At 62.3% G+C, this 56157-nt stretch carries 56 protein-coding genes (2 of these 56 only partly in view); 36 read left to right on the forward strand and 20 right to left on the reverse strand.

Going from position 1 to position 56157, the window contains the following annotated elements:
• The 5 genes from MRBLMC3_RS12575 to MRBLMC3_RS12595 form a co-directional block, all read left to right on the forward strand.
• Positions 1-555, forward strand: the end of a protein-coding gene (locus MRBLMC3_RS12575) for an acyl-CoA dehydrogenase family protein (protein ID WP_133651472.1). 582 nt of this gene lie to the left of the window's left edge; only the last 555 of its 1137 coding nucleotides appear in the window; the start codon falls outside the window, past its left edge; it ends in the stop codon at positions 553-555.
• 4 nt (positions 556-559) lie between these two features.
• A complete protein-coding gene (locus MRBLMC3_RS12580) occupies positions 560-1486 on the forward strand; it encodes an acyl-CoA dehydrogenase family protein (RefSeq protein ID WP_363736503.1) in 927 nt (308 codons plus the stop codon).
• Positions 1487-1489: 3 nt separating this feature from the next.
• Positions 1490-2635 (forward strand): acyl-CoA dehydrogenase family protein, encoded by a 1146-nt coding sequence (locus MRBLMC3_RS12585; RefSeq protein WP_363829238.1) that lies wholly within the window; start codon positions 1490-1492, stop codon positions 2633-2635.
• The gene (locus MRBLMC3_RS12590) at positions 2632-3597 is read left to right on the forward strand and encodes an acyl-CoA dehydrogenase family protein (RefSeq protein ID WP_363829239.1); all 966 of its coding nucleotides are present in this window, start codon (positions 2632-2634) and stop codon (positions 3595-3597) included. Before MRBLMC3_RS12585 ends, MRBLMC3_RS12590 begins: the two co-directional genes overlap by 4 nt.
• Before the next feature lie 93 nt (positions 3598-3690).
• The gene (locus tag MRBLMC3_RS12595; protein ID WP_133651476.1) at positions 3691-4002 is read left to right on the forward strand and encodes a hypothetical protein; all 312 of its coding nucleotides are present in this window, start codon (positions 3691-3693) and stop codon (positions 4000-4002) included.
• A 142-nt stretch (positions 4003-4144) separates the two neighbouring features.
• Here the strand turns inward: MRBLMC3_RS12595 and MRBLMC3_RS12600 are convergent, their stop codons facing one another.
• The 3 genes from MRBLMC3_RS12600 to MRBLMC3_RS12610 are packed head-to-tail and all read right to left on the reverse strand — an operon-like array spanning position 4145 to position 8208.
• Complete coding sequence (locus MRBLMC3_RS12600; protein ID WP_363829241.1) at positions 4145-5959, reverse strand: FAD-binding protein; 1815 nt, start codon at positions 5957-5959, stop codon at positions 4145-4147.
• Entirely contained in the window at positions 5949-7679 is a 1731-nt protein-coding gene (locus MRBLMC3_RS12605) for an FAD-dependent oxidoreductase (RefSeq protein ID WP_363736510.1), read from the reverse strand. The genes MRBLMC3_RS12600 and MRBLMC3_RS12605 overlap by 11 nt, the downstream gene beginning before the upstream one ends.
• Positions 7680-7722: 43 nt before the next feature.
• A complete protein-coding gene (locus MRBLMC3_RS12610) occupies positions 7723-8208 on the reverse strand; it encodes a nuclear transport factor 2 family protein (RefSeq protein ID WP_363736511.1) in 486 nt (161 codons plus the stop codon).
• A gap of 154 nt (positions 8209-8362) precedes the next feature.
• Here MRBLMC3_RS12610 and MRBLMC3_RS12615 point away from each other — a divergent pair, with 154 nt between their 5' ends.
• The 3 genes from MRBLMC3_RS12615 to MRBLMC3_RS12625 are packed head-to-tail and all read left to right on the forward strand — an operon-like array spanning position 8363 to position 10984.
• Positions 8363-9565: a cytochrome P450 gene (locus MRBLMC3_RS12615; protein ID WP_363829243.1), complete on the forward strand. Its 1203-nt coding sequence runs from the start codon at positions 8363-8365 to the stop codon at positions 9563-9565.
• A gap of 41 nt (positions 9566-9606) precedes the next feature.
• Complete coding sequence (locus MRBLMC3_RS12620; protein ID WP_363736514.1) at positions 9607-10716, forward strand: Rieske 2Fe-2S domain-containing protein; 1110 nt, start codon at positions 9607-9609, stop codon at positions 10714-10716.
• Between the two features lie 31 nt (positions 10717-10747).
• Complete coding sequence (locus MRBLMC3_RS12625; RefSeq protein ID WP_363736515.1) at positions 10748-10984, forward strand: ferredoxin; 237 nt, start codon at positions 10748-10750, stop codon at positions 10982-10984.
• Between the two features lie 145 nt (positions 10985-11129).
• Here MRBLMC3_RS12625 and MRBLMC3_RS12630 read toward each other — a convergent pair whose 3' ends face one another.
• Both MRBLMC3_RS12630 and MRBLMC3_RS12635 read right to left on the reverse strand, forming a co-directional pair.
• Positions 11130-12002: a VOC family protein gene (locus MRBLMC3_RS12630; protein WP_363829245.1), complete on the reverse strand. Its 873-nt coding sequence runs from the start codon at positions 12000-12002 to the stop codon at positions 11130-11132.
• A 99-nt stretch (positions 12003-12101) separates the two neighbouring features.
• Positions 12102-12746 carry a TetR/AcrR family transcriptional regulator gene (locus MRBLMC3_RS12635; RefSeq protein WP_363829248.1) on the reverse strand — a complete coding sequence of 215 codons (645 nt, stop codon included), beginning with the start codon at positions 12744-12746 and terminating at the stop codon, positions 12102-12104.
• Positions 12747-12808: 62 nt separating this feature from the next.
• On the opposite strand from MRBLMC3_RS12635, the gene MRBLMC3_RS12640 reads away from it, so the two are divergent.
• Both MRBLMC3_RS12640 and MRBLMC3_RS12645 read left to right on the forward strand, forming a co-directional pair.
• Positions 12809-14551, forward strand: coding sequence for an N-acyl-D-amino-acid deacylase family protein (locus tag MRBLMC3_RS12640; protein WP_363829251.1), 1743 nt, complete (start codon positions 12809-12811; stop codon positions 14549-14551).
• Positions 14548-15489: a TauD/TfdA dioxygenase family protein gene (locus MRBLMC3_RS12645; protein ID WP_363829254.1), complete on the forward strand. Its 942-nt coding sequence runs from the start codon at positions 14548-14550 to the stop codon at positions 15487-15489. The genes MRBLMC3_RS12640 and MRBLMC3_RS12645 overlap by 4 nt, the downstream gene beginning before the upstream one ends.
• Here the strand turns inward: MRBLMC3_RS12645 and MRBLMC3_RS12650 are convergent.
• The 6 genes from MRBLMC3_RS12650 to MRBLMC3_RS12675 form a co-directional block, all read right to left on the reverse strand.
• Positions 15462-15872 (reverse strand): nuclear transport factor 2 family protein, encoded by a 411-nt coding sequence (locus MRBLMC3_RS12650; RefSeq protein ID WP_363829257.1) that lies wholly within the window; start codon positions 15870-15872, stop codon positions 15462-15464. The two genes, MRBLMC3_RS12645 and MRBLMC3_RS12650, sit on opposite strands and share 28 nt — an antisense overlap.
• Positions 15873-15875: 3 nt before the next feature.
• Positions 15876-16316 carry a limonene-1,2-epoxide hydrolase family protein gene (locus MRBLMC3_RS12655; RefSeq protein ID WP_363829260.1) on the reverse strand — a complete coding sequence of 147 codons (441 nt, stop codon included), beginning with the start codon at positions 16314-16316 and terminating at the stop codon, positions 15876-15878.
• An 89-nt stretch (positions 16317-16405) separates the two neighbouring features.
• Positions 16406-17596 (reverse strand): acyl-CoA dehydrogenase family protein, encoded by a 1191-nt coding sequence (locus MRBLMC3_RS12660; RefSeq protein ID WP_363829263.1) that lies wholly within the window; start codon positions 17594-17596, stop codon positions 16406-16408.
• A 56-nt stretch (positions 17597-17652) separates the two neighbouring features.
• The gene (locus tag MRBLMC3_RS12665) at positions 17653-18744 is read right to left on the reverse strand and encodes a tartrate dehydrogenase (RefSeq protein WP_363829265.1); all 1092 of its coding nucleotides are present in this window, start codon (positions 18742-18744) and stop codon (positions 17653-17655) included.
• Positions 18741-20390, reverse strand: a complete 1650-nt coding sequence (locus tag MRBLMC3_RS12670; protein WP_363829267.1) for an AMP-binding protein — start codon at positions 20388-20390, stop codon at positions 18741-18743. Before MRBLMC3_RS12670 ends, MRBLMC3_RS12665 begins: the two co-directional genes overlap by 4 nt.
• Positions 20387-21172, reverse strand: a complete 786-nt coding sequence (locus MRBLMC3_RS12675) for an SDR family NAD(P)-dependent oxidoreductase (protein WP_363736527.1) — start codon at positions 21170-21172, stop codon at positions 20387-20389. Before MRBLMC3_RS12675 ends, MRBLMC3_RS12670 begins: the two co-directional genes overlap by 4 nt.
• A 501-nt stretch (positions 21173-21673) precedes the next feature.
• Between MRBLMC3_RS12675 and MRBLMC3_RS12680 the strand changes: the two genes are divergently transcribed.
• A complete protein-coding gene (locus MRBLMC3_RS12680; RefSeq protein WP_363829269.1) occupies positions 21674-22831 on the forward strand; it encodes a helix-turn-helix transcriptional regulator in 1158 nt (385 codons plus the stop codon).
• Positions 22832-22875: 44 nt separating this feature from the next.
• Here the strand turns inward: MRBLMC3_RS12680 and MRBLMC3_RS12685 are convergent, their stop codons facing one another.
• From MRBLMC3_RS12685 to MRBLMC3_RS12700, 4 genes are all read right to left on the reverse strand, one after another.
• Positions 22876-23157 carry an SDR family oxidoreductase gene (locus MRBLMC3_RS12685; protein ID WP_363829452.1) on the reverse strand — a complete coding sequence of 94 codons (282 nt, stop codon included), beginning with the start codon at positions 23155-23157 and terminating at the stop codon, positions 22876-22878.
• An 88-nt stretch (positions 23158-23245) separates the two neighbouring features.
• Positions 23246-24409: a sulfotransferase family protein gene (locus tag MRBLMC3_RS12690; RefSeq protein WP_363829272.1), complete on the reverse strand. Its 1164-nt coding sequence runs from the start codon at positions 24407-24409 to the stop codon at positions 23246-23248.
• A gap of 37 nt (positions 24410-24446) precedes the next feature.
• Positions 24447-25490, reverse strand: a complete 1044-nt coding sequence (locus tag MRBLMC3_RS12695) for a DUF1214 domain-containing protein (RefSeq protein ID WP_363829274.1) — start codon at positions 25488-25490, stop codon at positions 24447-24449.
• 6 nt (positions 25491-25496) lie between these two features.
• Positions 25497-25643: a hypothetical protein gene (locus tag MRBLMC3_RS12700; protein WP_363829277.1), complete on the reverse strand. Its 147-nt coding sequence runs from the start codon at positions 25641-25643 to the stop codon at positions 25497-25499.
• A 97-nt stretch (positions 25644-25740) separates the two neighbouring features.
• On the opposite strand from MRBLMC3_RS12700, the gene MRBLMC3_RS12705 reads away from it, so the two are divergent.
• The 4 genes from MRBLMC3_RS12705 to MRBLMC3_RS12720 all read left to right on the forward strand — a co-directional run bounded on the left by MRBLMC3_RS12705 (position 25741) and on the right by MRBLMC3_RS12720 (position 29836).
• Positions 25741-26838, forward strand: a complete 1098-nt coding sequence (locus MRBLMC3_RS12705; RefSeq protein ID WP_363829279.1) for a helix-turn-helix transcriptional regulator — start codon at positions 25741-25743, stop codon at positions 26836-26838.
• Positions 26839-26934: 96 nt separating this feature from the next.
• A complete protein-coding gene (locus MRBLMC3_RS12710; RefSeq protein ID WP_363829281.1) occupies positions 26935-27777 on the forward strand; it encodes an alpha/beta fold hydrolase in 843 nt (280 codons plus the stop codon).
• 69 nt (positions 27778-27846) lie between these two features.
• The gene (locus tag MRBLMC3_RS12715; RefSeq protein ID WP_363736536.1) at positions 27847-28659 is read left to right on the forward strand and encodes a metal-dependent hydrolase; all 813 of its coding nucleotides are present in this window, start codon (positions 27847-27849) and stop codon (positions 28657-28659) included.
• Entirely contained in the window at positions 28652-29836 is a 1185-nt protein-coding gene (locus MRBLMC3_RS12720; protein ID WP_363829284.1) for an epoxide hydrolase family protein, read from the forward strand. The genes MRBLMC3_RS12715 and MRBLMC3_RS12720 overlap by 8 nt, the downstream gene beginning before the upstream one ends.
• Before the next feature lie 58 nt (positions 29837-29894).
• Here the strand turns inward: MRBLMC3_RS12720 and MRBLMC3_RS12725 are convergent, their stop codons facing one another.
• The gene (locus tag MRBLMC3_RS12725) at positions 29895-30797 is read right to left on the reverse strand and encodes an NADP-dependent oxidoreductase (RefSeq protein WP_363752466.1); all 903 of its coding nucleotides are present in this window, start codon (positions 30795-30797) and stop codon (positions 29895-29897) included.
• A gap of 37 nt (positions 30798-30834) precedes the next feature.
• Positions 30835-31935, reverse strand: a complete 1101-nt coding sequence (locus tag MRBLMC3_RS12730) for a Gfo/Idh/MocA family oxidoreductase (protein ID WP_363752469.1) — start codon at positions 31933-31935, stop codon at positions 30835-30837.
• Between the two features lie 284 nt (positions 31936-32219).
• Between MRBLMC3_RS12730 and MRBLMC3_RS12735 the strand changes: the two genes are divergently transcribed.
• From MRBLMC3_RS12735 to MRBLMC3_RS12750, 4 genes are read left to right on the forward strand one after another with little or no spacing between them, the layout of a single operon-like run.
• Entirely contained in the window at positions 32220-33713 is a 1494-nt protein-coding gene (locus MRBLMC3_RS12735) for an FAD-linked oxidase C-terminal domain-containing protein (RefSeq protein WP_363829286.1), read from the forward strand.
• Positions 33714-33738: 25 nt separating this feature from the next.
• Entirely contained in the window at positions 33739-34884 is a 1146-nt protein-coding gene (locus tag MRBLMC3_RS12740) for an FAD-binding protein (protein WP_363829288.1), read from the forward strand.
• Entirely contained in the window at positions 34885-36222 is a 1338-nt protein-coding gene (gene glcF / locus MRBLMC3_RS12745) for a glycolate oxidase subunit GlcF (protein ID WP_363829291.1), read from the forward strand.
• Complete coding sequence (locus MRBLMC3_RS12750; RefSeq protein ID WP_363736548.1) at positions 36191-36619, forward strand: GlcG/HbpS family heme-binding protein; 429 nt, start codon at positions 36191-36193, stop codon at positions 36617-36619. The genes glcF and MRBLMC3_RS12750 overlap by 32 nt, the downstream gene beginning before the upstream one ends.
• A 21-nt stretch (positions 36620-36640) precedes the next feature.
• On the opposite strand, the gene copD is transcribed toward MRBLMC3_RS12750, so the two are convergent.
• Together copD and copC are read right to left on the reverse strand one after the other, a co-directional pair.
• A complete protein-coding gene (copD, locus tag MRBLMC3_RS12755) occupies positions 36641-37504 on the reverse strand; it encodes a copper homeostasis membrane protein CopD (RefSeq protein WP_363829294.1) in 864 nt (287 codons plus the stop codon).
• Between the two features lie 6 nt (positions 37505-37510).
• The gene (gene copC / locus MRBLMC3_RS12760; protein ID WP_363736552.1) at positions 37511-37885 is read right to left on the reverse strand and encodes a copper homeostasis periplasmic binding protein CopC; all 375 of its coding nucleotides are present in this window, start codon (positions 37883-37885) and stop codon (positions 37511-37513) included.
• A gap of 286 nt (positions 37886-38171) precedes the next feature.
• Here copC and MRBLMC3_RS12765 point away from each other — a divergent pair, with 286 nt between their 5' ends.
• A complete protein-coding gene (locus MRBLMC3_RS12765) occupies positions 38172-38888 on the forward strand; it encodes a copper resistance protein B (RefSeq protein ID WP_363829297.1) in 717 nt (238 codons plus the stop codon).
• 55 nt (positions 38889-38943) lie between these two features.
• Here the strand turns inward: MRBLMC3_RS12765 and MRBLMC3_RS12770 are convergent, their stop codons facing one another.
• The gene (locus MRBLMC3_RS12770) at positions 38944-39438 is read right to left on the reverse strand and encodes an Lrp/AsnC family transcriptional regulator (protein ID WP_363829300.1); all 495 of its coding nucleotides are present in this window, start codon (positions 39436-39438) and stop codon (positions 38944-38946) included.
• Between the two features lie 206 nt (positions 39439-39644).
• Here MRBLMC3_RS12770 and MRBLMC3_RS12775 point away from each other — a divergent pair, with 206 nt between their 5' ends.
• From MRBLMC3_RS12775 to MRBLMC3_RS12850, 16 genes are all read left to right on the forward strand, one after another.
• The gene (locus tag MRBLMC3_RS12775) at positions 39645-40109 is read left to right on the forward strand and encodes an Lrp/AsnC family transcriptional regulator (protein ID WP_133651507.1); all 465 of its coding nucleotides are present in this window, start codon (positions 39645-39647) and stop codon (positions 40107-40109) included.
• 120 nt (positions 40110-40229) lie between these two features.
• Positions 40230-40892 (forward strand): haloacid dehalogenase type II, encoded by a 663-nt coding sequence (locus MRBLMC3_RS12780; RefSeq protein ID WP_363829302.1) that lies wholly within the window; start codon positions 40230-40232, stop codon positions 40890-40892.
• 122 nt (positions 40893-41014) lie between these two features.
• Positions 41015-41494, forward strand: a complete 480-nt coding sequence (locus MRBLMC3_RS12785) for an Lrp/AsnC family transcriptional regulator (protein ID WP_363829305.1) — start codon at positions 41015-41017, stop codon at positions 41492-41494.
• A gap of 76 nt (positions 41495-41570) precedes the next feature.
• The gene (locus MRBLMC3_RS12790) at positions 41571-42620 is read left to right on the forward strand and encodes a phosphotransferase (RefSeq protein ID WP_363829307.1); all 1050 of its coding nucleotides are present in this window, start codon (positions 41571-41573) and stop codon (positions 42618-42620) included.
• A complete protein-coding gene (locus MRBLMC3_RS12795; protein WP_363829310.1) occupies positions 42617-43939 on the forward strand; it encodes an aspartate aminotransferase family protein in 1323 nt (440 codons plus the stop codon). The genes MRBLMC3_RS12790 and MRBLMC3_RS12795 overlap by 4 nt, the downstream gene beginning before the upstream one ends.
• Before the next feature lie 271 nt (positions 43940-44210).
• Entirely contained in the window at positions 44211-45398 is a 1188-nt protein-coding gene (locus tag MRBLMC3_RS12800) for a DUF1624 domain-containing protein (RefSeq protein WP_363829312.1), read from the forward strand.
• A gap of 187 nt (positions 45399-45585) precedes the next feature.
• On the forward strand, positions 45586-47124 hold the full coding sequence (locus MRBLMC3_RS12805; RefSeq protein ID WP_363829314.1) for an ABC transporter substrate-binding protein: 1539 nt from the start codon (positions 45586-45588) through the stop codon (positions 47122-47124).
• On the forward strand, positions 47121-48101 hold the full coding sequence (locus tag MRBLMC3_RS12810) for an ABC transporter permease (RefSeq protein ID WP_363829317.1): 981 nt from the start codon (positions 47121-47123) through the stop codon (positions 48099-48101). Before MRBLMC3_RS12805 ends, MRBLMC3_RS12810 begins: the two co-directional genes overlap by 4 nt.
• Positions 48098-48925 (forward strand): ABC transporter permease, encoded by an 828-nt coding sequence (locus tag MRBLMC3_RS12815; protein WP_363736560.1) that lies wholly within the window; start codon positions 48098-48100, stop codon positions 48923-48925. The genes MRBLMC3_RS12810 and MRBLMC3_RS12815 overlap by 4 nt, the downstream gene beginning before the upstream one ends.
• Entirely contained in the window at positions 48922-50721 is a 1800-nt protein-coding gene (locus tag MRBLMC3_RS12820) for an ABC transporter ATP-binding protein (RefSeq protein ID WP_363829320.1), read from the forward strand. The genes MRBLMC3_RS12815 and MRBLMC3_RS12820 overlap by 4 nt, the downstream gene beginning before the upstream one ends.
• 295 nt (positions 50722-51016) lie before the next feature.
• Complete coding sequence (locus MRBLMC3_RS12825; protein WP_363829323.1) at positions 51017-51760, forward strand: DUF4198 domain-containing protein; 744 nt, start codon at positions 51017-51019, stop codon at positions 51758-51760.
• Between the two features lie 28 nt (positions 51761-51788).
• Positions 51789-52169 (forward strand): hypothetical protein, encoded by a 381-nt coding sequence (locus MRBLMC3_RS12830; protein ID WP_363829326.1) that lies wholly within the window; start codon positions 51789-51791, stop codon positions 52167-52169.
• A 9-nt stretch (positions 52170-52178) separates the two neighbouring features.
• Positions 52179-52907, forward strand: coding sequence for a HupE/UreJ family protein (locus MRBLMC3_RS12835; protein WP_363829328.1), 729 nt, complete (start codon positions 52179-52181; stop codon positions 52905-52907).
• 1 nt (position 52908) lies between these two features.
• A complete protein-coding gene (locus tag MRBLMC3_RS12840) occupies positions 52909-53523 on the forward strand; it encodes a hypothetical protein (RefSeq protein WP_363829331.1) in 615 nt (204 codons plus the stop codon).
• 375 nt (positions 53524-53898) lie between these two features.
• A complete protein-coding gene (locus tag MRBLMC3_RS12845; RefSeq protein WP_363829332.1) occupies positions 53899-56055 on the forward strand; it encodes a TonB-dependent siderophore receptor in 2157 nt (718 codons plus the stop codon).
• 100 nt (positions 56056-56155) lie between these two features.
• A protein-coding gene (locus tag MRBLMC3_RS12850; RefSeq protein WP_363829334.1) for a PepSY-associated TM helix domain-containing protein crosses the window boundary here: on the forward strand, positions 56156-56157 show a 2-nt sliver of it. It continues 1048 nt past the right edge of the window; a 2-nt sliver of its 1050-nt coding sequence is all that appears in the window; the start codon is cut by the window's right edge — 2 of its three bases fall inside, at positions 56156-56157; its stop codon lies beyond the right edge, outside the window.

Consider the following 56157-nt stretch of genomic DNA (forward strand, 5'->3'; position numbering starts at 1 on the left):
AAGGGTATCCAGGTCAAGGAAATCGACGCGCTGATCGGGGAGGGCGACATTCACGAACTCTTCTTCGACGACGTTTTCGTGCCGGAGGAAAACAGGCTCGGCGCCGAGGGGCAGGCGTGGGAAATCATCAACTACGCGCTTCAGAACGAACGCATCGGCATTCCGCGTTACGCCTTCGCGCGACGCATTCTGGACCGGGCGATTGCCAAGCTGAAGGCCGACGGCCGGTTCGATGACCCCGTCATCAAGGACCGGGCGGGCCGCGTGCTGGCGAAATGCGAAGCGGCGCGGATGATGGTCTATCGCGTGGTCGATGAGCGCGCCAAGGGCGCACCGCCGTCGGCATTCGGCAATCTTGCCCGTTTTTCCGTGGTCCAGGCGGACCATGCAGTGTCCGATTTCATGCTGGAATATATGCCCGAAGGCATGCTGGGCGACGATCCCATGCAGCAGGCCCATCACCAGCGCGCCATCGCGGCAGGCATCGCCTCCGGCGCCGCGGAGATCCAGCTCAACCTTGCCGCCCGCCGTTTCCTCGATCTTCCCAGCGAGTAAAGCCGTGAACTTTGAACCAGACGACAATCAGGCCGCCATTCTGGACGGGCTGGAACAGCTCATCACCACCCAGAAGATCGAGCCGCCCAAACATGCGACCTTTGTCGCCTTTTCCGAAACGCTGGATGCCGAACTGGCGGCGTCGGGCTTTCTGGACATCGCCAGGGAAGACGGCTTCTCGCCGCTTGACGCGGCTCTGATCGTCGAACGCATCGCCCGGCTGCCGCTGTGCGCCGAAGTGGCGACGTCCGCGCTGGTCGGCCCCCTGTTCCCCATCGACGCGCTGCAGCGCCCCCTGGCCATGCTGCGCGGTTCGCCGCTCGGTTCTGCGCGGTTCCTGCCGCACGCGCGTTCCCTGATCGTCGTCGAAGATGAAAATGTCAGCCTGATCTCCCTCACCCCGGACAGGGTCGTTCCGGTCGAAAGCCTGTTCGCCTATCCCTATGGCAGGCTGGAGAGCGTCGATGGACTTGCAGTGCAGCGCTTCGGCCGCGACATGGTCGCCCCCGTGTTGCGCCGCTGGCGACTGTCGATCGCGGTCGAAGCGGCCGGACTGATGCAGGCGGCACTGGACACCGTGCTTGAGCATGTGAAGACGCGCAAGCAGTTCGGCCGCGCATTGGGTTCGTTCCAGGCGGTGCAGCATCGCCTCGCGACGGCGGCGTCCACCGCCAATGCCACGAAATGGCTCGCCCTGCGCGCCGCATGGTCGGACGATGAAGCCATCTGCGCGATGGCGGCCACCTATGCGCAGGACGCCATTCCGCTCTTCACATATGATCTTCATCAATTCTGCGGCGCCATGGGCCTGACGCTGGAATTTCCGCTGCATCTCTGGACCTACCGCCTCAAGGCGCTTCTCGGGGAACTGGGCGGCAGCGGCGGGCAGGCACGGGCGGCCGCCGAGCTGAGCTGGGCGGACGCGGCCTGACCCATGGCGACCACATTCAACACCGAAGATGACGCGCTGGCCGCGTTCCGGGCCGGGGCCAGGAACTGGCTTGAGGCGAATATCCCCGACCATGCCGCGCCGCTGGATGGTCCTGAATCCCGCCGCTATGTCCTGGACTGGCAGCGGAAAATGTATGACGGCGGCTGGGCCGGCCTGACATGGCCGAGCGAATTTGGCGGCCGCAGCCTCCCCGTCGCGCAACAGATCATCTGGTTTGAGGAATATGCCCGCGCCGGGGCGCCCAGCACCCATAATGCGTCCTTCGTCGGCGTGAACCATGCAGGGCCGACGATCATCGCCTGCGGCAGCGACGCGCAAAAGGCCTTTCACCTGCCCAGGATCCTGTCGGGCGAGGCGATCTGGTGCCAGGGCTTTTCCGAGCCCGGTTCAGGGTCGGACCTTGCCAGCCTGCGCACGCAGGGACGCGTCGAGGGCGACGAGATCATCATCGACGGCCAGAAGATCTGGAGCAGCTATGCGGACATTGCCGATTATCAGGAACTGCTGATCCGAACAGAACCGGGGTCGGAACGGCACCGGGGCATCACCTGGGTCATCTGCCCGATGAACCTGCCGGGCATCACCGTCCGTCCGATCGAAACCATGGCGGGCCCGGCCAAATTCTGCGAGGTCTTCTACGATCAGGTCCGTCTGCCCATCGATCAGGCCGTCGTCGGCGGACTGAACAATGGCTGGAAAACGGCGATGGCCACGCTCGGTTTCGAACGGGGCACCGCGTCCCTCGCGCTTCAGATCGGGCTGGTCGACAAGATCGAAAGGCTGGCGCGGGACTGCACCGACCCGATGCTCGCGCCCCGACTGGCCGATCTGCTGGCGGATGCCGCGGCGCTGCGGGCCATGTCCTACAGCTTCGCCCTTGCCAGCGAAACGGGCACGCCCGGTTCGGAAGGGTCACTGATCCGCCTCTATTTCGCCGAACTCGCCAAGCGCGCGTCCGATGCGGCGATCGACCTGTACGGCATCGGTTCGCCCGCGCTCGCCGGCGACCATGGCTGGGCCTTCGAATATCTGGATGCGTTTTCCGAGACGATCGCGGGTGGCACGGCAGAAATTCAACGCAACATCATCGGCGAACGGGTTCTCGGACTGCCGAGGGGCAAATCATGACGATATTCCGTAGCCTGGGCGATACGCATGAGCTGGTCGACAGCTTTACTCGGCCAGTTCGGACGGTCTTGCCCGTCTCGCGTCTGCGCGACGACCCGGATGGCGAACCGAACCGCTGGCAATCCATTGTCGACTTGGGCTGGCTCGGCATCAGCGTGCCGGAGGAGGCGGGCGGCATCGGCCTCTCCGCCCTGGAGGAAGTTCTGGCCGCGCAGGATTTTGGGCGGCAGTTGATCTCCACAAACTATCCCGCCACGGTGATCGCGGCCCATGCCTTCCACAAGGCAGGCGACAGCGATACCGTTGGGGCGCTGCTGGCGGGGGAAGCCCGCGCGGCCTTTGCACTGCATGGCCATGCACAGGGCGTCGGCCGGGCGATCGACGCGGAGGGGGCGACCCACCTCGTCGCGATGACCCGCGAAGGCGTCGAGATCCGCGCCAATGGGACGCTGGAGATCGATGACGACGTGCATTGGGGACGCCCCGTTTTGCGTACTGCCGTCGAAGAACCGCTGCTTTTCGACGCCAGCCGGGATACAGCCGTTCGCGGCAGGCTCTTGATCGCAGCGCTGCTCGCCGGGATCGCCGCCGAATGCTGCGAGCGCGGCGTCGAATATGCGAAAGTGCGTGAACAATTCGGTCAGCCGATCGGGGCGTTCCAGGCGGTCAAGCATCATTGCGCCAACATGGCGATCATGGCGCACGCGGCCAAGGAATTGACGACTTTCGCCGCGCTCTCCTTCACAGAGGGGCATGCGGAGGCGGAACGAGAGGCCGATGCGGCGCTCAACCTCGCCCTGCGGGCGGCGCGCGAGAATGCGGGCACGAATATTCAGGTGCACGGCGGCATGGGTTTCAGCGCGGAATGCGACGCCCACCTCTATCTGAAGGCCGCTCGCCTGCTCGACGCCGCCTGCGGAGGACTGAGCGAAAGCCGCCGGAGACTGATGCAGCACAAATGATCCAGATCAGGCGAAGATGACGACGAACAGGATCGAATGCCCCCGATGGATCATTCGGTCTGCTGTTGACCTCTTGCAAGGACGGGAACCGCCATGTCGATCGGCGCCGGTAATCAGAAGAAACTGCACCATGATCTGACCAATGTCGGCCTGAGAGCGCAGGCGACGGCGGCGGGGCTGGTTCAGCTCTGCGTGGAACTTCGAGGGGCGGGGATCCTGGATGAAGACGCGTTGAACCGGATCAAGGCCGCCATCGGGGACGAGATCATCATCGGAGCCGCTCGCCCGGTCGACAGGAAAGGATATCGGCAGGAGGTTCGCGCCCGCCTTGACCGGCTGTTTTCCGGGGAGGAACGCATGGGGCCAGCCGAAAGGATCGCGCCAGACAGGACGGGAACCGACTAGATCGGTTCACCGAACAGCGGGACGAAGGTCAGACCGATCCTCCGGCGCGGGTTTCGATCTGATTGAATGAGATCGAATCCCGCGCCGGATTCCTTGTTTCCCGCTATTTTCAACGATCGGGTCCGATCGCTGGAAAATCGCCCTATCCCGCCTCCGCCGCAGCACCGGGCGACAAGGCTGAATCCCTGCCTTCGCCCCGCCCGTCCGCTCGGGACCGCTTGACTATCGCGCTGGCGGCGCGGCGGCCGGACCAGGTGCAATCGGCCAGCGACAGACCGCTGACATAGTTGTTCGAGGGAATGCCAATGGCCGAACGTCCCGCAGCATAGAGTCCGGGCACGGTCTGGCCCCTTTCGTCCAGGACGCCACCCGAATGTTCATCGACGCGCAGCCCGCCGGTGCTGAGGGCCGTGATCGGGCTGATCGGCATTTCGTGGCGAAGATTGATGGCATAGTAGGGGCCCGGGCCAAAGGCCTGGCGACAGGCGTCGCTTTTGCCCATGGGATCGGGCGCGCCAGACCGCGCCGCATCGCCATAGGCCCTTATGGCGGCCTCCATCGCCTCAGCCGGCACCCCGATCTTGCCCGCCAGCTCGGCAATGCTGCCGGCCTTCTTCGCGCCCTTCTGCGCCTGCTTCACGGGGAATTTCTGGAATTCGAACAGGTCGCCCGAATTGACCTCCTGCAACGCCGCGCGCCAGATCGCGTCGTCCACCACCAGCCATGCCCGACCGTCGGACTGCTCATAGATGGCGCGCGACAGATGCGCGCCATATTGCTCCTCATTCGTCAGTCGATCGCCCGAGGCGCCGATAACGACGCCCTTCGTCCAGTCATAGGGCGGGTTGATGAAGCGCCATGCCGATATCCGGTCGAGATGATCGCCGACCCCCCCAGCGGAGGCGCCCAGGCGGATGCCCGCGCCATCATCACCGAAAGAGCCGATCGGCAGCGTCCGGACATAGGGCGCGGCATAGCGGGCCATCATCGCCCGGTTGCGGATGTAACCGCCCGCCGCAATGACCACGCCATGGCGCGCGCGGAATGTGCGCAGGCGCGAAGACAGCTTTTCGATAGAGCGGAAAAGGGCAGCGAAGGGACGGTGAACCTGCATGACCTGGAATGTCAGCTTGTTCGCAAGGCGTTCGGCCCAACGATGGACCCGGCTGCTCAGGCCACCCTGGGGAATGGCGTCCACCTGCACGCCAACCACGACGCCATCCTCTACGATGAGCCGCCTGGCGCGGGCCTGCGGCAACACGGTGATCAGCGGGTTCTTCGCAACCGCCTGCTTGATCGCGGCCATCAGATACCAGCCCATGTCGGCGCCTTCCGAAAAGCCGCCATGCGGCTTCTTTCCTGGCAGCGGCGGAGCACCGGGGACCTTGGCGGGATTTTTGGTACGATGGCCGCGCTCGGCCGGGGCGTGCTGGCCCATATAGGCGGGCACCGTGCCATTGTCGGAAAAATAGAGATAATATTGGTCGGTGGGGTGGGATGTTTTCTTGGGCGCCTTGGGACCGCTGAAATTGACGCCATGCCTTTCCAGGAAACCCAGCGTCTCCAGGCTGTCATCGCAGAAGCGCTGAACAGCTTCATCCGAAACGAGGCCGCCAACCTCCTTTCGCAGATAATCGGCCATGGCGGCCGGGCTATCCTCGACACCGCAGGATTTCTGGACATGCGTGCCGCCGCCCGCATAGACGATGCCACCGCTCATCTGGCTTGCGCCGCCGCCCTGAAAGCGGTCGATCAACAATATTTTCAGTCCCTGTTCGGCCGCCTCCAGCGCGGCGCTGGCGCCTGCAAGGCCAAAGCCGATGACGATCGCATCATAGACGGCGTCGACCGGCCCAGCCGCGCGGGCGTCAAGCGGAAGGTCCACGACGGACGAGGATGCGTCGCGCATGTCCACCAATTCGCGCGCGCCGCTCGCACTGTTCGCATCACTCGCCATGCCGAGCTCCCATGCTGTTGCTGTTGCGTTGCGCGATATGTTCCGCGGCAACCATGCCGAAGGCCATCGCCGGCCCGATCGTGCCCCCCGCGCCCGGATAGGAATCATAGGTGACCGCGCCGGACACATTGCCGGTCGCGTAAAGCCCCTCGATGGGCGTGCCGTCCGGCCGAAGGACATTGGCGTTCTCGTCCGTGCGCAACCCGCCCTTCGTACCGATGTCGCCAAGGTCGACCGGGATCGCGTAGAAGGGCGCCTTCTCAATCTTGCCGAGGCAGGGATTGGGTGCGTTGCGGGGATCGCCAAAGACCATGTCATAGGCATTTTCGCCGCGGTGGAACTCCTCGTCCACGCCTCTTTCGGCAAAGCCGTTCATGCGCTCCACGCTGCGTTGCAGGACTGCGGGATCGACCTCGATCTTGCGGGCAAGTTCCTGAATGGAACCGGCCTTGTAGAGCACATTGTCCCACCATTCGCGGGGGACGAGCATGTCAGGCATGATGACGGGAGGCATGACAACGCCGATCGGATAGCGCCACCGCGCCGTGGCGTCGAAAATCATCCAGCATGGCGTGTTGGCGCCCGTCCGCTGTTGGTCGGCGATCATCTCCGCGCCGAAATCATTGTAGGAAATGGCTTCGTTGACGAAACGCTCCCCATTTCTGTTCACGCACATGGTGTGGGGATAGCCCCGCTCCATGAAGAAGGCCGCCCGCATGTCCGCATTGTTGAAGCCGGGCGCGGGAACGCGCATCGTCGGAACCCACCATGCCTGGTCCAGGAATTCGCTGTCCGCCCCGATCGCCTCGCCGGCGATCAGCGCGTCTCCGCTGTTGTTCAGGCCTGGCGTCAGACTGAAATCGACGGGCGTAGGCACGGGCATATGCCGGTCGCGCAGCGTCTGGTTCTTTTCAAAACCGCCCGACGCAACGATGACTCCCTTCGACGCTCTGATATCATAGGTGCGCCCGCGCCTGGACACCGTGGCGCCAGTCACCCTGCCCGTTTCCTCGGTGAAGCCGACAAGTCGGGTGTCGAGCAACAGGGGAATGTCCCTGTCCATCATCGCCTTGCGCAGCGCGCCGATCATGGCGTTGCCCGTCGTCAACCGACGGTCCCGCCTGCTCTTCAGACGGAACGGCATGTCGCGCAGGTAACGGAACACCAATTTGCCTGCCGTCAGCCACCAGGTACTGTTGCGGCGGATGAGCGGCCCCATTTCCGTCAGGTCGATCTGCATGCGACCCAGCACCTTGTGCGTCGGGTGGGGTTCACGCATCTTGAAGATCTCGTCTCCCAGGAGCCGCCCGTCGAACGGCAACGGCATCATGGTTCTGCCGCCGGTCTGCAACGCGCCCGGCAGCCAGGGCATATAGTCGGCATAGCCAGGCACGCTGAAATAGCCGACCTTCCACTTCGCCAGTTCGTCAAGCAGCCGGGGGCCGTTCACGACATAGGACTGCAGCTTCGCGTCAGGCACCCGCCCCTTGGTGCAGGCGCGCAGATATTCCATGGCCAGTTCGGTACTGTCATTCTGCGCGATGGCGGGATTATTGGGAATCCAGATGCCGCCGCCGGACACGGCGCTCGTGCCCCCGAAGCGATCGGCCTTTTCGATCACCGCCACCCGCAGGCCAAGATCGTGGGCGCGCAGCGCCGACACCATCCCGCCCGCGCCCGACCCCACGACGAGAACGTCATATTCCATCATTTCAGCCATCCCGGCTCCTTCATAGCGCGACATCGTCAAACAGGCATCAGGGTCAAACGGGCATCAGGACGAGCCGGGTCAGCTTCACGCTCTCGATCAGCCATTTGTCATCGCGGTACACATAATGATCCTCATAATGGCCGAACCCGTCGAAGCCCCGTATCGGCGTGGGCGCACCTGCCGGATATCGAATGATGTCCTGCATCGCCCAGATGGCCTTGATCCGATCCGGCGCCAATATTTCGAATTCTCCCATATGCCCGTGATGGACGGTGCGAACCCCCTCCAGCGCCGTGGACACGGCCTGGCGAATGCCCTTTGCCGTGCGGAACAGCAGCGCGTCGGCCGGCGGCGCCGGGAAGCCCAGCTTTGCCATCGCCGGCCCGTCGTCGCGCGCATCCAGCACCGCGTCCGGCGTGTACAGCGCTTCCCACAAGTCCCACTGCTTGGTGTCCATGAACCGGAAATAACGAGCCTTGAGCTGCGACACGCTGTGGATGGCGACCAGGTCGTCCAGCGTGCGGGGTGCTGACGGCATGAAACTCTCTCCCGCGGATTTTTCAGCCTTGTTGGGCATCATCCGACATAGGGGAAAAATCTTTGCCGATGCCTCGTCCGAGTGGACGACACACATTCGCCGTTCCCCGTGCTAGTGGACAGGCCATATCAGACCTTCCTTAAGGGAGCTATTTGTGTTCGAGCTTACCAAAGACCTTTCCGAAGCGACGCTGGACAAGCTCGCCAGTGATTTCGATCATCATAGCGAGGAATATCGCAGCAATTCGATCGACATCCTGATGCACATGCGCGGCAAAAGCCCCTTCACCCACAGCACCCAATATGGCGGCTTCTATGTCGCGACGAAGGCGGAGGATTGCCTGGAGGTCGCCAAGAACGCCGACGTTTTCTCCAACTGGCCGGCGGAGGTGATCCCTGCGCTCGAACCGACGCTGATGATCCCCATCAATGTCGATCCGCCCGAACTCTACGACTATCGCGCCATCCTCAATCCGCTGTTTTCGCCCAACAAGGTCAAGCTGCACGCGGCCTATGTCCGCCAGGTGGCCGACGAGCTGATGGACAAGATCGTCGCCAAGGGCGGCGGTGACCTCAAATGGGACTTCGCCCTGCCGCTCACGGGCATCATGACGCTCAAGCTGGCGGGCCTGCCGCCGGAGGACTGGCAGCATTATGCGCCGCCGCTCCACCAGCTCATCTACAGCCGCCTTCCCATGGAAGAGCGCCTGAAGGACATGGCGGTGATGATCGATCGCATGCGGACCGAAATCCGCCGTCTGAAGGACGATCCGGTTCCCGGCAGCGTCATCGAATATCTCTATAATGTGGACATGGCCGGGCGGAAGCTGCGCGTCGATGAGATTGACAGCTTCATCCTCATCATGCTGGGCGGCGGGCTGGACACCACGCAGGCGCTGTTCGGCATGGCCAGCGTCTATCTCGCGCGCAATCCGGAGCGCCGTCAGGAGCTGATCGATCATCCCGAGCTTCTGGACAACGCCATAGAGGAATTCCTGCGCGTTTTCCCGCCAACGCAAGGCAATTCACGCCGCGCGACCAAGGAAATCACCGTGGCGGGCCATGTCATCAAGCCTGAAGAACAGGTGTTCATGTCCTGGGCCGCGGCCAATCGCGATCCCGACGACTATGAAAATCCCCATGAGATCGACTTCCGCCGGGAAAATATCCGTCATTTCTCCTTCGGCGTCGGGCCACACCGTTGCCTGGGTTCGCATCTGGCGCGACTGGAGGCCAAGACCATGTTCCAGGTCCTGCTGGAAAAAGCGCCCAATTACAAGCTGGTCGACGGCGGCGTCGAACTGGGCGACGATATCGGCACGATCGCCGGCTTCAAGAAGATCGAGATCACGGTCTGACCGCACAGGCGGCAATCATAGCGGACCTTCAGGAGAGTAAAATGGCGACAACTGCGGAATATGGTCTGGGGGAATTCACCTTCCCGCGCGGATGGTTCATGGTCGCAGAAGCCAGCAAGATCGGAAAAGCGCCCTATTCGGTCCGTTTTTTCGGACAGGACATGGTGATCTACCGGGGCGAGAGCGGCCAGCTGCACATGGTGAGCGCCTATTGCCCTCATATGAACACCCATATCGGCAAGAGTTCGACCTCGTTCATGGCCCAGCAGGGCAAACAAATTGAGGGTGAATCGATCCACTGCCCTTATCATGGCTGGCGCTTCGGGCCGGACGGCGTCTGCAACAAGATTCCCTATTCCGACAAGATTCCGCCGCTCGCCAAACTGAAATCCTTCAAGGTCGTGGAGCGTTATGGCGTCGTGTTCCACTGGCATGATCCGGAGGGGGGCGAACCGGACTATGACCTGCCCGCCATCCCCGAATGGGATGATCCCCATTATGTGAAATGGGACATCGACCATCTGGGATCGATGAACCTCCATCCGATCGAGGTTGTCGACAATATCGGCGACATCCAGCATCTGGCGCCCGTGCATGCCACGACCAAATTCTATTATTTCGAAACGATCCTTCACGGCCATGTCGCGCAGCAACTGCTGGGCGGACGCCATGAATTGCTCGGCGCGGATGCAGGCATGTCGGAATTCAACACATATTATACGGGGCCGGGCATCCTGCTTTCCCGCTATGTGGCGAACAATGCCAATGATTCCATCATGTTCATCTGTCACACGCCGATCGATGACGGATCCGTGTTCGTATGGCATGCGGTCCTGAGCAAGCCCAGCGACAGGAACCCCACCGAGGAGGACATCGCGACGGCGAAGGCGCAACAGCAGATGAGTTGCGACGCGTTCGCGCAGGATTTCGAGATCTGGTCGAACAAGATGCCGTGTTTCAGGCCGATGCAAATGCCGGGCGACGGCAATTTCCTGAAAGTCAGGACCTGGTACAGGCAGTTCTACAATCCGCGCTCCGCAGCGGCCGACATTCTGGCCCGCAGCGAAGGTCGCTACATCATTCCGGGCGTCCCCAGCGCGGAGGATGGCGGCGCGCGCAAGGAAATACTGGAAGCTGCGATAGCCGGCTGATCCATCCCGGACCACCATATAGAGAGCAATCATGAAATATCGGATCGTAATCGACAAGGACCAGTGCGTCGGCCATGCGCGTTGCGCGAACGTCGCCCCGCACCTCTTCAAGCTGGATGAGAGCGGCTATATCGCCACGACGGGCTTCGACGTGCCGGAGGGCGAGGAAGTCGCGGCCTTCCGCGGCTCGCTCGCCTGCCCCGAGCGCGTTATCAAGATGTTCGATGCCGAAGGACAGCAGGTCAAGAAGACGCCGCGCAGCACTTGATCCGACTTTAATGCGCTAAAATGTTAAATCCGGCAGAAACGGACGTTTATGTCCCTTCCTGCCGGATTTTTGTTTCTGAAGTTTTCGTGCTGTACCGGACCGCTTCAGGCGGTCCGGTACAGCACGTGGCTTGCTCAACCCGCGATCACTGGAATTTGTGGCCCCAATCGCTGCCCCGTGTCGTTTCGAACACGACATGTTCCGACCAGTCCATCTGCTTTCCGCCAAAGCCATATTCGAGCGAAAAGCCCGCCGGTGTCATCATGTAGAAGGAAATCATGTCGTCATTGACATGGCGGCCCAATGTGGCGGTCACCTTGACGCCATGTTCCGCGACCCGGTCCAGGCACCGGCCGACATCGTCGATGCTCCCGACCTCCAGCATGATGTGGATGCAGCCCCCCGGTATGGGAAGTTCGCCAAAGGCGAGACTGTGCTGCCGCCGATTGCGGCAATGCAGGAAATGCACCCTGGCCTTCCCGTCCGGCATGGGGACATGCAGGATATCCGACAGAGAAAAGCCGCCAAGGCTGGTCCAGAAGTCGGCTTCGGCCTTGAAATCCTTGACTGCCGTGAGCACGACATGACCAAGGCCCATATCACCGGTCACAAAGCCGCTGACGGCAGCGGGGGAGACGAAGGGCTGGAAATCCGATATCGGGCCCCAGGCCAGTTCATGGCTGTGACCTTCGGGATCCTTGAAGGAAAAATATCCCTGGACCTGCCTTATCTGCGCGCCTTCCGCCGTTCCTTCGACCAGTTCGACGCCACCATCCGTCAGTTCGGCCCTCGCCGCATGGAAGTCATCCTCCGTCTGGACAAGCCAGCCGCTGGCGATCAGGCCATTGTCCTGGTCCGGCAGGATCGCGATGCGAAAGGCGCGGTGATCGATCTTCACGTAGAGCGCGCCCGCCGGTCCATCCAGAGCCATGGCCCCCAGAACCTTTTCAGCGTAGAATTTCCATTCGGCAACCTCCGGTGCTCCAACCAGCAGATAGCCCAATTCAGCGATCTTCATGTCCTGTTCCTTGCTCCGGACGACGGTTCTCATCAGCGCGCCTAGCGCGCATCGCGGCGGCGGCAATCGTCCGAAAAGACAAGGATAGGGGCTTGCCGGCTAATTATCCCTCGCAGGCAGGATCGCCTTGTAGCTCATGCGGGCCAGGATCGCGGCGGCCATGTCATTGTCGAGTGGTTCGTCCGGGAAAAACCATCCTTCGAACAGGACCGCGGCCGCCACCATGCCAAAGGCATAGCGCACGAATATGGCCGGCGGGATGTCATAGCCTCCATCCTCATCGCGGTAGAACAGCCTTACCCTCTTCTCGGCAGCGAGAAAATAATCGTCGAGGGCATGGGACAGGGGTAGATCGCCAGCGGTCGCCGACTTCGCCAGCGCCTGGAGGAGGTCGGCATTCTCCCTGAGGAACAGGAAGAGCGCCTGCATGGTGGAAAGGCTACGCGCTTCCTTGCCCTCAGCCTCCACGTCCATGCTCTGCAGGAAAGCGGTAAAGACAGTCTTGAACGGTTCGATGATCGCCGCTTCGAACAATTTCGCCTTGGATTCGAAATGGCGGAAAATCAGGGCCTCGGCGACACCGGCGCCTTCTGCAATGGTCCTGGTGGTCGTGCCTGCCAGGCCGTCGGCCGCGAACAGGGCGCGGGCGGAATCCAGAATGAGCGACCGGACCTCGGCCGAACCACGACGGCGGCGACCGCCTGCGCCATCTTCTATTTTGTTCCGCGTCCCCTTGCCTGCCAATTGCATGTCCTTTAGATAGTGATCACTGACTAATAACAACCCACATGTGGAGAGCGAGTCCGATGAGCGCTGATTATCAACTGATCATCCGCGGCGGAACCGTCGTCGATGGAAGCGGCGGCAAGGCTGTGGCGGCCGACGTGGCGATACAGGACGGCCTGATCGTCAAGGTCGGACAGATTCATGGCACCGCGGAAGAGGAAATCGACGCCAGCGGCCTGATCGTGACGCCCGGCTTCGTCGACGTCCACACTCATTATGACGGTCAGATCACCTGGGAAAGCCGGATGGCGCCGTCCTCGAACCATGGTGTCACCACCGTCGTCATGGGGAATTGCGGCGTCGGCTTCGCCCCGTGCCGGAAAGGGGACGAGGATCTCATGATCCGCCTGATGGAAGGGGTGGAGGACATTCCTCATGTCGTGATGGCCGCCGGCGTGCCGTTCAACTGGACAAGCTTCCCCGACTATCTCGACGCGCTGGAACAGCGCCAGAGCGACGTCGATTTCGCCACGCAGATCCCGCATTCGCCCCTGCGGGTCTTTGTCATGGGGGAACGCGGGGCCGATCTGGAGCCGGCGAACGAGCAGGATCTGGGCCATATGCGCAGGCTGGTCGCGGAGGCGATCCAGGCGGGCGCTCTCGGCGTGTCGACGTCACGCAACCTGTTCCATCGGTTCCGCAACGGGAAGCTCGCGCCCAGCGTTCGTTCCGAACTAGCCGAACTGAAGGCGCTGGCAGCCGGATTGAAGGACGCGGGAGACGGCGTCTTCCAATGCATTCCCGACATCGACGGCAACGGCACAGACGAGGTTGGGATGTTGGAGGCCATAGCGCAGGAATGCGGACGTCCGGTCAATTTCAGCCTCATCCCCATGCCGGGCAACCCCGCGAACTGGGACATTTATGTGAATGCGATTCGCACGGCGCAGGATAAGGGCCTGCGTCTGAACGGCCAGTTCCTGCCCCGCGCGATGGGTGTCCTTTTCGGACTCGATCTGAGCTTCCATCCTTTCAGCCTCAACCCCAGCTACCGCGCCCTGGCGGACCTGCCGCTGGCCGAGAAGGTCGGAAAAATGCGGGACCCCGCGCTGCGCGCCCGCCTCCTTTCAGAGGAGCCGGAAGACCCCAATCCCGCCTTTGTCGGCCTGCTAAAGGCGGGGCTGACCCTCTATCGCCTCGGCGAGCCGGCAAATTATGATTTCGCCGAGGAGGAAAGTCTTCAGGCTGAAGCCGCGCGGAGCGGCCGTCCCCTTGCCGACGTCATCTACGATGCCTTGCTGGAAAGCGAAGGCCGGGCGATTCTTTGCGCCTATGGCAGCAATGTCCGCGATACCGTCGAACGGACGTCGGCGTTGATCGGGGAGGATAATATGATCGTGGCGTTGGGTGACGGCGGCGCCCATTATGCGATGATCTGCGACGCTGCCTATCCCACCTACATGCTGGCCAATCGCCTGGGCCGGGAGGGGCTGGACCTGCCCCGGCTGGTCCGGTCGCTGACCAGCCAGCCCGCGGAATCGGTCGGCCTGCTCGATCGCGGCAGGATCGCGCCCGGCTACAAGGCCGATATCAACATTCTCGATCCCGAAAAGATCGTGCTGCACCGTCCACAAATCCAGGCGGACCTTCCCGCCGGCGGCAAGCGGTTGCGGCAGGAAGCGCAGGGCTATGTCGCGACGCTGGTGTCGGGGAGCGTCACCTATCGCGACGGCATCCACACGGGCGCGCTGCCCGGGAAGCTGGTGCGTGGCACGCGTAGCGCACCCACCGACGCCCATATCCCCATGGGCGCCGCAGCGTGAACGGCGGGGTCGAAATGCAGGACAGGACGAACCAGGACCTCGTCCTTGAACCACTGCCGGGCGCCTTTGGCGTCCGGGCGGTCGGCATCGACCTTAACCATGCGGACGACGCCCTGTTGCGCGGCCTGGCCGACGCCCTTTTCCAGAACCGGATCCTCGTCGTGCCGGGGCAGGCCATGTCCAACGATCAATATGTGGCCTTCGGCAAGCGCTGGGGGCGGCCCGTCCTGCTCGTCTCCCGCAGCAATCGGCATGGCGAGCATCCCGAGATGATCGTCCAGTCCAATTCGGGGTCCGTGCCGGCCTTCATGCGCAACGTCGCGTCCCACTGGCATTGCGACAGCTCCTATGAAGATGAGGTGGCGACCGTCACCATGCTGCTTGGGGTAAAGGCGCCTGCGGAGGGCGGCGAGACGCTCTTTGCCGATCTGGTCGCCGCCTATGCGACCCTGCCGAAAGACATGCGGGATCGCATTGACGGGCTGCGCGTACATCATGGCGTCAGCGCCGCGCAGCCGGGAAAGGATGAGACGATCATTCGTCCGCAGGATCTGCCCGAAGACATGCAGCGTCATGTGGACATACCCGCGCCTGTCCTCCATCCTCTGGTGCGCACGCATCCGGTTACGGGCGTGAAGGCGCTATACGGGCTGGGTGGTTCCGCCTTCGCGGTGGAGGGGATGGACGAAGCGGAAGGACTGGCGCTTCTGGACGATCTGAAAGGCCATGCGTCGGCGCCGATATTCGTGCAGGACTATAAATTGATGCCGGGCGACGTGCTGCTGTGGGACAATCTGTCGGTGATGCACCGGGCAACGCCCATCGAATATTCCGACGCGCCGGACAAGGCACGGCTGAATTATCGCATCAGCGTCAAGGGCCTGCCGGATTTCCTGTCTGTTCCCGAAAATCAGCTTATGGAGCCGGCGTCGAAATAGGCGCGCATCTGAGCAATGAGGCCGTCATCGTTCATCACCAGCGTCTCGAACGGGTGGATGGTGACCTGTCCACCCTCCCCCGCGTCCAGCCGGGCGCGAAAGGCGAAGGCGGCCTCATTGCCGCAAATGGCGATCCGTTCCAGTTCGGCGGATATTTTCATGGCGCTGCCCTGAGAGAAGAAGGCGCGCAACGCGTCATGGCCGACCATGGGCGGGGTACCGACCGGGTCCTCGAATGACCCATCAGGCGCGAATAAAGCGACGCGCGCCTCTATGTCGCCCGTCGCAAAGGTCGCGAGATACCGGGTGACGAGGTCGCGAATTCTGTCGCCAGCCGGCGTTTCCCGCCCCTTGGCCATTTCGACGAACATGTCCTTCAACATGGATCACTCCCCAGCCGTGGTGGCCATTTCCGTTTGCCGATACCCCTTACGGCCGAAATCCGGATCCGCCCCCAGCTGCCGGTTCCAGTCCGCAAGATCGAAATAATCCCGCCAATGCACGATGAGATTGTCGTCGTTCACCGTGAAGGCGCCCATCACGCGACATTCTGTCCTGCGTCCGTCATTGAGGATGAATATGTCGGACCGTTCCGTCAGCACCGTGCCATCGGCCGCTTCCACAATATGATGGATTTCCCATGGCGCCTCCCGATACATGGCCATGAAGGCCTGATTGGCTGCCCGTATGTCGTCCTTGCCGACGATCAGGTCCATCGGCACATTCTCGAATATCGCATCATCGGCAAATTGCGCCATCATGAAGTCGATGTCGCGGCGCGCCCATGCTTCGACGAGATTGAGTACCGCTCTGGTCTTGCCACTCATCTTCCTCTCCCTTCATCACAGCCGAAGCGCGTGCGAAAACAGGGTCCGACCGGGGACGTTGCGGTCCGCCGAATCCCGGACCCTGCCGCTCAGAGCATCATGTCGAACGGTTCGCCGCCCATCAGCTTGTCGCCATAGGTGCGTCCGTAGATGCGGTACTGGGCTGCGGCATGCTGACGCCCGGTCAACATGTTGCGATAGATGCGGCCCATGTTGGACGTGTCGTACACGCCGCCGCCGCCCGCGACCGTCAGCATGCCTTCGGCCAGCTTGACGCAGCGGTCGGCGACGCTCGCGCTCTGGAACCGCATCATGTGCCGCATGTCCAGCGGCGGCATCTCGTCGCGCTCCGCATAGTCCTGCATGATCTCGAAATTGGCGAACATCACCTTCTTCATCTCGTCTATGCCCGCTTCGGCCGATGCCACCGCCAGCTGCGCGTCGGGATCCTTGGCGGTCTTGCTGCCCATGAATACCTTGTCCTTGGCATAGGCCTTGAACAGGTCGAGGAAGTGTTGCAGCGCGCCAATCTGGCCGTTGGTGATCCCCCGCATGAACACGAGCATGAAGGGCATGCGATAGAGGGGGTTGTCATTCCACTGCCGGCCCGGGCTGGTCCCGTTGAAGCCGTCGATGAATTTATGTGTCCGATATTCGGGGATGAAGGCCTTTTCCACCACGACGTCGTGGCTGCCCGTCGCGGCCAGGCCGGTTGTGCGCCAGGTGTCGACGATCTTCGCATCCGCCCTGGGCAGCAGGAAGGCGCGATAGTCGGTCGGATCGCCATTGACGAAACCGCCCAGGAAGGTCCAGTCGCAATGCTCGCTGCCGCTGGAATAGGACCAGCGACCGGAAAATTCGAAGCCACCCTCGACAGGCGTCGCCGTGCCGCCCGGCATATAGGGCGAGGCGACCAGCACCGAGCTGTCGTTGCCCCAGACGTCCTGCGCCGCGCGGTCATCCATCAGGCCGATGTGCAGGCTGTGCAGGCCGATCACGCCATAGATCCAGGCCACGGACATGTCGCCCTCGCCCAGTGCGATCTGCACCTCGGCAAAGGCGCGCTGGCCAAGCTCATAGCCGCCCCAGCGGCGCGGCTGAAGGACGCGGAACAATCCGGCCTCGTTCATTCGCCGGACCGTGTCCGGATTCACCGTCCGGTTCGCCTCATCCTCCGCGGCACGCTCCCGCAGCAGCGGGATCAAGGCGCGCGTCCGATCGACAAGCTGCTCGACCGACGGGATGGTTTCGTTCTTGGTATCAGCGTGGACAGCCGACATGGATCACTCCCAAATACTGTTTCCTGATGACCTACGCCCCGGACTGCCGCCCACCATCATCCGTTCGGACGTTTGCAATCACCCGCGAGCAAAGAAAGCCTCGCCTCCACCGCAGCGCCCAGGTCCTGCGTCGATGCCAGGCCGCCAAGGTCCGGCGTCAGCGCGTCCCCGGCCAGCAGGGCGTCGCCAATGGCTTGCAGGATGGCGGCGCCCGCCGCCTGTTGCCCCAGATGGTCCAGCATCATCGCCCCGGCCCAGATCTGCCCGATCGGATTGGCGATGTTGCGCCCGGCGATGTCCGGTGCAGAACCATGAACCGGCTCGAACATGGAGGGATGAAGACCTTCCGGATTGAGATTGGCGGAAGGCGCGACGGCGATCGTGCCGGTACAGCCGGGCCCAAGGTCGGACAATATGTCCCCGAACAGGTTGGACCCGACAACGACGTCGAACTGTTCAGGCTTCATCACGAAGCGCGCCGCCATGATGTCGATATGATGGCTGTCTGTCCGCACGTCGGGATATTCCGCCGCAATCGCGGCAAAGCGCTCGTCCCAGAAGGGCATCGAATAGAACAGTCCATTCGACTTGGTCGCCGAGGACACATGGCGGCGATCCAGCCGACGCGCGAGGTCGAAGGCGTAGCGCAGGATGCGATCGGTGCCGCGCCGGGTGAACAGGGCGGTCTGGATGACGGACTCGTTTTCCCCGCTCCCGCTCCTGCCGCCCAGGCGCGAATATTCGCCCTCGGTATTTTCCCGGACGACCCAGAAATCGACGTCTCCGGGCTGCTTGCCCTTCAGCGGGCAATCGATGCCGGGCAGCAATCGCACCGGCCGCAAATTCACATATTGGTCGAATTCGCGCCTGATCGGGATCAGCAGGCCCCATAGGGAAATATGGTCGGGAACACCCGGATAACCGACCGCGCCAAGGTAGATGGCATCATGTTGCGACAGGCGGTCGATGCCGTCGTCGGGCATCATCGCGCCCGTCGCGTGCCAGGTTTCGCAACTCCAGTCAAAATGATGCCAGTCGAAGGAAAAGCCGAAGATATCGGCGGCGCGGTCCAGCACCCGAATGCCTTCGGGCATCACTTCCTTGCCTATGCCGTCTCCTGGAATGACCGCGATGGAGTACCGCTTCACGCGGCGCCTCCCGCCATGTCGGCCAATATCTCGTCCCTCAGCACATGCTTCAGGACCTTGCCCGTCGCATTGCGGGGCAGATCGTTGCGAAAGACGACATGTTCAGGAAATTTGAGCTTGGCAATGCCGAAATCCGCCAGGAAGGCAGCAAAGTCGGCGCATGTCGGCCTTGCGGAACTTGCCGGCAGAACGACCGCGCAGGCCATCTCTCCCGTCTTCTCGCTCGGAATCCCTACGACCGACACTTCCGCGACATCGGGATGGAGCGTCAGAAGATCCTCGATTTCCTTGGGGCTGATATTCTCGCCGTTGCGGATGATGATATCCTTCTGCCGGCCGGTAATGACGACATAATCTTCGTCCACGATGCGACCAAGGTCGCCCATGCGGAAATAGCCCGCCTCGTCGAACGCGGCGGCCTCATCCTCGATATTATGATAGCCGACCAGCATCTGCGGCCCCTTGGCGAGCAGTTCACCCACGCCTTCCGCGTCGGCGGCGGGGATGATCACCGTGGCCGCGCCGATCTTTCCATCGGTTTCAGCCGCATGGTCGGTGTCGCCCGCATCGATCGACCCCAATGTGATGGTGGGCACCTCGGTCGAACCATAAACGCGGGTGGCGATGCAGTTATCGAACCATTCGGTCGCCTCGCGGATCAGAGACGGCGGCACCGAAGCGCCACCGCAGATGAAGATACGCAGGCTGGGAAGACAGGCGCCGGAAACCCGGCAGGCGTCCAGCAAATGCTGCAGGAAAGGCGTGGCGCCCGCCATGTGCGTGCATTGCTCCTGCTCGATGAGCCTTGCGGCGGTCGCGCCGTCCCACATGTCCATCAGCACCGCGCTGGTGCGGTACAGAAGCGGCATCTCGAAGGCATAGAGCGATCCGCCGATATGGCTGACCGGAGACGCGACCAGATAGCGCGCATCCTCCCCCCGGTTCCAGAAACGGTGAAGCTGGACGATATCCGCATTGATCGTGTTATGCGTGTGCAGCACACCCTTTGGACGACCGGTGGTGCCCGACGTGTACAGGATCATCCGCACGGCGCCCGGATCGACCAGATCGAACGTCGCCTCGGGACTGCCCTCCGCGACCAGTTGATCATATCCCACGCCATCGCCCGGATCGCCGCGCAGGACGACGACAAGCGGCGGACTTTCCATCTGCGCGCCCACTTCCGCCATCATGGTCCGATAATCGACGCGACGAAACTTGGCGGGAATGAAGATCGCGCTGCTCTTGCAATCGGAAAGCATGAACAGCAGTTCGGCGTTGCGGAAATTGGTGACCAGCGGGTGGCTGACGGCGCCGATCAATGCCGTGGCGAGATAGACGACGCAGGCCTCATGCCAGTTGGGCAGCATGAAGGAGACCACATCGCCCCGCCCGATGCCGCGCCGCCGCATGGCGTCCGCCAGGCGGCGTGCCGATTGATAGAGGTCGCCCGCCGTCAACCGGATCTCTCCATCGATCAGCAGCACCCGTTCGGGCTCCTGCGCGGCAAGCCGGGCCGCCGCTTCGCCGATGGTCGTGTCGAGCCACCAGCCGCCCGCGCGCGCCTGCGCTTCGCGGTCGGGGTCGTGCCTGATCGACCAGCCATCCACGACGCGACGGGTGATGCCGGATTGCGCTGGCGTCATTTCGCGACCCTTTCGGCGAGACGCGCTTCCTCGCTCAGGAATTTGGTGGTGGTCCAGCCGCCGTCCACGGCCAGGATCTGACCGTTGATGAAGCCCGCCTGATCCGACAGCAGGAACCAGATCGCGTTGGCGATGTCCTCTGCCGTGCAGGTCCGGTTCATCGGCGTCATCTCGAAATTCATCCGCCGGAAGACTTCATTCTCCCAATTATAGGCTGTCATCGGCGTTTCGGTGACGCCCGGCGCGACGACGTTGCTGCGAATGCCCTCAAAGCCATATTGCGCCGCCATGTGCAGGGTCAGGCCATTGATGCCGGCCTTCGCCGCCGAATAGGCGCCGCCGCGCAGACCACCGAGGATCGAAAAGGTCGAGGACACGTTCACGATGGCGGAACCCGGCTTCATCACGGCGATCGCCTCCCGACAGTAACGGAAGGGCGCGCGCAGCAGCACGTCCAGGAAATCGTCCAGTATCTCGTCCGTGGTTTCATGCACGGGCGATGGCTTGCCCTTGCCTGCATTGTTGACGAGATAGTCGAGACGACCGAACCGCTCGATCGCCATGGCCACTGAGGCCGCCGGTGCCTCTGCCGCCGTGATGTCGGCGACATGCAGGGCGACGGAGTCGCTCCCCAGTTCGTCCTCGACCTGCTGAAGCGACTCGCGCGTGCGGCCCACGGCGACGATGCGGACGTCGTTGGCGACGAGCGTACGCGCCGTCGCCAGGCCTATTCCCGTTCCCGCTCCCGTCAATATGGCGACTTTCCGGTCCTGAACGCTCATTGGCCGTCTCCATGGAGAAAGCAGGAAAGGTGCACGTTGGAGTCGTCCTTTTGCCCGATCATGTACAAATATCCCCAAGGATCAGAATTCAGTTCGCAAGCCGACCGTTCATATCGGCCGAACGTGCCGCGTCGCGGCTGCCAGAGGCATAGACGCCGCACGGATATGCGCCTCGTCCAACTGAACTAGGCGGCACGCGGCCAGCCGTGCGGCAACGGCGTTAAATGACCATATTTGTAAATATATGGATATAAAGCCGAGATTGGTGCTGCGCGGTTCGGGAACAAAAAATGCTGCCATGCAGCAAGGACATTCTGGCATAATGGCTGTTTTCAGCGGGATATCGAGAATATTGGGATAAGGAGAACCGTGGCGCAGGACCGTACAAAAGGATGCCAAGCCATATTGACATAATTCTCCATTCATGTGCATTTAAATGCATGGCAAGATTCGGTGGGCCTGCCGAGGGCAACGCCGGTAAGCACGATAGGAGAGGCACGCATGGCGGTAGCCCAATTGAAATTTCCTGCTTCCCAAAGCAGCATTTCCTACGACGCCCTTATCTCAGCAATATATCGCAGCGTGGACGACGACGACGCCTGGCCTGAGGCGCTCGACATCCTTCGGGGCTATCTGGGGGCCAATGTGGCCTGCCTGCGCATCGCGCAGCAATCCAAGACCCATCGGCAATATCTTTTCGCCTCAGGACCTCATGCGACCGAAGACTCCATTCGCGAGTGGGAACAGATAAATTCCCGGGAACTGCTACCGCAGGATCTCAAGCCAGGCGAAACCACCGTCATCGACTGGCGCCTTGTCAGCAATGCCGTTCAATGCTCCAAATTGTTGCAGCGATATGATATCGCGGTGACAGCGACCGTATGCGTCGATGTGATCGATGATGCCCAATATACGCTCAATTGCAGCAGGGGTTTTGAAGATTCGGAATTCCGGTCCGCAGACCTGGACAGTTTCCGGCAGATTGCGGAGCATTTCCGTCGCGCCATGGCGCTTCGTCGCCAGAATATGCAAAGCAAGGTCGTCAGCCAGTTCCAGACAGAGGCGCTGGACAGCCTGGGCATTGCGGCCATTCTCATCAACCGCGCGGGCAGCCATGTCCTGCTGAATCAGACGGCTCAGGATGCGCTGGATGAAGGCGTCGGTCTGGAACTGACGGCGCGCGGGCTGCGGGCCGTGGACCGCACCGACGATGGCGCCTTCCAGCAGGCGCTCCGGGCGGCTTTGTGCGAGAAGGAGCCGGCCGGTTCGCGGGCGATGCTGATCAACAGCGGGGATGACGACCGTCGCCTGCATCTCGTCGTCAGTTCACGGCGGCACAGTTCCATGATTTCCGGCGAGACGGAGACATCCGCCTTGATCTTCCTGCGGGTCAAGGAAATAGTCGGCGAAGCGGACAAGAAATTGCTGCAGCAGCTTTTCTCCTTCACCGCGACGGAGGCCAATCTCGCGGTCGGGCTGGCCAAGGGTCTGTGCCTGAAGGACGTCGAATCCCAACTCAATATCCGTCACAACACGGCGCGTGCGCATCTGCGTTCGATGTTCGCCAAGGCGGACGTGTCGCGACAGGCGCAACTGGTGTCGCTGCTGGCCAACAGCCTGGTCCCGCTGGGGCGCATGAGTTCGACGCCGCTGCAATAGGAGATCACCCTGTCCGTTCCCGGACAGCCTGGAGCGCACTGCGTTTAATCCAACGCAGCGCGCTCCATCTTATTTGATGCCTGATGCTCGGCCTGATAGCTGTCATATTGCGTTCCGGGCGGCGCTGTCACGGTAAGGCATGATGCCGTATAGCCGCCCTCGACCGGCAATATCTGACCCGTCACATAGCTTGACTCATCGGAACGGAGCCAGACGGTCGCTGCCGCGATCTCATCCATCGTTCCGAACCTCTGCATCGGATGCGCCACATCGTCTTCGCGGCTGACGGTGGCCGTGCAGGCAATGGCCTGCCCCCTGCCCCGCAGATCGTGTCAACGACCTCCTCGATCTTTCCGGCGGTGCGGCCCACCACCACTCTGGTTCCAAGTTCCGCAAATATGTCCGTAAATGGTCTCAGCGTTCGAGCGGCACTGAGAAAGCCCGCAAATAGTCCCCGGTCATCCGGTCTATGTCGTCGAGCGTCAGGCCGGCGCTTTCCAGGGTGTAGGCGTGATGGCTGCGGCCCGCCCTGATGCGCCTGTCTTCCTCCAGCCAATGCCGCATCACCTGCCGTCGGCCGTCGTCGGTCGCGATGCCGAAATGGCGGTAGATGCTATCGACGGTCGCCATGGGGTCGGCCTGCAGGTCCACGAACTGGATATCGATGAACCGATCGGCCATGCCAGGGCGCTTGCGGAAGGCCAGCGCATCAACCCAGGTTCCATCATAATCCTGGATCACCGCGGCCGAGCCGGGAGGTTGATCGCCATGCTTCGAATGCAGGATGGAGGTCAGGCTGCCCATGGAAGGATAGATTTTCGCCGTATCGCGGTGGCAATGCACGAACAGCGCGTCGGGAAAGACATCGATGATCTCCTGCAGGAAGCGCACGTGGATCGGCGTCTTGAGGATCCACCGGCGACGCGGCTCGCCATATTGCAGATATTGGAGCAGGGCGCGCTGTTCCCGATAAAGCGGCGCGAAATCCCGGGAGAAGACATGGCGCTCGAAATTCGGAATATGCGCGCGCGCTGCATAGTTGACCGATTGCAGAAACATTTCCCACATGAACGGACATTCTTCCGCCCGATCGGCATCGCTGGGGTGCACGCCCTGCCAGTCATCATCCATCAGCCCGTTGAACTGCGCGCTTTCCCGCGCCCGTTGCAGTCGCAACGCCCAATGCATGGGATCGGGATCCTTCGGCCCGGGCGACAGCATTTCGAACATGCGCGGCGCACGGTTGTCAGGATCAGAACCCAACAGATTGTGCAGGAATGTCGTCCCTGACCGGGGAAGACCGAGGATGAAGACCGGGCTGTCGATCGGCTCGTCCCCAACCCCCTTCAATCTTTTGCGGTCGTCCAGGTAGACGAGCCGCGAGCACAGATTTTCATGTATTTGCCGATAGATGCGACGAGCACCCAGTTCATGGAGACGGGCCGTCGTATTCAGGTCATCAACCAATATGGTCAGTGGCTCCAGCGGGTTTCCCGTAAATGGCGCATCCCAGTCCGATCGTCCGGTTTCCAGTTCTGCGCCATGCATCAGCGCGCGCGCATCCGCTATCCTGTTCAAATTCCGTCTCCTTCCTTGCGCCTGCCGCGGATCGGCTTCAAAGCCCGTAAAGCCGCTTGACGCCGCTCCTGCGCGCTTCGATCGTTGCTTCCCGTTCCGCCGGCGAGATCCTTCGGCCATCGGGATGCAAATGGTCGTGCAGGTCAGCCAGGGCGACTTTCGTCACCGTCGACCGCGGCACGAAATCGGCATGGACCCAGCGCCATGCGGCGATGCCGCGCCTGTTGCCGGCGCTGTCCAGCCAATTGGGAACGCCCGGATCGGACAGGGAAAGGACGAAACGCGCCTTGCCGTCCGGATCGACATCCGCCTGCATCATGTTGAGCGACGACTGGTGATTCATGTAATCGAGCGTGTGCTGGCAAAGATCCGCGAGCTGGATCGCCCAGAAACGGGCTCTGCGCGGGATCTCGACCTCAATGACCAATGCTTCCCCGTCGTCGATGTCGAAGACCATGAAATGGTAGCCGGCATGCTGGATACCGCCCAGATTCTGTTCGCGCCCCTCCCAGAACTGGTTAAAGCCGACGTCATCGACAATATCTTGCGTCCGCTGGACCCAGTGCCTGGCGGAAGCAATGACGAAATTGCGCGCCTTGCCGATACGCCGGTAAAGATCGGCTTCGTCTATGAAGCCGATATCCTTCGGATCCCGGTCGATCGTTTCTATGGTCACTTCGCAGGGCTGGTCGCGGGCCCAGTCGCAAATGGCATCGCGCACCACGATCATGTAATTGTGATGGTTCGCATCCAGCGGAATCCAGTTGCCGTCATGATGCTCGGCCGACAGGATGATCTCGAAGCGGCCATCATCCGCTATTTCGAAATCATCAAGATCCCAGGCGCCGGCCTGCACATAGTCAGGATCACCCCAGAATTCCGACATCAGGTGAAACTCGTTCCAGGGGGAACTGCCGCGGCGGCCCGTGATCCTGTAGCTGCGCGCGCCGTCGACAAATGCATGACGATAGTGAAAGTCGGGGCAGCACAGTCCCCAGCTATAGGCAACCGGATGATGAAAGGGATGCCTGTCGAAAAAGGGAAAGTTGTGTCGGGGCGAGATGGCGATGTTGAAGGCCACATGGGCTCACGACGTCACCTGCATCAACGCCCTGCTTCGTTCCTGCCGATCGCGAACCCAGGGGGAGTTCATCCAGATATCCCTGGCCATGTTCTGCCCGGCAAGATAATCGGCCCAGATCTGGTCATGACCCTGTTCCAGTTCCGCAGCCATGCGACTCTCCTCATTTGCTGTTTGCGCGGAAGATAGGCATGGCTTGGCGGTACCGAACCTACCAAATGGGACTCTCGCAGTGCTGGACGTGACGCAAATGAGCGAGCTGCTCATCGCTCTGCATGGGGGACCGTTCGAAACGCCTCCATGGGATCGGTTTCTGCATCGGCTGAGGGATGTCTGCCATGCCAATTATGCCGGTATTCTGTTCCGACCGATGGACCGGCCGCCCAACAGCCCCCTGGAACTGTTCGCCGGTCCAGCCGCCCTGCCCGACATCCCCCGCATGTATGAGGAGGGATTCTACAGGCTAGACCCCTATCTCAACGGCAATCTGGAGGAAGGGGAAGTCTACGGACTGGACCGATTGATCGACAACGGAAATCCCGGTCACAGGCGTTATGTCGACGAACTGCTCATCCCGCGGGGCTTGCGCCATATGTTGGGCGTGCGTGTCCGTGAACCGAGCGGCATTGGCGCGTGGTTCTATCTTGGCCGGGACGAATTGCCATTTTCCCCCGACCATTCGGTCATTCTGAAGCAGGTGGCCGCGCATTTCCGCATTTCGCTCCAGACGTATGTGACGATGGAAAATCAGCGCGTGCATGCGGCGATTTCCGACAATGCCATCAGCCGTCTGAATTTCGGCTGGATCAGCCTGGACGCCACCGGCACCATTGTGGAGGCAAGCCATCAGGCGCGTCATATGCTGCGTCGCAACGGACCGCTCACTGTCTCTCCTTCGGGGAGGCTGACGGCTTCGGGCAGGGATCTCAACATGCGCCTCTCCACTGCAGTGAGCGACATCGCGCAGCGCCGCGCAACCCAGCCGCGGGCGCTCAGCATCAGCAACGATCCATGGCTCTCCCTCCTGCTCATCCCCATCGCCAATCCCGTCGCATCGACGGGACGAACCGCCGTGATGACCGCATTCCTGCAGGACGATGAAAATTCCATGGTCGACCGGCATGAACAGATCGCGGAACTGTTCGGCCTGCTCCCCAGCGAAGCGCGCCTTGCCGTCGCAATCTGTCGCGGCGCATCCATTGCGGAGGCCGCCGCGCAGATGGGCATTTCGGAAGCGACCGCTCGCAACTATTCCAAGCGGATCTATGCCAAGATGGGTGCCCGGGGGCAGGCGGACGTGGTCCGGTTCGTGCTGACCAGCGTTCTCGCCCTTGCGATGAGCCAATAGCGGGCGAATAAATTTCCGATCTAGTCCCCTCCGCCGTGGCGGGCCGGGACGCTCTGGTCCACCCCTCGCGAATCAGTTCGCGAAAGGAGAAGCAGAATGCCGGAAACCCAGATGACGATACCCTTTGGCGAAGGCCAGATCGCCTATCATGACATGGGTGACGGCGCGCCTCTGCTGATGTTGCACGGGTCGGGGCCCGGCGTGACGGGGTGGCGCAATTTTTCCGGCAACGCTCCGATCTTCGCAGAGCGGTTCCGGTGCATCGTTCCTGACCTTCCGGGATATGGCGAGAGTTCCGGCATCGCCGGCGATCCCTTTGCCGGCACCGTCGACGCGGTGATCCACCTGATGGACAGCCTGAAGATCGAACGCGCGAGCCTGGTCGGTAACTCCTTCGGCGGATTGATCTCGGCGCGGCTGGCGGCCGCCCATCCCGATCGCGTCACGCGGCTGGTGACGATCGGCGGCGTGGGCGTGCCGATCTTCAATCCTTTCCCCTATGAGGGGGTCGAACGGCTCGCGGAATTCGTGGCCAACCCGACGCGGGAGCAGATCATTCTCTGGCTCCGCTCGATGGTGTTCGACCAGTCGATCCTGACCGAGGAGCTGATCGATGCGCGATTCAGTACCGCAACGCAGCCCCAGGCGCTGGAAACCAACCGGAAAATCTACTCCCGCGCCGGCCTTGCCGCCATCGCGCAGGCGATGGCCGGACCCGACGCCGTCCAGAGCTTCGCCTACCTCCCCAAGATCCAGGCGCCCACCTTGCTGACATGGGGTCGTGACGACCGGGTCACGCCATTGGACGGGGCGCTTCTCCCCCTCCGCCTCATTCCCAATGCGGAACTGCACATTTTCCCCAAATGCGGCCACTGGGCGATGATCGAGCAGAAAGCCGCGTTCGAAAGCGCGGTCATGGCGTTCCTGACCCGCGAATAGTCCGGACGGCCGGGGGCGGTTGCCGGAAAACTGCTATGTTGGAAGGATGGAGCCGGAGGTTTGTTCGTCATGCGCGTTCGCAAGCCAGATGTGGATTTTTCCCAAACCTCCGCGCGATGGGCGCCCCATGGCGAATTCGCGCAGCAGATGAACGCCTCGTCGCTCTGGATTCCCCATCTCGAGCGTTTTCTGAACCGCGTCATGTCCCAGGCGAATGCGAAGCTCGACGCTTCCAAGCCCGGGCATGCGCGGCTCAAGGCGGACATTCGCACCTTCATCCGCCAGGAAGGCAATCACACTGCGCTCCATGCCGCGTTCAACGCGATATTGCCGCGCGGGGGATATGATATCGCCCATTTCGAACGCCATTTCGAAGCGGAGTTCAAACGGCTGCTGGCTACGAAGTCCTTCAAATTCCTGTGCGCCTATTGCGAAGGCTTCGAGACGCTCGGCCCGCCCATGGCTCTCGTCTGGCTCGATGAGATAGAGGATTTGATCGGCAATGCGGATCAGAATGTCGTGACATTGTGGAAGTGGCACCTGATGGAGGAATATGAGCATCGTACCGTCTGCCACGACGTCGCGCGCATGTTCGGCGTCGGCTATTTCCAGCGTATCCATGGCTTCTTCTTCCAGCTGAAGCACCTGCAGGGCATGTCGAGGATGGTGAAGGACTATCTCTTCACCCAGGATTCACTCGCCATGACGCCCGAGCAGATCGCCGAAATGCATAAACGATCCAAAGCCGTTGGCCGAAAGGTGATGAAACTGGCACTGCCCCGCATTCTCAAGGCGTTGCTGCCTTTCCACGATCCACGCAAGGACCCTGAGCCAAGGGCCTATCGTTCCTACATGGCGAAGATCGAGACTGCCCTTGTCTGATGCTTTTGAAGGGCAGGCTGAAACTGCCGCCGAACTCTGCCTGAAGGCGGGCCGTCCGTTCCGGATCGCGGTCGCCGACGACGTGCTGGCCGATCTTGCGGACCGGCTGGCACGGACCCGCTTGCCACGCGTCGAAGCCGGCGCTGGCTGGCGGCACGGGATGCCGCTGGAAGCGGCGGCAAAGCTGCTGGACCATTGGCGCAAGGGTTTCGACTGGCGGGCGCACGAGCAACGCCTCAACCGCTTTGCCCAGCGCATGGTCAACGTCGACGGGCAGGACATTCATGTCGTGGTGGAGCCGGGTTCCGGCCCCGACCCGCTGCCATTGGTGCTGCTCAATGGCTGGCCCAGTTCCTTCGTCGAATTTGACGGGGTGATCGACCGGCTGGCGCATCCGGAACGACATGGCGGGGCGGTTGAGGACGCCTTTACCGTGATCATCCCGTCCATGCCGGGTTATGGCTTTTCCCCGCCGCCCGCCAGCCCGATATCGGCCGCACAGATCAGCGCGCTGTGGGACAAGCTGTGCGGCCAGCTACAACTGGATCATTATGTCATTTTCGGGTCCGATTGGGGCAGTCTGGCGGGACGGCATCTCGCGGAGCTTGCGCCCGAAGGGTTGCGGGCGCTCCTGTTCTCGACGTCAGGCGGATTTATCGCGCCCGATCCTGCTGGCCCCGGCCCTAGCCCGGAGGAAGCCCAGTGGCTCGAGCGCGCTTTGGCGCCCGATCCCGAATATGCCTATCAGGCGATCCAGGGCCATAAAGCCGATGCGATGGCGATGGCGATGAGCGACTCGCCGATGGGTCTGGCAAGCTGGATCATCGACAAGTTCAGGTCCTGGAGCACGCCCGCCGCCGATGGTGGCCCGCCTTTCCCGTTCGATGATCTGCTCGTGAACATCATGATATACTGGATCAACGGACCGTCGGCGCCGATGTGGCTTTACGGGTTCCTGCATGAAAGCGTCATCCCGCCGGGAACGCGGATCAGCGTTCCGGCGGGTTTCATGCTGTTTGCCGACGACCTGATTCCACCCGTCCCGCGCAGCATGCTTGAGCGTGTCTATGATGTGCGTCACTATGCGGTTCATCCCCATGGCGGGCACTTTCCGGCACAGGATGCGGCGGATCTGTTCGTTGCAGAACTGACCGGCTTCTTCAGGGCATTCAGATAGGCCGAACCGGCTCACCGGCCGGCGTCCCCGCACGAGGGCCGCCGGCTCGGTTCAAGGATCAGGGCATCAGGATCACCCTGCCGCGCACGCCGCCGTCCTCGACAAGGCGGTGCGCTTCCGCTGCGTGAGCGAGAGCCAATGTCCGTGAAACGGGCATCTTCATTTCCCCCGTGGCGATCGCATTGACGATCCGGGCGAGCCGCTCCCCATCGCCATGATAGCCGAAGATCTTCGGCTCAGCAGGCAATCCTTCGCCTTCGATCGGCGTCGTGGCCACGGTGATGATCTTGCCGCCGGGCTTGAGGTTGCGGCAAAGGCGGCCGACTGCGGCTCCGCCCACTGTGTCCGCGACATGATCGAAGCGCAGATCGTCAGGCAGCGGATCGTCAAAACCAACCACCTCCTCAAAGCCCAACGCCCTTGCCTCATCGGCATAGGCGTCACGGACAGCAACGATGACCCGGCATCCCAGCCCCTTGGCCGCCCAGGCGGCGAAGCGGCCCACGCCGCCGGTCGCGCCGGTGACCAGCACAGTCTGGCCACCGAGCGGGGCCACCCCCTCCTCCACCATCTCGACTCCCGTCAAAGCAGGGCAAGGCAGGGCAGCGGCCTGCGCGTCGTCGACATTGTCCGGAATGACCGCGCAATGCGCCGCGTCGGCGACGGCATATTCGGCATAGGCGCCATTGACGGTCGCGAACACGCGGTCCCCGACGCGCAGCGCCGTCACGCCATCCCCCACGGCCGACACGGTGCCCGCCACGTCATAGCCGGGCACATGCGGCAGGGGCAGCGGATAATAGCGCAGGCTGAAGCCGTTGCGCCACTTATAGTCGGCCGGGTTCACCCCGATCGCCGTCACCCGTATCTGGACCTGCCCGGCCGCCGCCTTGGGTGGGTCGAGCTCGACGAGCTTGAGCACTTCCGGCGGACCATGCTCTTCAAATTGTACAGCCTTCACGTCACTCTCCTTAAAACAGTGGAAATTCCATCGCTGGTCAGGCCAGCTCGATCCAGCGCCCTTCCTTGCGCGATCGCTCGACCGCGTCGATGACCCTGACATGCGCCAGCCCGTCGTCGAACGTGGCTATAGCAGGGTTCCTGTAAGCGGGGTCCGCAATCCAGGATTTGAATGCCGACGTCAGGCCGACCATCTCCACGAAGCCGTAATCGCTGCTGTGGGTCTGCACATAGGGCGTATCCTCCATGGTCGGAAGCGCTTCCTGCGGCGCGCTCACCTCCGGGCCTCCGCCGCGAAGCTCCTGCAGCAGATCGTCCGGCGCCGCCACCTGCTGCACGCCGTCCGCACTGCTCATCGCCACATCATAGGTCCAGCCGATCGACACGCCGGCGTCGGCGCCGGTGATGCGCGTCGTCGCGAACGGATCCCACGTCCTGCACGTCCCGGTCATCGCGCCCTGGACGCCATTGTCCAGAAGGAAGGCGAAGGCATAGCTGTCATCGGACGTCATGCCCCGGTCCGATCCGGGATGCACCGTACCCGCGACCGCCGCGAATTCGCCGACCATATAGCGGATCAGGTCGATGCCATGCGCATTGTAATTGCGCAGCCAGCCGCCCCCGCCCTCATGCGTCATCCACCAGTCCGGCAGTTCCAGCGAGCGGGGCGCGCAGAGCGTATGATCGAACTGCGCGACGACGTGGATGGGGGCGCCCAGCGCGCCATCCTTTACCAGCCGCCGCGCCAGGGCATTTTGCCGGAACCAGCGGAATTCATGGCTGATCATGTTGGCGACCCCGGCCTCCGAGGCGGCGTCCCGCATTTCTTGCGCATGGCCGATATCAAGCGCGAACGCCTTTTCGCAAATGACATGCTTGCCCGCCGCCAGGGCGCGCATCGTGAAATCATGGTGGGTCTGGGGCGGCGTCGCGATCACGACGGCATCGACGTCGCTGTCGAGCGCAGCCTCATAGGAGGTCAGCGCATGGGGGATACCGAAATGGGACGCACGATACGCCGTCTTCTCCGCATCCCTTCCGACGAGCGTGGTCACGGTGAAGCCGGCAGCGCGCAGAGCGCGAATGTGCAAGGTGCAGCCGATGTTGGTGCCGACAACGGCAACTTTCAGGTCTTTCATGGACTTTTCTCTCCCGATGCGATTGCCGGTCAGCGAAAGAGGCTGGAGGCCATGCGGCATGGGCGGACCCGATACCCTCGCCGAACCCGGCGCGGCATCGTTCGATGGCCCCGGTCTGAGAGGGGGAGACCATATCCCGGCGTCATGGAACCCGGCATTTCGATGATAGCACCTTCCTTAGTTGCCAAAGCATCCTGTGGCACAGCTTCACACGGCGGCATCGTCCATTTGCATGTCGAAACAGCAATGGCGCATCCTCTAACGCTCGATTAGAAGGATTTGCGATGTCGCTCAAAATGCCCGCCCCGGACCAACATGTGATCGCCAGACGGGCGGAGATCGCGGCGGCGCTTCGCGCGATCGTCCCCGGCGAGGGCGTGATCGAAGACCCGGACGGGTTGCGCCCCTATGAATCGGACGGGCTGACCGCCTATCGCCAGCCGCCCCTGCTCGTCGTCCTTCCCGAAACGACGCAGCAGGTGTCCCGGATACTCGCCTGGTGCCATGCCGAGGGGGTGAAGGTGGTGCCGCGCGGATCGGGCACGTCGCTCTCGGGGGGCGCGCTGCCGCTGGCCGACGCCGTCCTGCTTGGCCTTGGCAAGTTCAAGCGCGTAATCGACATCGACTATGAGGACCGCATCGCCATCGTGCAGCCGGGCGTGACCAATCTCGCCATCACCCAGGCCGTGGAGGATCGCGGCTTTTATTACGCGCCCGACCCCTCCAGCCAGATCGCCTGCTCGATCGGCGGCAATGTCGCGGAAAATTCGGGTGGCGTGCACTGCCTGAAATATGGGCTGACCACCAACAACGTCCTGGGCGTCGAACTGGTGCTGATGGATGGCGAGATCGTCCGGCTGGGCGGCCGGCAACTGGATCCGGCGGGCCTTGATCTGCTGGGCGTCGTCGTGGGGTCCGAGGGCCTTCTGGGTGTCGTTACCGAAGTGACGGTGCGGATCCTTCCCAAGCCCCAGACCGCGCGCGCGCTTCTGATCGGCTTTTCGACCGTCGAAGGCGCGGGACAGTGCGTGGCCGACGTGATTGCCGAGGGCATTATTCCCGCCGGGATGGAGATGATGGACAAGCCCGCCATCCACGCCGCCGAAGCCTTCGTGCAGGTCGGATATCCGCTCGACGTCGAAGCCTTGCTGATCGTCGAACTGGACGGCCCGGCCGCCGAATGCGACCACCTGATCGGCGAGGTGGAGCGCATCGCCAATGAAAATGGCGCGGTGTCTTGCCGGATTTCACAGGACGAAGGCGAGCGCATGGCCTTCTGGGCCGGACGCAAGGCGGCCTTTCCCGCCGTGGGCCGTCTCGCGCCCGATTATTATTGCATGGACGGGACCATACCGCGCCGTCGGTTGCCGGAGGTGCTGCAACGCATGCGCGTGCTGTCCAAACATTATGGGCTTGGCGTCGCCAATGTATTCCACGCCGGCGACGGCAATCTGCACCCGCTCATCCTCTACGACGCCAACAAGGAGGGAGAGCTGGACCGGGCCGAAGCGTTCGGCAACGACATATTGCGGCTGTGCGTGGAGGTGGGCGGCGTGCTGACCGGCGAGCATGGCGTGGGCGTCGAAAAGCGAGACCTGATGCCCGAAATGTATTCGGAAATCGACCTTGCCCACCAGCAACGGGTCAAATGCGCCTTCGATCCTGATCTGCTGCTCAACCCCGGCAAGGTATTTCCGACATTGCATCGCTGCGCGGAACTCGGCCGCATGCATGTGCATCATGGCCAGCTTCCTTTCCCCGACCTGCCGCGCTTCTGATAGGGTTTCGATGAGCAACAACCTCATGCCTCGGTCCGAGGCCGATCTGTGCGACGCGATTGCCCAGGCAATAGGCGACGGGGAAAGGCTGGCGATCACCGGCGGCGCGACCAAGTCCGACATTGGCCGGCATGTCGAAAATGCCCGCTGCCTGGACATGCGCGGTTTTTCCGGCATCGTGGACTATGATCCCGCGGAGCTGGTCCTTACCGTCGGGGCAGGCACTCCGCTCTCCGAGGTGGAGGCGCTGGTCGCCAGCCGCGAACAGAAACTGCCCTTCGCTCCTTTCGATTACGGGCCAGTCTTTGGCCGGCCCGCAGGCGCCAGCACCATCGGGGGCGTCGTCGCCGCCGGCATTGCGGGATCGCAACGCGTGTCCCAGGGCAGCGCCCGCGACCATCTGCTTGGCTTCCGCGCAGTTTCCGGCCGGGGAGAAACATTCATCGCCGGGGCGAAGGTGGTCAAGAATGTGACCGGCTACGACCTTTCCAAGCTGGTCAGTGGCAGTTGGGGGCGTCTTGTCGCCTTGACCGAAGTGACGCTGAAAGTGTTGCCGCGGCCCCGCCTTTCCGTGACGAAAGCCATGGAAGGCCTCGCCGACGCCGATGCCATACGCCTGATGTCACGCGCGCTCGGCTCGCAGGCCGATGTCTCGGCCGCGGCGCATATTCCGGGGCAGGTCCAGGGCGGCGCGTCGCTCACCTTGTTGAAGGTCGAGGGATTCGGGCCTTCCGTGACGGCACGGTGCGCCATGCTGGACGCGCTCTTTTCCGACGTCGGGGATCTGCGGCAGCTGGAGGGCGATGTCGCGGATCATCTCTGGTCCGAACTCAGGACACTGAGGCCGCTGGCGGGCGATGCTCCCCTTTGGCGGATCAACGTGGCGCCACGCGAAGGAGCAGCCATCGTCGCGGCGATCGAGCCGCTGGGCGCGAAATGGATGCTGGACTGGGGCGGCGGCCTGATCTGGGCAGCCGTGGATGGCGATCCGGCCATCATCCGCGATGCGGCGGCGCGCGTGGGCGGCCATGCCATGCTGGTGCGCGGCTCAACGGATTTGCGCGATCGGATCGCCGCCTTCCATCCCGCCGCGCCAGCCGTCGCGGCGCTTGAAACGCGGGTGCGCCGCGCTTTCGATCCCAATGGCGTGTTCGAAACAGGGCGGTTCTAGATGCAGACCAATTTTTCCGAAGCGGCGCTGGCCGACCCGGCAATGCAGGCATCCGAAGCGGTCATCCGCAAATGCGTGCATTGCGGCTTCTGCACCGCCACCTGTCCGACCTACGTCCTGCTGGGCGACGAACTGGATAGTCCGCGCGGACGCATCTACCTGATGAAGGACATGCTGGAGAAGCAGGCGCAACCGACGCAGGAAATCGTCAAGCATATCGACCGCTGCCTCTCCTGCCTTTCCTGCATGACCACCTGCCCGTCGGGCGTGAATTACATGCACCTGGTGGATCATGCCCGCGCCTATATCCATGACCGGTACAAGCGGCCGTTTCAGGATCGGTTGTTCCGCGCGCTGCTCGCGTGGACATTGCCCCATCCTGCACGGTTCCGTCTTGCCCTGCGGCTGGCGAGGCTGGCACGGCCTGTCGCGCCCCTGTTCGACAAATGGCCGGCCCTGCGCCCGCTCGCCGCGATGCTGAAACTGGCGCCCGCCCGGATTGCCGCGAAAATTCCCGATCCGCAGCGTCTCTCTGCCACCCGGCGGGGCCGCGTTGCGCTGTTGCAGGGATGCGCGGAACCCGTGCTTCGACCCGAATTTCGCGCCGCCGCCATCCGTGTGCTGGATCGCGCCGGCTTCGACATCGCTGTTCCAGAGGGTGAGGGCTGCTGCGGCGCGCTCGTCCACCATATGGGGCGGGAAGAGGCAAGCCTGTCCGCCGCCAGGCGCAATGTCGATGCCTGGATGCGCGAAATGGACGGCGCCGGTCTCGACGCGATCCTCATCACGGCTTCGGGATGCGGCACGACGATCAAGGACTATGGCTTCATGCTGCGGAACGACCCCGCCTATGCCGAAAAGGCGCAGCGCGTGTCGGCCATTGCCAAGGATATTTCCGAATTCCTGGCCACGGTGGACATGCCGGCAGCAAACGGACATGGCCTCGTCGTCGCCTATCACGCCGCCTGTTCCCTTCAACATGGCCAGAAGGTGACGGAAGCACCCAAGCAGCTTCTAACCCGTGCGGGCTTTACCGTCCGCAGTCCGGCCGAAGCGCATCTATGCTGCGGATCGGCGGGCACCTATAATATCCTTCAGCCCGACATCGCCGGCCAACTCGGCCAGCGGAAGGCCGCCAATCTCGACCGGCTCGAGGCGGACGTCATCGCGACCGGCAACATCGGTTGCGCCATGCAGATCGGCCAACGGGCGGCGACCCCCATCGCGCACACGATAGAACTTCTCGATTGGGCAAGCGGAGGGCCGGCCCCTTCGTCCCTCAAACATCTGGAAAAAGGATATTCCCATGACCCGCATCACGCTCGACCAGGCCAATAGGATCATCGCGGCCGCCTTCGCCCATGCCGCAGAAGCCAAATACAAGCCGCTTGCCGCAGTCGTCGTCGACGCCGGGGGCCATGTCATAGCCTATCAACGGCAGGACGGAGCCTCGACAGGGCGCTTCCAGATCGCGCTCGGCAAGGTCAGCGGTGCGCTGATGCTGGGTCTTTCATCCCGCAAGATCGCGGACATGGCGGCGGAACGTCCGACCTTCATCGCCTCGCTGGGTCCGATCGCAGCGGGCGGCCTGATTCCCGCGGCCGGCGGCGTCATCGTCGTCGACGCGGATAACCAGCCGATCGGCGGCGTCGGCATTTCCGGTGATCTTTCCGACAATGATGAAAAGGCCGTCCTCGCAGGCATCATGGCCGCAGGTCTCTCGCCACAGGCCTAGGCACGGAAAGGCGATCGCGCTTCACCCCAGAGGGTCGAGCGTTCCAAGCCAGGCCACCAGGCCGATGATGGCGAGGGCGGCGATCGTCTCGACCGTCAGGGACAGCCGCAGATGCCTTGTCGCCTGCTGCGGTGTTCCGCGTTCCAGCGCTGGCGTCAACCGCCAGCGGTTGAGCGCCGCCAGAGCCAGCATCAGGCCAAACAGCGTCAGTTTCATGCCCAGCAGCAAGCCGTACCGGCTGCTCCTTAGCGCAGGCAGATCGGACAACCCCACGATCATGGCGGCGTTGACCGCGCCGCTGATCACCAGGGTGACGACCAGCAGCGTACCCATGACGGAAAAATGTGCCAGCATCCTGGCGACGCGTCGCGCTTCCGTGCGGGTGGGATTCACCGTCAGCAGGGCGTGAAGCAATACCGCCAGCGCAGCGATCCAGCCTGCCGCGGCCCAGATGTGCGCGACATCCGCCACGCGGTGGATCGTGCCCGCCAGCCCTTCGGTCGCGCCCGCATGACCCGTCCAGGCCAGCGTCGCAGCGGCAATGGCAGCCGGCAGGAGTGTCGGGCGGATCGAGCCGATGCCGGCAAGCAGGAGCGCCAGCAGCAGTGCGGCGGCCCGGACCGCCAGCACGGGGCCGATGGGCGTCATTGTCAGCAATATCCGTGCCGTCGCCCAATCCGGCGACGTGATCGGTGCGCCCGTCATCGATGCCGCGCTGGCCATCAACCAGAGCACGGACAGCGCCGCCCCGGCGATGGCGAGAATGATCAGCGTCGCGCTTCGGCCCGCCATGCCCATGACCCACCAGAAGAGCGGCAGGCCCATGAGCAGGGCAAGGTCGAGCATCAGCGCAAAGCGCGCGGCGATGAGCGCCCCCTCGGTCATGGCAGCTTATTTGACCGTGAAGCTGTAGCCGCCTTCCATCTTGTGCTGGTCGGCGCCGACGATATGCCATTTGAGATTATAGGTGCCGGCGGGCAGAGCGCGGGGCAAGGCGAGAGTCATTGTCTTGCCCTCGACGCTGGTCTTGAAGCCCTTGATCGGCATCGGCGCATGATTGGCCATGCCCGGCATCCCCGTCATGGTCAGTTCAGCGCCGCTCATCGGCGCCAGGAAGGTCTCCGAAAAGGTGAGGGTCAGCTTGTTGATCTTCGTCACGGTCGCATCGGCGGCCGGGCTGGACGAGACCAACTTGCTGTGCGCGGCGGCAACGCCGGGCAACGCCATCGCAAAGGCAGCGGCGAAGGTCAGGAATGCGCGGGTCATGGCTTTGTCTCCATCGGGGTGATGACGGCAATTACGCACCAGCCCACGTCATCCCTTACTCCGCGCGCATATTTTTTCCATGCGGGCCGATCGACATGCGGGAACGCCCGTCCCTCGTCGGCGCCCGCTTCGGCCGCCAGCTAATAATGAAAATCAGTTCGGCATAAGCTGCTGCGCGTACGCTGCAATTTGTCATCAACCGTTCGGGTCGATGGGCGCTTTGCGTCAACGCGGCGGGCACGGCCGCTTACTCTCCCCCAATCAAACGGAAAATGGACCAGGGTAGATGCTGCGTTTCGCCTGCATGGGCTTGTCATTGTCATGCGCAGCGCTGACGGCATCCCCGGCTGCGGCCCAGGATGGAGATGCCGCCGGCACATGGGCGCTGAGCGGCGGCTTCGACCTGCTCGAACTGCGCGGGGCCAAGGGAGATGACCTGTTCTTCTGGGACGGCACCTTTTCCTATGGCGATACCAGGGACCAGTTCATGCTGGTGACGAATGGCGGGGGCGCGCTGCGCGGGCAGATCGACGAGGTGCAGATGCGACTCTTTTACGGCCGCAGCTTTGGCAATACGACGATGTTGCTGGGCGTTCGCAAGGATTTCAGACCCCATCCGCGCGACACCCATGCGGCGATCGGCGCGCAGGGCACGGTCGGCACCCGCCTCAACTGGGAGGGCTATGCCTTTCTGTCCGACGACGGCGATCTGACCGGGGAAACGCAGATCATCTATCAATTGCCGCTTTCCCGCCACTTCTATCTGGAGCCACGGATCGCGATCGGCTGGTCGGCGCAGGCAATAGGCAAGGAGTCGGTAAAGCCGGGTCTTACCGAAGGGGAAGGGTCTTTGCGCTTGCGCTATCGCCTGACGCAGAAGGCGACCTTCTACACCGCGATCGTTCACGAACGCCTGCTCGGGAGCACGCGCCGCCTGGCTCGCTCCGGGGGAGAGAGCGTCGGCTCCACAATGGCGGTGATCGGTTTCGGCTTCAACCTCTGACCCGACAACTTAGGGGCGCACCCAAAACTGCGGCGCGAAAGACATGAGGTAAACGTCACTCCTGCCGATGACGGAAAAGGCTGTCGATGGGATAGACGTCGCGCATGATCGGCGAATCAAGCACCATATAGCTGAAATATTTTTCGATCCCCGCATCGCTCTCCAGCAGGGAATCAAAGATCCGTTGATAATGGACGACGCTGCGCGCGACGACCTTCAGGAAATAATCATAGCCGCCGCTGACATGATGACATTCGACAATTTCGCATATCTCCCGCGCCCGCGAGAGGAAACGGTCGAAGTCGGCAATCCGGTGATCCGCAAGCGTCACTTCCGTGAACACCGTCAGATAATCGCCGAGCTTTTCCAGCGCGACGCGCGCGCCGTAGGATTTGATGTAGCCCGCATCTTCAAGGCGCTTGAGACGGCTGAGGCAAGGACTGGCCGACAAGCCGATCGCGTCGGCCAGGCCCACATTGGTGACGCGGCCATGGTCCTGGAGATAGGATAATATCTTGAAATCAAGCCGGTCGAGCTTTTCCACTTTCATCCCCCTGGGACAGCGTGCATCGCGCCATGCTATAAGCTTTGCCGCAGCATAATCTGTCGGGAAGCATCATCGAAACACCGGATTGATATTTTCATCGCCCACCCAAAGGAGGAATTATTCCGCCGGCGCTTCTATCCTGACGAAATGCCTTGTCGGCTCACGGGCGCCGTGGACGACCGCCCGGCTCAATGGGATCAACCAGTGCAATGAAGCTCGATCGGATTGACCTTAAGATCCTGCGCAGGCTCCAGGCCGATGGTCGCATCAGCAATGTCGAATTGGCCGATGCGGTAGGCCTGTCCGCCAGTCCCTGCCTGGCAAGGGTCAAGAAGCTGGAGGCGGCCGGCATCATCTGCGGCTATGAAACACAGTTCGACTTGGCGAAACTGGGCAATTTCGTCACCGCCTATGTTCAGGTCGTCCTCAAGAATCACCGCCGGGCGGAGGCCCAGAAGTTTGAAAAGGCCGTGCTGCGCATTCGCGAAGTCGTCGAATTCCACATGGTCAACGGCAAGTTCGATTATCTCATGAAGATCGTTGCCGTCGGCTATGACGGGCCTGCCCGTATCCTGGAGCAGATGTGGCAGGCCGATCTGGGCATTCAGAGCTATTCGGTGTTCATCGTTTCGGCAACGCCCATCCGGAACCAATCGCTGCCCATCGACGACTGATCTTCTGCCGCTGCATCGAAAATCGGAAGTTACTGCTTCCGAAAATCGGGTCGACAGCGGAAATTTCCGTTTCGATCCCCTTACCCTCGGGACATTCAACGACAGCAAAGGCGCAAGGTCATGTTCAGACCCAAATTCATCAGTTTCGACTGCTACGGCACGATGATCAACTTCATCATGGGGCCGACGGCGCGCGCGCTTTTCTCCGACCGGGTCGAGCCGTCGAAGATGGACGATTTCATCGACTCGTTTCGCGCTTTTCGCCTGGATGAAGTCTTGGGCGCATGGAAGCCCTTTTTCGACGTGGTCGGAAATTCGATAGAACGCGCCTGCCGCAAGCATGGAGTGTCGTTCCACCCGCGCGATATCCAGGCGCTGTACGACGCAGTCCCCACCTGGCAGCCCCATCCGGACGTACCGGGGCCGCTGGCGAGGATTGCCGAGCATTATCCCCTCGTGATCCTGTCCAACAGCATGGTCGATCTGATCCCGCACAGCGCGCGCAACATCGGCATTCCCTTCCACTCCGTGCTGACCGCCGAGGAGGCGGGGGCCTACAAGCCGCTGATGCGCCCGTTCGAATATATGCTGGACCGGCTGGGTTGCGCGCCCGAAGACATGATGCATGTATCGTCAAGCCCGCGCTACGACCTGATGACCGCGCATGACCTGGGCTTTGGCGCGAAGATATTGGTCGATCGCGGGCATGAGCCGCCGACCGATCATTTTGGCATCACCCGCATCCGCGACTTCAACGACCTCCCCGGTCTGCTCGGGCTCTAGGGATCCCTGATGATCAGGCGCGACCGCCGCTCCAACGGATCCGTTCCGCGGACAGCATGGGCCAGGGCGGCCGCCTTGCTTGCCAGGAACAAAGTGGAGATGCTGTTCCCGTGAAAAGGCCCATGAAACTGGATGGCACCGATCTGCGGATCATGTCCGTTCTGGAAAGAAACGGGCGCATCACCAATTCGCTGCTGGCGGAAATGGTGGGACTGTCGCCAAGTCCATGCCTGACGCGGGTCGATCGACTGGAACGGGCGGGCTATATCACGGGCTATGGAGCGCGCATCAACCTGGCGGCGGTGGGAGAGCTGGTCACGGTTTTCGCCGAGATCACGCTCCACGACCGACGCATGGCCACGGTTTCACGGTTCGAGCAGAAGCTGAAAACCATCGATGAACTCTGCGAATGCGCGCGGGTCAGCGGGGATTGCGATTATATATTGAAGCTCCTGACCCGATCGGTTTCCCATTATTGCGAAACGATCATGAGGATCGTTGAGGAAAGCGGGCTGGTCGATCGCTATTTCAGCTATTTCGTCGTCCGCAGTTTCGATCCCGGCGATCGCGGATTTCTGGATCTTGTCCAGACACCCGACTGACCCAGCCCCGACCATGCTTCCGCAGGATGGACACATGGACTGCGCCGTTCCACGCTGAATAACCATAGGCTAGAATATGCTGATCGATCCTACGCTCACGACCCGACCGCCACAGCTTGGCGCGCAACATGCCGAGGCGCTGGTACGGACCCATTATGGCAGGATATTGGAAGCGCATGAACTGGGCGGGGAGCGCGACCGCAATTTCAGAATGGTCGCGCCGGACGGCAGCCAGTTCCTTCTCAAAATCTCCAATCCCGCCGAAGCGGTCGACATCGTCCATCTTCAGAACGCCGTTCTCAATCATCTGAGGGACCGGGCGCCCTCGCTGCCGGTGCCGCGCCTCGTCGCCTCGGTCGAGGGGACGTATGAAACCCCGATCCTGCTGGATGACGGCCGCCCTTCCATCCTGCGGATGCTCACCTTCCTGCCGGGTACGCCGCTTGTCCAATCGCCCCGCTCCACCAGCCAGCGCCAGGCGCTGGGCCGGTGCCTGGCCGGGCTGAACCAGGCGCTCCATGACTTCTCGCACCCGGCAGCTCACCATGACCTGCTGTGGAATGTCGCGGCGGCGCATCGGCTGAGCGGCATGATCGACAGCATCATGGACGCGCAGCGGCGCAGGCAGGTCCGGCAGTTCATGGACCATTATGAGGCGATCACCCTGCATGCCCTGCCCCCGCTGCGCGCGCAGGTCATTCACAACGACTTCAATCTGGGCAATGTGCTGGTCCAGCCCGACAGAACCGACGAGGTCGCCGCGATCATCGATTTTGGCGATGTCATCCACAGCCCGCTGGTGAGCGAGATCGCGACCGCCGCCGCCTATCAGCTTGCGGACGGAGCCGATCCGCTGCTGAGCGCTGCCGAGATGATCGGCGCCTATCATGAACTGCTGCCGCTGCGGCCGGCCGAAAAGGCGGTCCTGCTGGATCTGGTCATGGCCCGCCTGGTCATCACCGTCCTGATCACCGAATGGCGGGCGGAGCGCTACCCGGAAAACCGCGCCTATATCCTGCGCAACAATGGCCTCGCATGGGCGGGCCTGGAGCATATCGCCCGGCTTTCCCGCGAAGAGGCGAACAGCCGGTTGCTGCAATTCTGCCTGTCAGGAGACGATCAATGACATTTGTGGACACATCATCCGTCAACGCCTTCATCCCCGGCCAGGTCGAGCTGGACGCGCGCGAAGCGCGTTTGATCGAACAGCGCGACCGGCTGCTGGGCCCGGCCTATCGCCTGATGTACCAGAAACCCCTCCACTTCGTCCGGGGTGAGGGCGTGTGGCTCTATGACGCGGACGGCAGGGCCTATCTCGACACCTATAATAATGTCGTATCGCTGGGCCATTGCCATCCCGATGTCGTGGAGGCGATCACCAGGCAGGTCGCAACGCTTTGCACCAACACGCGCTACCTGCACGAGACCATATTGGAACTGGCCGACGGCCTGCTTTCGACGGTGGCAGGCGACCTGTCGCACATGATGCTGACAGGCTCCGGCAGCGAAGCGAACGACCTGGCCTATCGCATCGCGCAGGTCCGCACCGGCGGCACCGGCGTCGTCATCACGGAGACCGCCTATCACGGCATCACCGATGCCGTGTCGAAATTCTCTCCGACCCTGGGCGAAGGCGTTTCGCTGGGCGCGCATGTTCGAACGGTTCCCGCACCCGCCGCCTATCGCAGCGGGCCGAATGTCGCCGACCGCTTCACCCGCGACGTGGAAAGGGCGATCGCCGACATGAAGCGCCACGGCATCCGCCCCGCCATGCTGATCGTCGATTCCATCTTCACCAGCGACGGCATCCTGCCGGAGGAGCCAGGCTTCCTGAAGGGCGCGGTGGAGGCGATCCGCAGGGCCGGCGGCATCTTCGTCGCTGATGAGGTGCAACCAGGCTTCGGACGGACGGGCAGCCATATGTGGGGCTTCCAACGCCACGGCGTCGATCCCGACATCGTCACATTGGGCAAGCCGATGGGCAATGGACAACCGATCGCCGGACTTCTCACCCGACATGATGTGGTGGAGGAGTTTGGCAAGAAGTCCCGTTATTTCAATACATTTGCTGGCAACGCCGTGTCGTGCGCGGCCGCCGCGGCAGTGCTGATGGTCATCAGGCGCGACCGGATCATGGACAATGCGCGGGATGTCGGCGCCTATCTGCTGAGCAAGGTCGACGCGCTGCGGGCGCGTCACGATTGCCTGGGCAATGTGCGCGGGGCCGGCCTGTTCGTCGCGGCCGACATTGTCACCGACCGGGAAACCCAGGCCAGCGATCGCGACCGCACCACCAGGGTCGTGAATGCGATGCGGGACAATGGCGTGCTCATCAGCGCATGCGGCGCAGATCATAACATCCTGAAGATCCGGCCACCGTTGATCTTCAGCCGCGAGAATGTCGACCTGTTCGTCGACGTGCTCGACAAGGCGCTGGAAGCCTGATCTGATCGGCACGGTCGGCGCTTTCCCTGCATGACGACTTTGGCGGGCGGCTGGATACAAGACTCCGCCGCCCTGCTTGCATGGCACAGGCCGGGTCCCTGCGGTTCCACCGCGAGTCCCGGGGCGGCAGATTCTTCCACAGCGGCGACAAGATGTGGCATCAAGCGCCGCAACAGGCGCAAACTCAATGTCCTTCACTTGGCTGTCGCGTCATGATGATGCCGTGGAGATCGAACCCGCGGGAAGGAAGTGGACGATGGGAAGTATATCAATGGCGCCTCCAACCGCCGGCAGTGCCGCTTCAGGAAACGCGAAGGCTTCCGCGCGAGTCCGCCTGGAAAATATCGACGCGCTGCGCGGTTTCGTGATGGTACTGATGCTGCTGGACCATCTGCGCGAAACCTGGTTCGCCCATTATGCGGTAACCGATCCCATCGACGCGCGCACGATCTTGCCGGCGATCGGCTTCGCACGCTTCGCCGTCAGTTTCTGCGCGCCGATATTCGTCGCTCTTACCGGCCTGGGCGTCTATCTGTTCAGCATCAATCATACGGTTCAGGAGACGACCTCCTATCTGGTGAAGCGCGGCCTGCTGCTGATGGCGATCGAAGTCTTCTATCTGAGCGAACTCTATTGGGGCATCGTTCCGCAACCCACATTCTGGCTACAGGTCATCTGGTGCATCGGCCTGTGCATGATCATCCTCGCCGCGCTGATGCGGCTGCCCCGGCCGGCGCTGATCGCCCTGGGACTGGCGCTCGTCTGCTTCCACAACCTGCTCGATCCGATCCGCCTGACGCAGGATGATGCATTGTTCCCGCTATGGGCCATGCTGCATCAGCGGGACACCTTTGCCCTGCCGTTCGGCTTCGTCGCCAAGACGACCTATCCGATCCTGCCCTGGATCGGCGTCATTTCCCTCGGCTTCGGCATCGGCCCCTGGTTCCGCCCGGAAGTTTCGCAAGAAACCCGGCAGCGACGCCTTCTCACTCTGGGATTTGGCCTGATCGCCGGCTTCATTGCCCTCCGTCTGCTCAATGTCTATGGCGACAAGCCCTGGTCCGTCGTCGATGGCGATCCGGTCCGCACGATCATCGCCTTCATCTCGCTGACCAAATATCCGCCCTCACTGCTCTTTCTCATGCCGACGCTCGGCGGGGGGGCATTGTTGCTCGTGCTGTTCGAACGGATCAGGACGTCAGGCCTGGTCACCGCCCTGGCCGTATTCGGCGGCGCACCGATGTTCTTCTACATCCTACACCTTACCGTATTGCGCATTCTCTATCACAGCGCGCTCGGCATATGGGGACCGAACAGCGGCGCCTTCTACGCCTTCAACAACTATAATTGGGTGTTGGTCTGGTATGTCGCGATGATCGTACCGCTGTACCTGCCCACGATATGGTATGCTCGCCTGAAACGTCGCCGTCGCGATATCAGCTGGCTCAAATATTTCTGAGGCCGATGCTGTCGGGCAATCCACATGTCGCATCACCCGACCCGGTCGTGAGGAACACGGAAACTGCTGCCCCGACATATCAACATTATTCATGCAGTGATCGAGGCGCAGTCCGACAATATGGTTACCCCGGCAAACTGCTGCTGGCGGTGGAAATTGCAGATATGTGAGGAATGAGAAGACCCTTATGGTTGACGTGATTTCCACCGATCTTTCCCGCCGGATGCTGCTGGGCGGATTGGCCGCCGGCGCGACCCTGAGCGGTGCGGGCGCGGTGACAGGTCGGCCCAGGATAGGCGGGCGCATTCGCGTCGCCAGCATCGCCGCCTCGACCGCCGACACGCTGGACCCTGCCAAGGGCAATCTTTCGACCGACTTCATGCGGTTGTACCTGATCTACAGCGGCCTCACCCAATATGACGGCCAGCTGCGCGCCCTGCCGGGACTGGCCGAACGCATCGAGACGCGTGACAATATCGTCTGGCATATCCGCCTGCGAAAGGGCGTCCATTTCCATAACGGCAAGCCGCTGACCGCCGACGACGTCGTCTATTCGCTGATGCGCCATCGTGATCCCGCCACCGGATCGAAGGTGCAGGCGGTCGCCGAACAATTTGCCGGCGCGCGCAGGACCGGCCCGCTTGAACTCGAATTCCGGCTGACCGGCCCCAATCCCGACCTGCCCGTCATCCTGGCCCAGCCGCACTTCCTGATCGTCGAGAATGGCCGCCGCGATTTCAGCGTGGCGAACGGCACAGGCCCCTTCATCTGCCGCGCCTTCGCGCCCGGCATCCGGACCGTCGTCCACCGCAACCCCAATTACTGGAAACCGGGGCGCCCCTATCTGGAAGAGATAGAGGTGATCGCCATTCCCGACGAGATTTCACGCGTCAATGCGCTGTTGTCGGGCGACGTGCAGATGATCAACGCCGTCAGCCCCGGTTCGGTCAAGCGGGTGCGGGCATCCCCAAATCACAGCTTCATGGAAACGAAGTCAGGCCTGTTCACCGACCTGATCATGAGGCGGGAGCATCCGGTGACCGGCAATCGCGACTTCGTGCTGGCGATGAAATATCTGCAGGACCGCGAACTCATCAAGCGCGCGCTGTTCCGCGGCTATGCCACGATCGCCAACGACCATCCGGTCCCCCCCTTCAGCCCCTATTACAATCCCGACATCCCCCAGCGGCCGTTCGACCCGGACAGGGCCCGTTTTCATCTGAAGCGCGCAGGGCTTCTGGGCGCGCGCCTGGCTGTCTATGCCTCGCCGGCGGCGAACATGTCGGTGGACATGGCATCGATCCTTCAGGAACATGCGGCACAGGCCGGATTGAAGCTGGCGGTCAATCGGGTTCCCAGCGACGGTTACTGGGCGACGCACTGGATGAAGCACCCGATGACCTTCGGCAACACCAATCCGCGGCCGACCGTGGACCTGATGTTCAGCCTGTTTTTCCAGTCGAAGGCGCTCGCCAATGAATCCGGCTGGAACAACGCGCGTTTCGACCGCCTGCTGCTGGAGGCGCGCCGATCGACCGATGAGGCAAAGCGCAAGGAGATCTATGGCGAAATGCAGTGGTTGGTCCATGAATATGGCGGCGTCGCCATACCGGCCTTCCAAAGCCTGATGGACGGGTTCGACCGCCGCCTGAAGGGAATATTCCCGATCCCGCTGGGCGGCTTCATGGCCTATACCTTCGGTGAACATGTGTGGTGGGACGCATGAGCGCCGCCGCCGTCTCTTCCCGTTGGCGCGGGCCGCTGCGGCTGATCGCCAGGCGCATTGGACTGGCGCTGCTGACGCTGCTGCTGGTCTCGATGGTGATCTTCACGATCAGCGGCCTTCTGCCGGGCGATGCCGCGCAGGAGGTTCTGGGCCAGACCGCCACGCCCGAACAGGTCGCCGCATTGCGCCATGAAATGGGTCTCGATCAACCTGGTCCGGTCCGCTACGTCCTCTGGTTGCAGGGCATGATGGTGGGTGATCCCGGCCAATCCCTGGTCGCCAACAAGCCGGTTGCCGACATTATTTCGGAGCGCCTGCCCAACACGCTGACGCTCGCGGCGCTTTCCGCCCTGGTGTCCCTGCCTTTCGCCTTTCTCATCGGGATCGCGTCGGCCATCGCGCGCGGCCGCAAGCTGGACCGCGCGCTGAATATCCTGACCCTGTCGATGGTCGCGCTGCCGGAATTCCTGGTCGCAACCATAGCGGTGCTGATCTTCGCGGTGGAACTGCTATGGCTGCCCTCCATCGCGCTGGTGCCGCAGGATCCCAGTTTCGGCCAATTCGTGCGCGCCTATGCCATGCCCGTCATGGTGCTGGCCGTTGGCGTCGTCGCGCAGCTTGGGCGCATGATCCGCGCCGCCATCATCGCAGAGCTTGACCGCCCCTATGTCGAAATGGCGCGGCTGAAAGGCGTGTCGCAGAACCGCCTGATCGTCAGGCATGTCCTGCCCAATGCGGTCGGCCCCATCGTCAACGCCATGGCGCTCAGCCTGTCCTATCTTTTCGGAGGTGCGATCATCGTGGAAACGATCTTCAGCTATCCTGGGCTCGCGAGCCTCATGGTCAATGCCGTCACGTCGCGCGACATGCCCCTGCTTCAGGCCTGCGCGATGATATTCTGTGCCACCTATCTGCTGCTGGTCCTGATCGCCGACACGATCGCGATCCTTGCCAATCCAAGGCTGCGCCAGGGATGAAACCGCATAACCTCCTTCGCCGCGCGCGCGCGCTGCCCCCGTCGGGCAAGATCGGCCTGGCGCTTGTGACCTTCTGGATCATCGCCGCGATTGTCGGCCCGTTCGTCACACCCTATCCGCCCGGCTCCTTCGTCAGCGAGGAAGTCTTCGCCGGCGCGAGCAGCCATTTCTGGTTCGGCAGCGACTATCTGGGCCGCGACGTGTTGAGCCGCCTGCTGACAGGCGCACGGTTCACCGTCGGTCTTTCCGCAATCGCCGTCACGCTGGCGGTCGCGGCGGGAACCGGCCTTGCGCTCACTGCCGCGGTTGGACCGCGCTGGCTGGATGAACTGCTGTCGCGGGCGATGGACACGCTGATCTCCATACCCAGCAAGATTTTCGCGCTGGTTCTGGTGGCTGCTTTCGGTTCTTCGCTGGTGCTGCTGACGCTGATCGTGTCCATCACCTATGTTCCCGGCAATTTTCGCATTGCCCGATCCCTGGCAGTGGGTCTTGCCCGTCTCGATTATGTCGAGGTCGCGCGCGCCCGTGGCGAAGGACGCCTGCACATCGCGCTGGTGGAAATGCTCCCCAACATGATCCGTCCGCTGTTCGCCGATATCGGCCTGCGCTTCGTCTTCATCGTGCTGCTCCTGTCGGGATTGAGCTTCCTGGGCCTTGGCCTGCAGCCGCCGGACGCGGACCTGGGATCGCTGGTGCGCGAAAATGTGTCGGGCCTTGGCGAAGGCGCGCTTGCCATTCTGGTTCCCGCGACGGCGATCGCCAGCCTGACGGTCGGCGTCAACCTGCTCATCGACGCGGCGACGCAGGGAGGGAAAGGATGAACCGGACTGCCCCCCATGTGGAGGTGCGCAACCTCTGTGTCACCGTGCGCGGCCCGGACGGCGGGCCCTTGCGCATCGTCGACGATGTCTCCTTCGACGTCGCGCGCGGCGAGATGCTGGCGCTGATCGGCGAATCCGGGTCCGGCAAGACGACGATTGCCCTGTCGCTGATGGGCTATGGCCGCGGCGGCGCCCGCATCAGCGGGGACATCCGCGTCGGCGAAGCGCACCTCGCCGGACAGGGCGGTGCGTCGCTTGGCGCCCAGCGGGGACACCGCATTACCTATGTCGCGCAGAGCGCGGCGGCCGCGTTCAACCCTTCGCGCCGCGTCATCGACCAGGTGATCGAGCCCGCCCTGATCCATCGCACCGCATCCGCCGCCTCTGCCCGCGCCCGCGCGGTCGAACTCTTCCGCGCGCTGGCGCTGCCGGACCCGGAGACGATCGGCAACCGTTATCCGCATGAATTGTCGGGCGGCCAGCTTCAGCGCCTGATGGCGGCGATGGCGCTCATCACGAAACCGGACCTCGTCATCTTCGACGAGCCGACAACCGCGCTGGACGTGACCACCCAGGTCGAAGTGCTGCAGGCCTTTCGCAAGGTCGTACGCGATCAGGGCGCGACCGGCGTCTATGTTTCGCACGATCTTGCCGTGGTTGCACAGATGGCGGACCAGATACTGGTCCTCAATCGCGGGCGGGTGCGTGAACAGAACAGCGTCGGCCGGATCCTGGAAGAGCCGGCCGACGACTATACCAGAATGCTGATTGCGGCCGCCAACCCAGTGGTCGAGGCACGCGGCCCCGGCGTGCGCGCGAAAGCACCCCTGCTGACGATCGACGGCGTTTTCGCCGGCTATGGCGCGGTGGACAAGGCGGGCCGTCCGGCTCATCCGGTATTGAGCGACGTCAGCCTCAGCGTCGGCCGGGGTGCCGCCGTCGGGGTCATCGGCGAATCCGGATCGGGCAAGTCCACGGTCGCGCGCGTCGTCGCCGGCCTGCTCGCGCCGACCGCCGGGACCGTTTCGCTGGACGGCACTTCGCTCGCCCCCACGGTCGGCGGGCGCACGCGCGAACAGTTGCGCCGCATCCAGATCGTGTTCCAGAACGCCGACGTGGCGCTGAACCCGGCGCACAGCGTCGAAGACATTCTCGGCCGCGTCCTGCGCTTCTACCACGGCATGAACAGGGTGGACGCGCAACGCCGGGTCGCTGAATTGCTCGATCTCATCCGGCTTCCCGCCAATGTGGCCGGTCGCCGTTGCGACGAACTTTCCGGTGGCCAGAAGCAGCGCGTCAACCTTGCGCGCGCCTTGGCGGCAGAGCCCGACCTGATCCTCTGCGACGAGGTGACCTCCGCGCTCGACACCGTCGTTCGTGGTGCAATTCTCGACTTGCTGGCCGATCTGCGCCGGGATCTGGGCGTCGCCTATCTTTTCATCAGCCACGACATCGCCACGGTGAAGGCGCTGTGCGACGAAATCGTCGTGCTCTACCGGGGGACGCGGGTGGAAAGCGGCCTGTGCGAAAGCTATGCCGCCGCGCCCTACCATCCCTATACCGATCTTCTCATTTCGTCCGTTCCCGAAATGCGTACCGACTGGCTGGCGGACGAAACCGCCGTTGCGAGGGCACCCTTTGCGCATATGGGGGAACGGCCCGACCTGTGCCGCTTCCTGCCGCGCTGCCCCATGGCCATGGCGAACATCTGCGATGTCTTGCCGCCGCCGCGCCGCACGATGTCGGCCGGTAACGCGGTACTATGTCACCGGACCGAAGAGGATCTCGTGCCCTAAAGCGATTTCCAGTCAGGGAAGCCGGCAACAGAGAAAAGAGCGGTTGTGCTGGCCGATAGCCCCGCTCTGGACGGCCTTTCCCGGCTGATGGTACGCATCTCGCCGCCCGACCTGCGGCGATCATCATGCAATCGCAAGTTTCCAGATGACCGATGCAAAGAGATCGGAGAATAATATGTGGACGCGCCTCCATGGGTTGACATATTCGGCTCCGGCGACCCATGACTTTGGCACATTAAGTCGGGAAACTCAGACACCATCCGTAGCATATCCGTTGAATGGAGAAAGCTCGGACATGGCCTTACACCGCATCGCAAAAGCCGGCATCGGCATCGTCGCACTGGCCGCACTGGCCGTTCCTGCCAGCGCTCACGGCATCTGGTTTGCGCAGCGCGCCAAGCAGCTCGCGCTCATCTATGGCGTGGGCGCGGACGACCTCGATATGGTGAAGCGCCTGCCGCTGGTCAAATCCGTGACCGGCTATGACGCCGACTGGGCGCCGGTGAACACCTCCCTGCGTGCGGCAGGCCCCATTCCCGTGGTCGACAGCGACGAACCGCTCGCTGCGGTGGCCGCTGTCGTGGATTATGGCTATTGGAGCAAGACGCCCGACGGCGAGTGGCACAACAAGGGGCGCGATGAAGTGCCCAATGCGACCTTGGCCGAGCATAATTTCAAATATGCCGTCTATCTGGGCCAGGTGCCGACCAAGCCGGTGCCGTTGATCGAGGGCCATATGCTGCAGATCGTGCCGGCGGACCTCAACATCCCCCAGAAGATGGGCGAGCCGATGAAGGTGCGCGTCTATTACAAGGGCAAGCCGATCGCCGGAGCGACCGTCATGCAGGATTATATCAACGATCCCGACGAGGCCGCCCCTGCCAAGACCGCAGCCGACGGCACAGCGACGATCAAGCTGCGCAACCAGGGCATCAACGTTCTGATGGCGATCTATGTCGGCCCTACGGCCGACAAGAAGGTCGATCATGAGGAATATCGCGCCTCGCTCGCCTTCGTCCTGCCGCATCTGCCGGAATGATCGCCCGTCTGATTTTGGAGAAAGCACCATGAAATACGACCTTTTCCGCACCGGACTTGCCGTTGTCGCCTTTGCTGCCCTGCCTGCCACGGCCATCGCCCATGGCAGCATGAAACCGCAGCATGGCGGACTGGTGCAGATGACAGGGGAGACCATGTTCGAACTCGTCACCGGGCCAAAGGGCGTCGATGTCTATCTGAGCGAGGAGGATGAACCGATCCCGGCGGCCGGGTTCACCGGAAAGCTGACCCAGACGGCCGGCGGCGCCAAGACCGAGGCACCGCTCAAGGCAGCCGGCGGCAACAGGCTCACCGCACCGGGCTTCAAGCCCGCGAAAGGCGCCAAGGTCGTCGTCGCGGTGATCGACAAGAGCGGCGCAAAGACCTTCGCCACCTTCCAGACCAAGTAAGAGGCGAGCATGAACAACGCGACCCTCCCCCCGCTCGATGGTTCCACGGTGCGGCGGGTCGCGCTGCTCATCGTGGGACTGGCCCTGCTGTTCGCCTGCTCCCCGATCTGGGCGCATGGCGTCAACGAAAACGACAAGGCCTTCATCGAAGGCGCTTCGGGCGTCAACATCATCCCCTATATGTATCTGGGCGCCAAGCATATGGTCACCGGATATGATCATCTGCTGTTTCTGGCCGGGGTGATCTTCTTCCTTTATCGCCTGAAGGATGTCGGCGCCTATGTGACGCTGTTCGCCGTCGGTCACAGCACTACGCTGTTGCTGGGCGTCCTTTTCGACATCCGGGCCAATCCTTTCCTCATCGACGCGATCATCGGCCTGTCCGTCGTGTACAAGGCGATCGACAATCTGGATGGATTCCGGACCTGGTTCGGCTTTTCGCCCAATCCCAAGGCAGCGGTGCTGATCTTCGGCTTCTTTCACGGTTTCGGCCTTGCGACGAAGATCCAGGAACTGACACTTGCCCAGAACGGTCTGATCCCCAATCTCATCAGCTTCAACATCGGGGTGGAAATGGGCCAGTTCATGGCACTGACCGTCATCCTGATCCTCATGAACTTCTGGCGCAGGACCGACAGCTTTCGCCGCAGCGCCATCTTCGCCAACGCCGCGCTGATGACGGCAGGCTTCGTTCTGATCGGTTTCCAGCTTTCGGGCTATTTCATGCAAGGAGCATGACATGAACTCGCAAACCATTGCCACGCTTCCCACGCATATCTCTCCCTCCCGCTCCAGCCTGGCCAAAGCGACCGGGGGCGCGGCGACCGCCGCCATCGCGATCCTGACGCTGTTCGTCCTGCCCGCGGAATATGGCATCGATCCGACCGGCATCGGCACCGCGCTGGGCCTGACCGGCATGGTGTCCGGCGAAGCGAAGCAGATCCCCTCGCCAGCACAGGCACCCGTCGCAAAGGGCGCCCTGCCCATGCCCACCAAGGATGCAATCGCCAAAACCACTGCATGGCGACAGGACGAACAGACCATCAGCCTGGCGCCGCACAGCGGCCGGGAAGTGAAAGCCCATATGACGAAGGGTGACAGTTTCGTCTTCCAATGGAAATCATCCGGCGGCCCCGTAAAGGCGGAAATGCATGGCGAGAAGCTGGCCGCGACGGACGGTTCCTTCACCGACTATTGGAAGGAACTGGAAATGACCGGCGGACAGGGAGATTTCACCGCTCCTTTCGACGGCACCCACGGTTGGTACTTCCGCAACAAGGGGGAGACGCCGGTCACCGTTACGGTGAAGACGGTCGGTTTCTACAAGAATCTCTTCCTGCCGGAATCCGAATGACGTCCTTGCGATGGACAGGGCCTGCGGCGGCACTCACCAGTGCATCGCAGCGTGAGATGGCGCGCTTGCCCTCCTCCTTGGAAAGCCAATGTCCACCGGGGATCCTGGACCTTGCGCAATCTCTCGAAACGGCCCGGCCGATTCTGCCGTGTGGTTCTTCATCTCACAATTTTCGGCCGTGGCGGCAGATGAATTTGCGGTAATATTTTTGTAATCCAGCCTTAGTCTGTTTTCAATAAGAGGCGACAAAACGCTCCGTGACCGGCGCCGGCCAAAAGGACACGCAAGATGTCTGACGGGAGAGGGGTAAACTTATCGCCGGATCACCCCAATTCGCAGGACTTAGGACATGGCGATCAGAAAAGGGGTAATAAAATGAAGACAATTTCAGCGTTCCAAATAGCACTGGCCGCCAGCACCGCCTCCCTTGCCCTGGCATCGGGCGCGCAGGCCCAGACGGCAGGAAATGCCGGGGACGGCACGATCGTCGTCACCGCCATGAAGCGGCAATATTTCGGCGACACGCCGGTGAAGGAAATTCCGCAGGCCGTGCAGTTCCTTGACGGCAAGCTGCTGGACGATCTCAACATCACCCGCCTCGACACCGCGCTGGAACTGGCCAGCGGCATTTCGAAGCAGAATAATTTCGGCGGCCTGTGGGACAGCTTCGCCATTCGTGGCTTCGCCGGGGACGAGAATTTCCCGAGCGGCTTCCTGGTCAACGGCTTCAACGGCGGTCGCGGCTATGGCGGTCCGCGCGATGCATCCAATGTCGAGCGCGTGGAAGTGCTGAAGGGACCGAACTCCGCGCTCTTCGGTCGCGGAGAACCGGGCGGCACCGTCAATATCGTGACCAAGAAACCGGTCCTCGAAAAATCCTTCGGCAGCTTCGGCGTGGCCGGCGGCAGCTGGAACACCTATCGGGTCGAAGGCGATTTCAACCTGCCTCTGAACGACATGTTCGCGGTGCGCCTGAATGGCGCGGTCGAGGATGCCGACAGCTTCCGCGACACGGTGCACACCCGCAAATATGTGCTGACGCCGTCGCTGCTCGCGAAATTCTCGGACCACGACCTTTTCACCTATGAAATGGAATATGTGAACCAGGAAGTGCCGTTCGACCGCGGCGTGGTGGCCGTTCCGACAGTTGTCGGTGGGGTGATCACCAATTATCAGCTCGGCCTTATCCCCAATTCCCGGTTCCTGGGCGATCCCAATAATGGTCCTATCAAGGTAAAGGTTCTGGGGCATCAGGCGCAATATCAGCATGATTTCAGCGATGACTGGACACTGATGCTGGGTGCGGGGTACAAGGACACCATCTTCCGCGGTTATTCCAGCGATCCTGAACTGGTCCTGAGCCGCCAGATGATCGACAATGACGGCCAGACCCTGTCACGCCAGCGTCGCTATCGCGACTACAGCACCACCCATATGGTGTTCCGCGGCGAAATCAGCGGCAAGTTCGACACCGGGTCGATCGTGCACAATATCCGCATAGGCGCGGACTGGGATCGGTTCAAGATCGATACCTTCCAATTGCGCTATCGTCCAACCGCGGCCGATCAGTCCTATTCGATCAACATCTTCAATCCAAATTACAATATTCCTGCCCCCGCTCCAACCGGCGTGGTTCAGAACGCGACCGAGATCCAGAAGGCCTGGGGCATCTATGCTCAGGACCAGATCGAGATCACGGAACAGTTCAAGGTTCGCTTTGGCGGGCGCTATGATGATTTCTCGCAGGATATCGCCAACCGGGCGAGCATCACCCTCCCGTTCGTGAGCAAGCATTATACCAAGTTCAGCCCGATGGCCGGTCTCGTGTTCGAACCCACCAAGACCGTTTCCATCTATGCCAGCTACGGAAAGGGTTTCCGTCCCAACAGCGGAACGGGCTTCAGCGGGCAGCCCTTCGATCCGGAAATCAGCAAATCCTATGAAGTCGGCGCGAAATATGTGTCGCTGGACGGCAAGATCACCAGCACCTTGTCGCTCTTCACGATGAAGAAGGACAATGTGCTGACCACCGACCCCGTCAATGCGGGCTTCTCCCTGCCAGTGGGCGCAGCCAAGAGCAAGGGCGTGGAATTTGATGTCAATGCCAAGCTTCCGGCTGGTTTCGAACTGTTCCTGACCTATGCCTACACGGACGCCGGATGGGACGTGAATGCGCTTGATCCCAACTTCGCCGCTCCAATCCGCGTGGGCGATCCGCTGATCAACATTCCCAAGCATCAGGGCAATGCCCTATTGTTCAAGACCTTCTCGGTCGGCGAGCACAAGGCGATGCTGGGCGCGGGCGTGAACTATGTTGGTCGTCGCCTGGGCGAAACGGCGACTACTTTCTTCCTTCCCAGCTATACCATCGCCAAGATCACAGGATCGTTCAACATCACCGACCAGATCAAGATATCGGCGGACGTGAATAATCTCTTCGACAAAAAGTACTACGCCAGTTCTTATGCGGCGCTATGGATCCAGCCGGGAGCGCCCCGCTCCTTCACGGTCCGCGGTTCGTTCAACTTCTGACGTTCCGTTCATTCGGGCCTTCAAGGCCCGAACGGCCGCCGGCGACCCACCCTCCAAGCCTGTAGGGTCGCCGGCGGTATTTTATTTTGGGAGATCACCCAT

Source organism: Sphingobium sp. LMC3-1-1.1 (assembly GCF_040676285.1).
In the GTDB taxonomy this organism is placed as follows: domain Bacteria; phylum Pseudomonadota; class Alphaproteobacteria; order Sphingomonadales; family Sphingomonadaceae; genus Sphingobium.

What these genes read in the sequence shown, in the direction of transcription:
- MRBLMC3_RS12765 (WP_363829297.1), top strand. Translation starts at nt 38,172, where the DNA reads ATGCTGCGTTTCGCCTGCATGGGCTTGTCATTGTCATGCGCAGCGCTG.
- MRBLMC3_RS12625 (WP_363736515.1), top strand. Translation starts at nt 10,748, where the DNA reads ATGAAATATCGGATCGTAATCGACAAGGACCAGTGCGTCGGCCATGCG.
- glcF (WP_363829291.1), top strand. Translation starts at nt 34,885, where the DNA reads ATGCAGACCAATTTTTCCGAAGCGGCGCTGGCCGACCCGGCAATGCAG.
- MRBLMC3_RS12825 (WP_363829323.1), top strand. Translation starts at nt 51,017, where the DNA reads ATGGCCTTACACCGCATCGCAAAAGCCGGCATCGGCATCGTCGCACTG.
- MRBLMC3_RS12705 (WP_363829279.1), top strand. Translation starts at nt 25,741, where the DNA reads ATGAGCGAGCTGCTCATCGCTCTGCATGGGGGACCGTTCGAAACGCCT.
- MRBLMC3_RS12845 (WP_363829332.1), top strand. Translation starts at nt 53,899, where the DNA reads ATGAAGACAATTTCAGCGTTCCAAATAGCACTGGCCGCCAGCACCGCC.
- MRBLMC3_RS12805 (WP_363829314.1), top strand. Translation starts at nt 45,586, where the DNA reads ATGGTTGACGTGATTTCCACCGATCTTTCCCGCCGGATGCTGCTGGGC.
- MRBLMC3_RS12840 (WP_363829331.1), top strand. Translation starts at nt 52,909, where the DNA reads ATGAACTCGCAAACCATTGCCACGCTTCCCACGCATATCTCTCCCTCC.
- copD (WP_363829294.1), bottom strand. Translation starts at nt 37,504, where the DNA reads ATGACCGAGGGGGCGCTCATCGCCGCGCGCTTTGCGCTGATGCTCGAC.
- MRBLMC3_RS12675 (WP_363736527.1), bottom strand. Translation starts at nt 21,172, where the DNA reads ATGAGCGTTCAGGACCGGAAAGTCGCCATATTGACGGGAGCGGGAACG.
- MRBLMC3_RS12785 (WP_363829305.1), top strand. Translation starts at nt 41,015, where the DNA reads ATGAAACTGGATGGCACCGATCTGCGGATCATGTCCGTTCTGGAAAGA.
- MRBLMC3_RS12640 (WP_363829251.1), top strand. Translation starts at nt 12,809, where the DNA reads ATGAGCGCTGATTATCAACTGATCATCCGCGGCGGAACCGTCGTCGAT.
- MRBLMC3_RS12585 (WP_363829238.1), top strand. Translation starts at nt 1,490, where the DNA reads ATGGCGACCACATTCAACACCGAAGATGACGCGCTGGCCGCGTTCCGG.
- MRBLMC3_RS12630 (WP_363829245.1), bottom strand. Translation starts at nt 12,002, where the DNA reads ATGAAGATCGCTGAATTGGGCTATCTGCTGGTTGGAGCACCGGAGGTT.
- MRBLMC3_RS12800 (WP_363829312.1), top strand. Translation starts at nt 44,211, where the DNA reads ATGGCGCCTCCAACCGCCGGCAGTGCCGCTTCAGGAAACGCGAAGGCT.
- copC (WP_363736552.1), bottom strand. Translation starts at nt 37,885, where the DNA reads ATGACCCGCGCATTCCTGACCTTCGCCGCTGCCTTTGCGATGGCGTTG.
- MRBLMC3_RS12715 (WP_363736536.1), top strand. Translation starts at nt 27,847, where the DNA reads ATGCGCGTTCGCAAGCCAGATGTGGATTTTTCCCAAACCTCCGCGCGA.
- MRBLMC3_RS12605 (WP_363736510.1), bottom strand. Translation starts at nt 7,679, where the DNA reads ATGGCTGAAATGATGGAATATGACGTTCTCGTCGTGGGGTCGGGCGCG.
- MRBLMC3_RS12820 (WP_363829320.1), top strand. Translation starts at nt 48,922, where the DNA reads ATGAACCGGACTGCCCCCCATGTGGAGGTGCGCAACCTCTGTGTCACC.
- MRBLMC3_RS12610 (WP_363736511.1), bottom strand. Translation starts at nt 8,208, where the DNA reads ATGCCGTCAGCACCCCGCACGCTGGACGACCTGGTCGCCATCCACAGC.
- MRBLMC3_RS12590 (WP_363829239.1), top strand. Translation starts at nt 2,632, where the DNA reads ATGACGATATTCCGTAGCCTGGGCGATACGCATGAGCTGGTCGACAGC.
- MRBLMC3_RS12780 (WP_363829302.1), top strand. Translation starts at nt 40,230, where the DNA reads ATGTTCAGACCCAAATTCATCAGTTTCGACTGCTACGGCACGATGATC.
- MRBLMC3_RS12655 (WP_363829260.1), bottom strand. Translation starts at nt 16,316, where the DNA reads ATGAGTGGCAAGACCAGAGCGGTACTCAATCTCGTCGAAGCATGGGCG.
- MRBLMC3_RS12600 (WP_363829241.1), bottom strand. Translation starts at nt 5,959, where the DNA reads ATGGCGAGTGATGCGAACAGTGCGAGCGGCGCGCGCGAATTGGTGGAC.
- MRBLMC3_RS12710 (WP_363829281.1), top strand. Translation starts at nt 26,935, where the DNA reads ATGCCGGAAACCCAGATGACGATACCCTTTGGCGAAGGCCAGATCGCC.
- MRBLMC3_RS12740 (WP_363829288.1), top strand. Translation starts at nt 33,739, where the DNA reads ATGCCTCGGTCCGAGGCCGATCTGTGCGACGCGATTGCCCAGGCAATA.
- MRBLMC3_RS12595 (WP_133651476.1), top strand. Translation starts at nt 3,691, where the DNA reads ATGTCGATCGGCGCCGGTAATCAGAAGAAACTGCACCATGATCTGACC.
- MRBLMC3_RS12660 (WP_363829263.1), bottom strand. Translation starts at nt 17,596, where the DNA reads ATGTCGGCTGTCCACGCTGATACCAAGAACGAAACCATCCCGTCGGTC.
- MRBLMC3_RS12730 (WP_363752469.1), bottom strand. Translation starts at nt 31,935, where the DNA reads ATGAAAGACCTGAAAGTTGCCGTTGTCGGCACCAACATCGGCTGCACC.
- MRBLMC3_RS12835 (WP_363829328.1), top strand. Translation starts at nt 52,179, where the DNA reads ATGAACAACGCGACCCTCCCCCCGCTCGATGGTTCCACGGTGCGGCGG.
- MRBLMC3_RS12830 (WP_363829326.1), top strand. Translation starts at nt 51,789, where the DNA reads ATGAAATACGACCTTTTCCGCACCGGACTTGCCGTTGTCGCCTTTGCT.
- MRBLMC3_RS12790 (WP_363829307.1), top strand. Translation starts at nt 41,571, where the DNA reads ATGCTGATCGATCCTACGCTCACGACCCGACCGCCACAGCTTGGCGCG.
- MRBLMC3_RS12815 (WP_363736560.1), top strand. Translation starts at nt 48,098, where the DNA reads ATGAAACCGCATAACCTCCTTCGCCGCGCGCGCGCGCTGCCCCCGTCG.
- MRBLMC3_RS12700 (WP_363829277.1), bottom strand. Translation starts at nt 25,643, where the DNA reads ATGGCTGCGGAACTGGAACAGGGTCATGACCAGATCTGGGCCGATTAT.
- MRBLMC3_RS12735 (WP_363829286.1), top strand. Translation starts at nt 32,220, where the DNA reads ATGTCGCTCAAAATGCCCGCCCCGGACCAACATGTGATCGCCAGACGG.
- MRBLMC3_RS12795 (WP_363829310.1), top strand. Translation starts at nt 42,617, where the DNA reads ATGACATTTGTGGACACATCATCCGTCAACGCCTTCATCCCCGGCCAG.
- MRBLMC3_RS12770 (WP_363829300.1), bottom strand. Translation starts at nt 39,438, where the DNA reads ATGAAAGTGGAAAAGCTCGACCGGCTTGATTTCAAGATATTATCCTAT.
- MRBLMC3_RS12775 (WP_133651507.1), top strand. Translation starts at nt 39,645, where the DNA reads ATGAAGCTCGATCGGATTGACCTTAAGATCCTGCGCAGGCTCCAGGCC.
- MRBLMC3_RS12620 (WP_363736514.1), top strand. Translation starts at nt 9,607, where the DNA reads ATGGCGACAACTGCGGAATATGGTCTGGGGGAATTCACCTTCCCGCGC.
- MRBLMC3_RS12810 (WP_363829317.1), top strand. Translation starts at nt 47,121, where the DNA reads ATGAGCGCCGCCGCCGTCTCTTCCCGTTGGCGCGGGCCGCTGCGGCTG.
- MRBLMC3_RS12650 (WP_363829257.1), bottom strand. Translation starts at nt 15,872, where the DNA reads ATGTTGAAGGACATGTTCGTCGAAATGGCCAAGGGGCGGGAAACGCCG.
- MRBLMC3_RS12680 (WP_363829269.1), top strand. Translation starts at nt 21,674, where the DNA reads ATGGCGGTAGCCCAATTGAAATTTCCTGCTTCCCAAAGCAGCATTTCC.
- MRBLMC3_RS12670 (WP_363829267.1), bottom strand. Translation starts at nt 20,390, where the DNA reads ATGACGCCAGCGCAATCCGGCATCACCCGTCGCGTCGTGGATGGCTGG.
- MRBLMC3_RS12750 (WP_363736548.1), top strand. Translation starts at nt 36,191, where the DNA reads ATGACCCGCATCACGCTCGACCAGGCCAATAGGATCATCGCGGCCGCC.